The organism is Paenibacillus sp. Y568, assembly GCF_059445545.1.
Genome location: NZ_JCAIUM010000021.1, coordinates 1 through 57,671, shown reverse-complemented (window position 1 = coordinate 57,671; position 57,671 = coordinate 1). Strand labels below are relative to the sequence as shown.

Below are 57,671 nucleotides of genomic sequence, written 5' to 3'. Positions count from 1 at the left end.
GGAAATGCATGAATCTTAAGGGAAAGTTTATTACATTTGAGGGTGGAGATGGATCTGGTAAGACCTCCGTTCTTAGTCAATTAAGTACCTATTTTGAAAGTCGTTCCATACCCCATATGTTTACCCGGGAACCGGGTGGCATTGATATAGCAGAGAAGATTCGTGATGTCATACTAGATACGAAGCATACGAAGATGGATGCACGAACAGAAGCTTTACTGTATGCTGCTGCTCGTCGGCAACATTTAGTGGAAAAGGTAAGACCGTCCCTAGAAGAAGGAATCACGGTTATCTGTGATCGATTTGTCGATAGCAGTCTAGCTTATCAAGGCTACGCACGAGGGTTAGGGATGGAAGAAGTCTGGAGTATTAATCAATTCGCTATTGAGTCTCTTATGCCCGATGTGACATTCTATTTGGACATTAATCCTGAAGTGGGGTTATCACGAATCGCGGCTAGTCAGGAGCGCGAAGTGAATCGACTAGATATGGAAAATATAGATTTTCATCATAAGGTCCGCGAGGGTTACCACATCATTGCGGCACAATACCCGGAGAGAGTGATTACAATTAATGCAGAACAGAGCCTAATTCAAGTCAGAAACGATATTATTTCTAAGATGGAAAAGGGTATTTTAAAGGGTTTTAATGGGTCATTGTCAAATAAGAATAAGTAAGTGATGATATCCGTCATGTTTCGCATTCACATTAAATGGTTCAAAGATGAGAGAAGGTAACTTCACTTAGATCTCTGTTATGGAGTTAAGAAGTATACAGATTAAGAACTCTATTTAGATGAGGAGGAATGCAAGATGAAATTAATCATTGCGATTGTACAAGATAAAGATAGTAACAGACTCTCAGGGGAATTGGTTAAGGCGAACTTTCGTGCAACAAAACTTGCGAGTACAGGAGGATTTCTTCGGGCAGGTAATACAACTTTTATGATTGGGATTGATGATAGTCAGGTTGAGGCTGTTATGAGCGTCATTAATAAGAGTTGTAAGGTTCGAGAGCAATTGGTTACGCCTGTCACTCCAATGAGCGGGACAACAGATTCCTATTTGCCGCTTCCAGTAGAAGTGCAAGTGGGTGGAGCAACCGTATTTGTAATGCCAGTAGAGCGCTTTGAGCATTTCTAGAAAAAGAAGCAATGGTTAACAGCATTAATTGAATCTAATGGGAGTATCATGAAAGCAGGAGATATCCTTTGAAAATAAACCCGGGTTATAGACCTATTAAAAGTGAAGTACCGATTGTAGATAGCGGCGCGAAACCTATTCAACAGAGATCGTTCTCTGATGTTATTCAACAACAGGGACATCAGGCAACACAGGAAGAGCTAGGTCGACGTCTCAAAGAGATCCAAATGCAGGGTGATCGCCTTGCTAGGTCAATGACGATACGTGAGCTAAAGGCCTATCGTGCGATGGTTAAGCGATTCCTTGAAGATACAGTTCGTCGTGGTGTATCGATGAAGGATACCAAAGGCTGGGATCGACGTGGACGTGGAAAACGCTACAAGTTGATAGATGAGGTAGATGCTGCGTTATTAGCCATGGCTGATGAATTATTAGATAGTGAAGAAGGTAAAATAGACCTTTTGCAACAAATGGGCGAAATTCGAGGAATGCTCATTAACTTATGTTTTTAATATGATGGCAACCTTGACAGTATTCACCCAGGAAAAGAGGATTTATGTCTTTTAATGATATTTTAGGCCAGGAAACTGCGAAGCAGATGCTTCAGAATGGTCTACGCAAAGATACTGTTAGTCACGCATACTTATTTAATGGTCCAGCAGGTAGTGGTCAGATGAAGACTGCGCTCGCATTTGCACAAGCATTATTCTGTACGGAGAGTAAAGATGATGCTTGTGGAAATTGTTTGGAATGCCGTAAAGTCGAGCATGGTAATCATCCGGATCTAACTCTAATCAATCCTGACGGAGCTTCCATCAAAATTGACCAGATCCGCGGATTACAGCGGGTCTTTTCCTATCGTTCGGAATCGAAGAATCCGAAGGTATATATTATTGATCAAGCGGATACAATGACGAACCAAGCAGCAAATAGCTTGCTTAAGTTTCTGGAAGAGCCACCAATTCCTGCAGTTGCCATTCTGATTGCAGAGAATGTACAATCCCTACTACCGACGATTCAATCTCGATCTCAACGCGTACCCTTTAGCCCTTTAAGTGAAACCATGATGCTTCAGGTCCTTATTCATGAAGGTTATCCTTCACCGTTAGTTCGCTGTGCGGTGCATCTATCATCTGGATTGGAAGGATGTAGGGAACTTCTTGAGCAGAATTGGTTTGCAGAAATTAGAAACGTAGTGTTACAATTAGGAAAGGAGTCTATGGGCAGAGGCAGCACGTCACTCATTACTGCAGGGACGAAGTTGTTCAAAGCGGGACTCTCAGAGCACCTAGATATTCTCTTTAACCTGTTTCACTTGTGGTTTAAAGATATGCTGCATGTTCAATACGAAAGGCACGAAAGTATCGTTTTCATAGATCAGCTGGAGTATTTGTCATCACAGGCGTATTCACGAAGTTCTGCTCAGTGGATCTCCTATATGGATCTGGCGGCAGAAGGAAAGAAAAAGTTGCGATACAATGTGAATGGACAACTCTGTCTGGAACAGTTTCTAATGGGACTAGAAAGTTAATAGCTGCTAGACTCAGTGCTTCTTTAGGAAACACCAAGATGTGATGGTAGGGGGTTAGTTTTTGTACTGTGTAGTGGGTGTCCGGTTTAAAAAAGCCGGTAAAATCTATTATTTCGATCCATTGGACTTCCCTATTATGAAGGATCATAGCGTTATCGTTGAAACAGCGCGAGGGATCGAATATGGAAAAGTTGTTGTTGGGAAAAAAGAGGTACACGAATCAGATGTGGTCTTACCACTGAAGAAGGTTATTCGTATCGCCAGTGATTCCGACGCTAGCATTGTGGAGGAGAATCAATTGGCAGCAAAAGATGCGTTTGCTACCTGTTTAAATAAAATTCGGGACCACGAACTCAAAATGAAGCTTGTGGACGTAGAATTTACGTTTGACCGAAACAAAATTATTTTTTATTTCACAGCTGAAGGAAGAGTAGATTTCCGAGAGCTTGTTAAAGATCTTGCAAGCATTTTCAGAACAAGAATTGAGCTGAGACAAATTGGCGTAAGAGATGAAGCCAAGATGCTGGGTGGAATTGGCCCATGCGGGCGAATTCTATGTTGTTCATCATGGCTCGGAGATTTCGAGCCAGTATCAATTAAGATGGCAAAAGATCAACGCTTGTCGTTGAATCCGACCAAAATTTCTGGATTATGTGGAAGACTCATGTGTTGCCTCAAGTTTGAGCATGATAACTACGAAAGTGTAAGAGAGGAACTGCCTGCCGTTGGTAAAATGGTGGTCACTGCCTTGGGAGATGGTAAAGTCGTAGGAATTAATGCTAGCAGTCGCAGCGTTCACGTGCAATTGTTCGAATTGGGCAAAGTTAAGGAACTTCCAATGGATGACGTTGTCATCAAGTAGACCAATGAGGTTACTGTTCGGGGTGGAAACATGGAAAAGAAAAATGTATTTCTACGCATGCAGGAAATGGAAGCACAAATGGAACACATGCACAGTGATTTAGGTGAGTTAAAGCTACTTGTTAAAGAACTTCTTGAAGAGAATAATCGACTTATTCTTGAGAATGAGCGGCTTCGGATTATTTTAAAAAGAGAAGCTCAGCTTATGGAAGAAAAAGTTGCATCTGCTACACCGCATCTTCCTCATGAAGTACCAGAAGATGTCGTTGGAGAGGGATATGATAACCTTGCAAGGTTGTATCACGAAGGCTTCCATATTTGTAATGTCTATTATGGGCATTTACGAACAGAAGGCGACTGCCTTTTCTGTCTGTCATTCTTGAATAAATAGCACAAACAAGCCGTAGGAGAAATTGCCTACGGTTTTTTTGAAGCATGGAGCATAATAATTGATGTAAGGATTGGGTATATGAGTATAGATGAAGTTATTCTACAGCCATCAGAACGCCTTGATGATCTATTAACACATGATCTACGGATTATTCAGAGTGATGAAGTATTCAGTTTTTCGATGGATGCCGTTCTGTTAGCCCGTTTCGCAAGCGTTCCGCCAAAAGGACGTATATTAGATTTATGTACCGGGAATGGGGTTATTCCTCTATTGTTAAGTTCCCGAACCCAAGCTTCTATAGAAGGTATTGAAATTCAACCAAGATTGGCTAATATGGCTCGTCGCAGCGTACAACTTAATGGATTAGACGATTCCATTGTAATCAGAGAAGGAGATCTACGTGAGCTATATAAGGAAACGGGCCATGGTGTATATGATGCAATTACAGTGAACCCACCTTATATGCCGATGAATGGCAGCGATATTAAGCTAAATGAACATCAAGCGATAGCCCGTCATGAGATTCATTGTACGCTTGAGGAGGTCATACAAGCTTGCTCTCGTCTAGTGCGAACAGGTGGAAAAGTGAATATGGTGCATAAACCTCAGCGATTGGGTGAACTAATTACATTAATGAGGGAGAATAGACTGGAACCGAAGCGAATTCGTTTTGTTCATTCTCGTGCACATTCCGAGGCTAACATGGTATTAATTGAGGCATTACGAGATGGGAAGCCAGAAGTTCGAATTCTCCCTCCACTGATTGTTTATAATGAGCAAAATGACTATTGCCAGGAGCTAATAGATATTTACTATGGATCAAATGAGATCAAAAGAGGGTGACATATGAGTGTACACAAGCAAAGTAGCTTTCAAGGGGAAGATTCACGGACGTGTGGTGCATTATACCTTGTAGGCACACCGATAGGTAATTTAGAGGACATCACGTTTCGTGCGATTAGAATATTAAAAGAATGCGATATTATTGCAGCTGAAGATACACGTCAGACACGAAAATTATTAACTCATTTTGAAATAACACCACAATTATTCTTTAGTTATCATGAGCACAATAAGGCCGCGAGTGGCCCTGAATTAATTCGGTATATAATAGAAGGAAAAAATTTAGCCTTGGTCAGTGATGCAGGTCTTCCGGCCATTTCTGACCCAGGATCAGACCTGGTGAAGTTAGCCATTGCTGAAGGAATTCCGGTCATTCCTATTCCGGGGGCTAATGCTGCACTATCGGCATTAATTGTATCTGGATTATCTACGGAGCGGTTCACTTTTGCTGGATTCCTACCTCGTGACCGCAAGGATATTCAGATGGTGCTGTCTTCTCTCCAGTATGGACAAGGAACCTTGTTATTCTATGAGTCTCCACACCGTATTGTAAAGACATTGGGATACCTTCTAGATGGACTAGGTAATCGTCAGGTCGTTCTTGCTCGTGAATTGACTAAGAGGTATGAAGAGATTGTTCGGGGTAGTATTGAGGATTGCTTGGTATGGTTAGATGAACATTCACCTATTGGAGAATATGTCATCGTTGTAGAAGGTGCCAGTCAGGAAGAAGAGAAGACACAGAGAGAAGCATGGTGGCAGGAGTTATCTATAGAGGAACATGTGAATCATTACGAAAAAATGGGCGATTCAAAAAAAGATGCGATGAAAAAAACAGCTAATGATCGTGGCGTTTCTAAGCGGGATATTTATAATTCATTGCTTTAAAATCATGTTATAGAAATAAACAAAAAAAATGTCTTCCATAAGCTTTGAGTCAAAGCTAGGAAGACATTAAGGAGATATGAAAAAGGTTTGAATTACTAAATTAATTATTTCTATTATAACCTATTTTTATTAAATTGTCACAGGTACAGGAATTTCGGAAATACATTCGTTGCAAACAATTTTACCTTTGAAATATATTACGTTTTCTGCATTACCACAGAAGATACAAGCTGGTTCATACTTCTTAAGCATGATACGCTCTCCATCAACGTAGATTTCTAAAGCGTCTTTTTCTCCTATACCTAGAGTACGACGCAATTCAATCGGAATAACAACCCGTCCAAGTTCATCTACTTTTCTTACAATTCCTGTTGATTTCATCATAATTATATTTGCTCCTCTCAATTGCTCATCCTAAATGTCACGATTCGACAACATTCTTGTTTTAATGATATTACAATACCAACCTTTCCCAAATTAGTCAACCTATAAATTTTAATAAATTGACGTTGAAATATTGAAAAAGTGTTGATATATAAGATAAAAGGGTTAAGATAAGGGTATTAAATGATTACATCAGTTGTCGATTTAACCATTCATAAATGAACAAAATAGTACATAGTTCGACATTGTTCAACGTTTCCTTTAAATGATGTATCCCACAAAGGAGTGGCAAAATGTTATGATGTGTCCTCTAAATGAAGAAAAGGTATTCAAAGATCCAGTTCATAATTACATTTATGTGCAAGATGTGACAATCTGGCGGTTGATTAATACGCCTGAGTTTCAACGACTACGCCGTATACGTCAATTGGGAACATCCTTTTTCACTTTTCATGGAGCTGAACACAGTCGTTTCTCACATTCATTAGGAGTCTATGAAATTACAAGGCAAATCATTTCATCATTTGAGAGAAATGAATATACAGAATGGCCTAAAGAGGAGAAATTACTAACCCTTTGCGCTGCTTTGCTACATGATGTTGGACATGGTCCCTTTTCCCACTCTATAGAAGAAGCCTTCGATATGAATCATGAGGATTGGACATGTCGCATCGTTCTAGGTGATACAGAAATAAATAATATTCTATTTGAGGTAGATCCTGAGTTACCGACAAAGGTTGCTTCAGTCATTGCAAAAACTTATGATAAACCCATTGTAGTAAATCTCATATCTAGTCCACTTGATGCTGACCGAATGGATTATCTGCTTCGTGACGCATACTATACTGGAGTAAATTACGGTACGATTGATATCGATCGGATTATCAGAATGCTGAGACCCCATCATGAACGAATCGTGGTGAAGGAATCTGGAATGCATGCTGTTGAAGATTATCTTATGTCAAGATACCAAATGTACTGGCAAGTGTATTTTCATCCCGTGACAAGAAGTTCAGAAATTGTATTACGTTTAATCATTCGACGTGCAAAAGAATTATATAATAATGGATATAAATTTGAGTTTATGATGAAGCCATTGATATACTTATTTGAAGATAAATTGAATGTTGAGCAATATTTGAAATTAGATGAGGCTCTCATTCTGACTGTATTTATGCAGTGGGTGACGGAGCAGGATCCTATACTAAGTGAGCTCTGTGAACGATTCATGCATCGTAGACTGTATAAATATGTAGAATTAGATTCGGATAATAATGACATGATTCAAGAGATTCGACAGGCATTTATACAAGCAGGTTTAGATCCGAATTATGACTTTGTTATTGATTTCCCAAGTGATCTTCCCTACGATATATTTCATCCTAGTGATGGAGTGAGTCAGAAACATATTTTATTGTTGGATCGACAAGAAAAATTAAAAGAAATTTCTGAAGTGTCAGAAATTGTAAGATCTATTAGTGGTCTACATCGCGGTAAATGTCACCTATATTATCCTGAACAGAAGTTGAAGGCGGCTTTATCGCTATTTTCTCCTTCTATTGCCCATATTTTTGAAGATTATTGATAAAAGGCTTGAGTTTGTCCAGATTAAGAGGGGGTTATACCATGATGTTGTTCGACACACATACTCATCTTGACGCACCGCAATTCGACGAGGACCGCGAAGAGGTTATTGCACGTGCAGTTAAAAATGGCGTAGGTAAAATGATAAATGTTGGCTTTAATCGGGAGACAATCCCGACGACAATGGCACTAGCTGAGAAATATGATTTTATCTATGCTGCTGTAGGATGGCATCCACAAGATGCCATTACGATGAAAGAAGGGGATCTGGAATGGATCGCGTCCCTGTGTAAACATGAGAAAGTTGTAGCCATTGGTGAAATTGGACTTGATTATTATTGGGATACCTCACCTAAAGATATTCAACAACAAGTACTACGCCAGCAAATTGGACTTGCTCGTGAGATTAACATGCCTATTGTCATTCATAATAGAGATGCACATGAAGATGTGGTAAGAATTTTACGAGAGGAAAAAGCACACGAGGTTGGTGGGGTGATGCACTCCTACTCAGGCAGTTGGGAAACGGCAAAAATGTGTCTTGATATGGGATTTCATTTATCATTTGGTGGGCCCATCACATTTAAAAATGCGAAGCAACCAAAAGAGGTATTAGCCCAGGTTCCAATGGATCGATTATTGATCGAAACAGACTCCCCATATCTTACTCCCCATCCTTATCGTGGGAAGAGAAATGAGTCTGCTCATGTTAGGTTAGTGGCAGAAGCGGCTGCTCAGATTAAAGGGGTTGACATTGAAGAATTAGCCCAAATAACTACCCAAAATGCACTGTCACTATTTGGGATTTGTTAAAAACGAGAGGAAATGTAGCAAAAGAGGAAGAATAAGCGACTAATACTTGTTTTATGATGATATAAAGCGATAATATTACAATATTTTAACTATTTATTCGTATTTTTGTGGTTGATTAGTGCTTTACAACTTGCATGAAAACACGATATTATCTTTTCAGTGATAAGAGTAGATCGTTTTTTGATTGCTTATTATTTTCCTGAACCAGTCTCGCTAAATCTCCAATTGTGTGGAGAACGGGGGAACCAATACGAGCAGAAAAACTGATGAAATATCAGGTGGATGACGTATTTGATTTCTTTTATTGGATCTTTGGGGTGAATTCAAGGGCATCCGCCATGAGCGGTAGACCTAAGATCGGGCGGCTCTCTTTCGTCCAAACCCGACAGCTAACCTCGTAAGCGTTATGAAGAGAGGCAACCTCGTGTATGCAAATTCCGTCTATTCATGATCGGGAAGCCACGAAAGAGTTCCTCTAACTCTTTCTTATGGCTTCTTTTATTTTTGAATAAAGACAATATTGTCATCATACTCTTGTTTAACAGGGGGTGACAATCATCACGAGCAGACTGGTACAGGATGCAGGATACACTTGTGGTTAAGTATCCTGTAAAAATTTAAAATAGTCACGTCAATCGCAGATTACATATATGGTTACATAGACGGCGAGGCTATGAAGGAGGATCGGAAAGTGGGCATTTTGAATGAAGAAACCCATGATTCATCATCATCCAGCATGACTTACGCAACGCGTTGGAAGCATGAATATGTACGTAATATTTCTGTTGTAGCTATTGTTTTAATTGCAATTACCCTGATGGCTCTTTTATTAATCAGCATTCAAACGCGTAAACAAGTATATGTGTCGGTAGACGGTCAGGTTAAAGCCATTGAGACAAATCATACGTTGTTGCGAGAAATGCTTGAGGAAGAAGCCATCATACTAGGACCCAAAGATAAGGTGTCCATGGCATTGAACGGTACAATTAAAGATGGGGATAAGGTTCAAATTCAACGGGCAAGTAAAATTAATGTTACCGTTGATGGTAAATCCCATCCCATACTTACAACGCAGGGTTCGGTGAAAGAGGCTATTCGGGAAATGGGTGTTTCTCTCAACGAATCGGATAAGGTATTTCCTGCACTGACAACTAAAGTTACCAATCAATTGGATATCAAGGTTGTCCGGATTAACAAACAGATTGTAGATCGCGTAGAGGAAGTCCCCTTTCAGGTGATCAAGACTTCAGACCCTACGATTCTAAAAGGAAATGTTAAGGTGGTTCAAAATGGACAGCCAGGTGCCATTGTCCATCATGTCGAGAAGATATTTCAAGATGGTCAGTTTGTCTCGATGAAGGTAGTTGGTAAAGAAGTGCGGAGTACCAGGCAAGATAAGGTTATTGCTGTAGGTACAAAGGTAGAAGCACCTAAGCCAGTCGTAATAGCATCCCCAAAAGTAGTTAAGAAAGAAACCAGCAAGAAGAGCCCTGTTACAAAGGTGAGTCAGAATAACAAGACTAGTAAGGCTGGAGTCGATTTCACATATAAGAAAGTCCTTAAGAATGTTTCTATGACTGCCTATTCTTCTGAAGAACCAGGAATAGGTACGAAGACAGCTTCGGGTACACGCGTTACAGAAGGGCGCACCATTGCGGTTGACCCTAAAGTTATCCCTATTGGGTGGTGGGTGTATATTGAAGGTATTGGCTTCCGTCGTGCAGAAGATACAGGCGGCGCTATAAAAGGGAACAAAATTGACGTGTATTATGATTCCTTACAGAATGCACGTAATTTCGGAAGAAAGTCCGGAAAAACGGTATATGTGATTGGACCGATCAAGCCGGAATTGAACTAAACACGTTTTACAATGGTGTTATAATGCTATACTATTAGGGTCATATGGATGTCATGTTAAAGAAGAGGATAACTCCTCTTCTTTTTGTTGTTATACTGGATTTTGAAGGGAAGAATCATCATGATTAAAGAAATCATTGTCGTGGAAGGTCGCGATGATACTACGGCCATTAAGAGGGCTGTAGAAGCGGACACAATCGAAACAGGCGGTTCAGCAATTAATGCACGTACGATACGGCGTATTGCCCTAGCACAAGAACGTAGAGGTGTTATTATATTTACCGATCCTGATCACGCCGGTGAGCGGATTCGCAAAATTATTGCATCTCGTGTGCAGGGATGTAAGCATGCGTTCATTCCCGAGGTTGATGCCACGCGTAAAGGTGATATTGGTGTAGAGAATGCATCGCCAGAAGCGATCCGTCATGCATTAGCACGGGTTCATACGTCCTATGAAGGGGTGGAGAGCCTGATAGACCTGGAGGACCTTGTACAAGCAGGTCTGATGGTGCACCCTGATGCAGCTGCTCGTAGAATGGCTATGGGTAACATTCTTGGAATTGGGTATTGTAACGGCAAGCAGTTCCTGAAGCGTCTCGCTATATTTCAAATTACGCGTGATGAATTCGTGAGTGCCCTCGCCCAAATTGAAGAGGGAGGTTAAGAATATGAATGAGTTAGACAATATTGCTACACCAAGGCGAACGAAGGATATCATCAGACGTCATGGTTTTTCTTTTAAGAAGAGTCTAGGTCAGAACTTTCTGATTGATCAGAATATTTTAGACAAAATTGTGGATGCAGCTGAGTTGGATCCCACAAAAGGGGCTCTAGAGATTGGCCCAGGGATCGGTGCACTTACTGAGAGGTTGGCACAAACAGCAGGTACGGTAACAGCAGTGGAGATTGACAGACGTCTTATTCCAATATTAGAAGAAGTGTTGGAGCCTTATGAACATGTTCAGGTAGAACAAGCGGATGTACTCGAAGTAGACTTGCCTGATTTGTTTGAGCGGAACTTTAAAGATGTATCTAAGGTCAGCGTAGTAGCTAATCTACCCTATTACGTTACGACACCTATCTTGATGAAACTTCTGGAAGGTAAACTCCCACTTGAGCATATTGTTGTCATGATTCAAAAAGAAGTTGCTATACGTATGGCAGCCTCACCAGGAAGCAAGGATTACGGTAGCCTTAGCATTGCTGTTCAATATTATAGTGAACCAAAGTTGATCTGTACTGTGCCGAACACTGTGTTTATACCCCAACCGAATGTGGATTCTGCCGTCATTCGTCTTACGGTTCGGGAACACCCACCGGTGGATGCAAAGGATGAACTGCATTTCTTTGATGTGGTACATTCATCATTTGCCCAGCGTCGGAAAACTATTTCTAATAACCTGAAGAGCCGATTCTCTCCAACAGGAGGGCGCGAACGTATTGATTCCTTGTTGATCCAAGCAGGTATCGAGCCTTCCCGTCGTGGTGAAACACTCAGTCTTCAGGAATTTGCAACGCTTAGTAATATATTGCTTGAGGCTGGTATTGTATAAGGAATTTAACAAGTTTCAGTGATAAATATGCCGAAAACATGAACCAATAGGGGTGACTGCCCATACCATGGGGTAGGGGTGATGTCTGATGAATTTGGGAGATTTGGTGGTCCGTCAATCGTATGGCGGTGATATTGCATTTCGTATTGAAGATATACAGCAGGATTATGCCATCCTGAAGGGGACGGATTTCCGACTGTTGGCGGATTCCCCCATTAGAGACTTGTTGAAGGTTCCCTATGCACCCGTGAGCGAGAAAACGCAACGTGCCCAAGTGAAGGCGAATGAGTCTTTATCGTCTCTTCAACGCCACCGTGAAGAACAATCTGCTCGAAATCTTTCTCAGACGGGTGGAGATTGGGGCCAAACGAAGGAACCTACCTTCTTCGAAGTACCTGGTAAAGTTCTACATTTGGATGGTGATCCAAATTATCTAAAAAAAAGCCTTCAGGCCTATGAACAACTTCGTGTCCCGGCGGAAGGACACTATGTCAGAGAATCAGGTATGGCGGATGCCCTATATAGACTCCTACCAAAGGTCCAACCAGATATTTTGGTCATTACGGGCCATGATGGCGTATTGAAATATAGGAGAAATCAGGATCTCTATAGTCTGAACAGTTACAAAAATTCACAAAATTTCGTAAATGCTATTCAAGTAGCGCGTCAGTACGATCGCCATTTAGATTCGCTTACGATTATTGCAGGCGCTTGTCAGTCCCACTTTGAAGCATTACTCCAGTCAGGAGCGAACTTTGCTAGTTCACCAGCACGTATTCTAATTCATGCTCTGGACCCAGTGTACGTAGCTGCAAAAGCCTCATTCACGTCGATTAAAGAGATTATCAATATGAATGATGTCCTAGGAAATACGATTAGTGGTACTGAAGGTGTAGGCGGGATTGAATCCCGGGGAAGCTATCGTATAGGTCTACCACGCTTGTATGATCTATCTACGCTTAAAGTAACGCCAGCAGCAATTTAGTCTTTTCAGAACTCTGTTGAAATTAAATAACGACGTACTACACGGTTTAAGACATACAGTAGTTGTCAAAAAAAGAAATAAACCCCGAACAGTCTCCTTAAATTTGGGGTTTATTTGCTGAATTTAGGCGGTTTTTGCAAGTGTTTGTAGGTTCAAAAAAAATTCGTTGACAAGATAATTTTAGTGCTGATATAATTAATGTTTTAAGTTGACAACCTACGAATTATCCGTTATAATGGACAAGGAAAGAGGTGGTCGTTAGACATGGCTAAAAACGCACTGTTAGATATCAAGCACAGTCTCGATGCTCATGTAGGTCAAAAAATTATGTTACGAGCTAATGGTGGTCGAAGAAAGACTGTTGAGCGAACTGGTGTTTTGGAAGAAACGTACCCTTCTGTTTTTATTGTGAAACTAGATCAAGAACAACAAACTTTTAAACGTGTTTCATACAGTTACGCAGATATTCTTACTGCTTCGGTAGAAGTTACAATTTGCGAGGATAACAGTGAAATGCAGCTTGAGTATATTAAAGCGTAAATTTATTTATAAAGATGAGGCAGTCCTCTTGGAGGATTGCCTTTTTGTTATATTTTGAATTAGAAGAGGTATGTGATCTGCAAAAGGGCTGATGAATGAGAAGTGATCACCCGCGTTATACTAACAGCGACATTTATTTCAATTCATTGAGGGGGATTATACGTGAGCCGTAAAAGACGTAGTGTAATGTCAGATGAACTCAAAAATGAACTTGCAAAGGATTTAGGATTCTATGATACTGTCCAGAAAGATGGATGGGGAGGCATTAGAGCGAAGGATGCAGGAAATATGGTCAAAAGAGCAATTGAATTAGCGGAAAAAGCAGCAGCTAGAAATCCAGATTAGTCAATTTTAAAGCGGAGGTCATCCCCTAGAGGGTTGACCTTCGCTTTTTATATTTCTGAATGATGATACAAAAATCCTGAAAAAGGGATAAACTATTTGAATCTTGGTTAAAGAAAGGTATGATCATCATAATTCAGCATAATCGTAAATGACTTGAATGAGACAGTTTGGTATAATGTGTGAAGTTATTATGAGCGAAAAGGTAAGGGTGGGTGAACGCCTTGAAGATTTATGAGAAAGCACCAGCTAAAATCAATCTAATGCTGGATGTATTACATAAGCGTCCTGATGGTTATCATGAAGTAGAGATGGTAATGACGATGGTTGATTTAGCAGACCGTTTAGAAATGGTGGAATTACCTAGGGATACAATTATTATATCGAGCCAAGCGGGATATATTCCGCTGGATGAGAAGAATCTCGCCTTCCAAGCTGCGAGATTAATTAAGGATCGTTATGATGTAAGAAAAGGCGTTCATATTCATTTAGACAAGAAGATTCCTGTGGCTGCAGGTCTGGCTGGCGGAAGTAGCGATGCAGCAGCTACACTCAGAGGTCTGAATCGACTATGGGGGCTTGATATACCGGTACAAGACTTACAGCGACTAGGTGCGGAACTAGGATCTGATGTACCTTTCTGTGTGACTGGGGGGACAGCCCTTGCTACAGGTAGAGGAGAACTGTTAACACCTATCCCTAATCCGCCGCAATGTTGGGTTATTTTGGCTAAGCCTCCTATCAATGTATCTACACAGGAAGTATATACGCGACTAAAAAGCACTCAGATTAAACAACATCCATCTGCTTCCAACATGATTGCTGCAATTGAGTCGGGGGGATTCCATGAAGTCTGTGGCCAACTTGGGAACGTTCTAGAAGATGTTACATTGAAGTTGCACCCTGAAGTTCAACAATTAAAAGAAGCCATGATGAGGTTGGGTGTAGATGGAACGTTAATGTCTGGTAGTGGTCCTACGGTATTTGGCTTAGTATCTAAGGAATCAAAAGTGCCAAGAATATATAACGGTCTGCGGGGTTTCTGCCGCGAAGTTTACGCTGTGCGACTGTTGACCTAAAAGGATAGACTCTTGTGTAAATACGTATAAAAATGATATATTCAATATATAATATTCGGATTTAGCGAGGAGTATTACGTGAAAAAATTAAAACGAAGCGCACGTTTAGTGGAAATGACTCAATACCTACTGAATAGACCACATACATTAATTCCCCTTACGACATTTGCTGATCGTTATGGAGCAGCTAAATCGTCCATAAGTGAGGACTTGGCCATCATCAAAGAAGTATTTGAAGATGAAGGCATGGGAGAACTTCAGACGTTCGCTGGTGCGACGGGTGGAGTAAGATTTATTCCTAAGGTGACTAAGAAACAGGCTTTACTCTTTGCACAGGACTTATGTGCGCGATTAGAACAGGTGGATCGAATCTTACCTGGTGGATATTTATATATGTCTGATTTACTAGGTGAACCTTCACTTATGAACGAGGCTGGTAAAATTTTTGCAACGGCCTTTTCAGGCAAAGAGATCGATTGTGTGATGACCGTTGAAACCAAAGGGATTCCATTAGCCTATGCTACAGGAGCTCAACTTAATCTTCCGGTTGTCCTTGTTCGTCGTGATCATCAGGTGACGGAGGGTTCTGCGGTAAGTATTAATTATGTCTCGGGTTCGCACAAAAGTATCCATACGATGTCCTTATCACGTCGTGCTTTGAAGGAAAAGTCCAAAGTGCTTATTGTGGATGATTTCATGAAAGCTGGAGGTACGATTCAGGGCATGGTTGATTTATTAGCTGAATTCAATGCCGAGGTAGCTGGTGTTGGTGTCTTGGTTGAATCGGGTTCCGTAGATAGTGAAGAACGATTGCTTCACGACTATGTGTCCCTTGCCACATTAACCGGAGTGGATTTTAAAAGCAAACAAATATTTGTAAGTCCTGGTAATTATTTCGAAAATTAGAGTCGTCTCGAGCTGACGTGCTTTTTGTCGATTTTAGTACGAAAGAAAGCTCATTTAGTAACGAATAACCAAGAAGCTTGTCGAAATATATTTTTATTTCATAAATTCCTGTTTTTAGGATATTTTATTGAGTTAAAAAAAAGGATTTTCGTGTGTTGTGTGGAATTATACACCAAGTCTCTGATGGAAAAAGGTGGTGAACACACACATGCAAATTACGGATGTCAGACTTCGTCGGGTTAATTCTGAAGGAAGAATGAAAGCAATCGCATCCATTACCATTGATAACGAATTTGTTGTTCATGACATTCGGGTTATTGATGGAAATAACGGAATGTTTGTTGCAATGCCAAGCAAACGTACTCCTGATGGAGAATTCCGTGACATTGCCCACCCAATCTCTTCCGGTACTCGGGAGAAGATTCAGTCTGCTGTACTGGCAGAATACGAACGTGCGGCTAATGAAGAAGAAGTGATTGAAGAAGGCGCTTAAGTTACAATATCGGGGTATAAAGAAAAGAGAGCCATTACATGGCTCTCTTTTCTTTTTTCCTAGAATAAGATATATTCAGTAGTGAGTTTATGAGCAGGAGGTTAGACCCTTGAAAAGAATGGCTATAGTTCTTGCTGCAGGTCAGGGCAAGCGGATGAAATCCAAATTATACAAAGTACTTCATCCTGTGTGTGGGAAACCAATGGTAGGACATGTACTTGATACCGTTAAACAGGTCAACAGTGAGCGAGTGATTGTGATTGTTGGACATGGTGCGGAAGCCGTACAATCTTATCTTGGGAACGACGCAGAATATGTGCTTCAACAACAACAGTTAGGAACAGGTCATGCTGTGAAGCAGGCTGCGCCTTTACTTAGAGATGAAACAGGCTCTACGATTGTTATTTGTGGAGACACGCCTCTAGTAACGCCTGAGACGTTGGAAGGGCTGATGCAACTGCATGAGAGTAATAATGCAGCGGCAACCGTATTGGCTGCCCAAATGGATAACCCTAAAGGTTATGGACGTGTTATACGTGGAGAAGACGGTAACGTACTACGGATTGTGGAACAAAAGGATTGCACACCACAAGAAGATGCTGTACGCGAAATTAATACAGGTACGTACTGTTTTGACAATGCTAAACTATTCGCAGCGCTTGAGAAAGTGACGAACCAAAATGCTCAAGCAGAATATTATTTGACAGATGTTATTGGTATTCTGGTGAAGGCTAATGAAACGGTTCTCGGATATATCACGAATGATACTGCTGAATCTATTGGTGTAAATGATCGTCTTGCTCTTTCAGAAGCTGAACAATTTATGAGAGAAAGAATTGCAAAGCGTCATATGTTGAATGGAGTTACGATTATTGATCCTTCTGCAACTGTCATTGGTGCTGATGTCAAGATTGGTTCAGATACAGTTCTACTACCAGGGACTATCATTAAAGGGTATACTGTTATAGGCGAGGACTGCACCATTGGACCTAATAGCGATATAGATTCATCCATTATTGCAAATCATGCCGTCGTCAAGCATTCTGTTCTTGATCACGCTGAGGTAGGTTTGCGTACAATGGTTGGCCCTTTTGCTTATCTGCGTCCAGGATCTAAGCTTGGTGAAGATGTCAAGATTGGCGACTTCGTAGAAGTAAAGAACGCAGTCATTGATAATGGCTCAAAAGTATCTCATCTAAGCTATATTGGTGATGCTACTGTCGGTAAAAATGTCAATGTGGGTTGCGGTGCAATAACTGTTAACTACGATGGGTATAATAAATCTATGACAGAGATTGAAGATGACGCCTTTATTGGAAGTAATGTCAATTTGGTTGCTCCTGTCAAAGTAGGTAAAGGTGCATTTATTGTAGCGGGTTCAACGATAACTCATTCGGTTGGCGAGAATGAAATGGCAATTGCGAGAGAGCGACAGGTGAATAAACCTGGATATGCAGAGAAGATTCGTAATCAAGCCAAAGCAAAGAAGAATAAGGGGAATTAAACCCTTACAGATGTTGAACTTCAATTGGCTAGGTGAACTAATCAGTGTTTAATAACAGACATGAATTCAATGAATCCGCACGGAGGGTTTTTATTTTATGACTTATTGTGATTCCAAACTCAAAATATTTACTTGTAATTCTAATCCAAAGCTGGCTAATCAAATTGCTGATTATATCGGCATTCCTATGGGAGACTCCCATACAACAAGCTTTAGTGATGGCGAAATTCAAGTCAAGTTGTCCGAAAGTGTTCGTGGCTGTCATGTATATATCGTACAGTCCACTTGTGGTCCGGTAAATGATAATCTGATGGAGTTATTGGTGATGGTTGACGCATTGAAACGCGCTTCGGCGAAAAGTATTAATGTCGTTATTCCGTATTATGGATATGCTCGTCAAGACCGTAAGGCTCGTTCCCGTGATCCTATTACTGCAAAGCTTGTTGCTAATCTGATTGAAAAGGCTGGTGCCCATCGCTTAATTACGATGGATTTACATGCCATGCAGATTCAAGGATTCTTTGATATTCCTGTAGATCATATGCTGGGTGTTCCGATTATAGCCCAATACTTCCGTTCGATGCAGATTGAGAATCCTGTTGTGGTATCTCCAGACCATGGCGGCGTAGTCCGTGCAAGAAAATTGGCTGATTTCCTTAATGCGCCGCTTGCGATTATTGATAAGCGTCGTCCTGAGCCTAATGTCAGTGAAGTTATGAATATCATAGGTCATATTGAAGGTAAAACGGCGATATTGATTGATGATATTATCGATACAGCAGGAACCATTGTATTGGGTGCGAATGCACTTATTGAGGGCGGAGCGAAGGAAGTCTATGCATGCTGTACACACCCTGTATTATCGGGACCAGCTATGGAACGACTTGAGAACTCTCCACTGAAAGAAGTTATTGTAACGGATACGATTCCGATTACACATCCTAATCCAAGTAACAAGATTAAGGTGCTTTCAGTAGCTCCTCTGATGGGTGAAGCAATCATTCGTGTTCACGAAGAATTGTCGATTAGTAAACTCTTCGAGATTGAGTAGAATGTAGAACGTAAACAAAGGGTTATACCTCCTCGGTAGAGGAGATATAACCCTTATCGTGCATCCTTTTTTAATATCCTGGTCTCGAAATGAATGTATAATATTGTTGATTATAAAGAGTCCCTTCAATTTCAACAAAGTACTTATCAAAGGATTGAATATTTCCAATGTCCACATGGATACCTCGTTTGAGAACTTGAACGGGAATTCGATATGCGTAGTGTTGCTTGAAATGGCTGAATAGCGTTAGAATCTGACCGAATTCAATCAAGAAAATGTCACCTGCAGTTCTGATATTTGGGTTGTTTGAGTGAGATCATTGTAACAAATAATGTCTTATGGAGGATATAACGATCAATGAAATGGATTGTAGGACTGGGGAACCCAGGTTCCAACTATGATAAGACGCGCCACAATATAGGATTCATGACCCTCGATGCGTTAGCTGCACGTCATGGCATTACATTTGGCCCGAGTAAATGTAAGGCATTGGTGGGTGAAGGGAATATTGCAGGAACGAAGGTGGTCCTCATTAAACCGTTAACCTATATGAATCTTTCCGGTGAGTCTGTGCATGCATTTATGAGCTATTATAAAGCCAATCTGGAAGATCTAATTGTTGTTTATGATGATTTGGATACAGAAGTAGGTAGAATACGGCTTCGATACCAAGGAAGCGCAGGCGGGCATAATGGAATAAAATCCATTATACAACATACGGGGACACAGACATTTAATCGAATCCGCCTAGGAATATCTCGTCCGAATCCAGGCGTTGCTGTTGTAGATTATGTATTATCTCCCTTCGCTAAAAAAGAGAAAGAATATGTCCAACAGATGATAGACCATAGTTGTGATGCGATTGAATATAGTCTCGATCATTCGTATGAGCATACGATGGCCAAGTATAATGGCTAAATGTCTGCGTTGATTCTATCCCAAAAAAAGGATTACAGGGCTAACTTGGAACGAGTCAGGGCATAATGAGGGTATAAACGATCCTCAGGAGGCATAATATGGCTATAAAATACATCTGCCGACATTGTAATTCATTGTTAGGAACGATCGATTCAACGGTGATAACTGAAATGCAACTAGGTTTGCATTCCTTGACCCCTGCAGAACGTCGGGATATAATAGCGTATGATTTAAGTGGTGATGTGACAGTTAAAGTCACTTGTGAATATTGTAATGAAGCGTTAGTAAATCATCCTGAATTGAGCTTGATTTCTAATCCCCTTCAGTAATAAGAGTGAAGCCAAAGACTGATTTCAATGTCTTGACGGCAGATTCACTGCCGTTACATGGCCTTAGCAGTTTGCTGAGGCTTCTTTTGACGATAAGAAAGAAGAGGTTGTAACATACAAGATTAGTAAATTCACTCTTTTGTATGTTTGGCTAAGGTAAAAATAAGAATAACTTGGAAGTAAATCTATCGTTACTAGTAAGTATAAGAGAGGTGCCACTTTTGCTACAAGCACTTATAGAAGCTTTTTCTAAGGACCCTGATTTAAAATCAATTGCTTCCGGAATCACGGTGGGCATGAAAGAACAGCTCATTTCGGGATTATCTGGATCAGCAAGGCAGATCATGATGGCTTCACTGTTTGAAGAGGTAAAACGTCCGTTATTAATTGTGACCCATAATATGTTTTCTGCTCAAAAAATGGCCGAAGATTTGCAGGAAGCACTTTCTCCTGACCAAGTGTTGTTGTATTCTGCCAATGAACTTGTTGCAGCTGAATCTGCCGTTTCTAGTCCAGAAACGCTGGCTCAGCGTATTGATGTTTTAATCAAATGTGCACAAGGATTTACAGGAGTTGTTGTAGCCCCTGTATCTGGTGTGCGTAGACTGTTGCCTGCTCCAGAAGTTATGGCGAATGCACAGATCACAATCCAGTATGGAGGAATATTGCAACTGGATTCTTTTCTGATGCGCATGATTGAAATGGGTTACGAACGTGTTGAACGGGTAGAGAGCAAAGGTGAGATGAGTATTCGCGGTGGTATCATCGACTTCTACCCCATGACGTCATTACTCGCTTATCGGGTTGAACTATTTGATGATGAAATTGACTCTATTCGTACCTTCGATCCAGCAGACCAAAGATCTATTGATAAGGTTAACAAGGTCGTAATTACACCTTGCAAAGAGATCATTGCGGACCATGTAAGGTTAGACAGAGCAGCAAATGCAGTAGCGGTTCTGCTAGAAGCCCAGCTCGATAAAATGGTAGATCGTCAAGCTAAACTTCGACTACAAGAGGAAATAAACCGAGAGATTGAAATGTTACGTGAACATGTTTATTTCCCAGAAATTTATAAATATATTTCCTTGCTTTACCCGGAAAAATGCCATTTGTATGATTATCTGCCGAAGGATACGATCTTGATTCTAGATGAGCCTACAAGATTATTCGAGACGGCTAAGCAACTGGAACGGGACGAATCGGAATGGAATTTACATTTGTTGCAGAATGGCAAGATGTTACCACAAATGCCACTATCGATTGATAATGATGAAGTGTTATATGAACGTCGCTTCCAGACGTTATTTCTCTCCATCTTTTTACGTCAAGTTCCGCACACACAACCTCAAAACATACTGAATATTACTAGTCGCGGAATGCAAGATTTCCATGGACAGATGAATGTTCTGAAGTCTGAAATGGAACGTTGGCATAAGTCTGGCGTCAATGTCATGATGCTGGCCAGTAATGAAGAACGTATGGAACGTATGAGACGTGTTTTATTGGATTACGGAATTGATGAGCCTATTATGCTTCAAGGGAACTTGCAGACCGGATTCGAGCTACCATCGATTCATTTAGCTGTCATTACAGAGGGAGAAATGTTCTCTCAGAAGCAACGCAAGGTCAGAAAGCTAAGTAAAAATATTGATAATGCAGAACGCATCAAAAGTTATACCGAGCTCAAAATTGGCGACTATGTCGTACATCAGAATCACGGGATAGGTAAATACGTAGGTATTGGTACGTTAGATATCAATGGTATTCATAAGGATTATTTGCATATTCTTTATGCCGGAGGCGACAAGTTATCTGTTCCTATTGAGCAAATTGATCTCATTCAAAAGTACGTTGGTTCTGAGGATAAAGAACCGAAGATTTATAAGCTAGGCGGCAATGACTGGGTACGTGTTAAGAACAAAGTCCGATCTACCGTACAGGATATTGCTGATGATCTGATCAAACTATATGCTGAACGTCAATCGACGACAGGGTATGGATTTGAGAAGGATTCCACAGAGCAGCAGGAATTTGAAGAAATGTTTCCCTATGATGAAACTCGAGATCAGATTAGAGCGATTGAGGAGATCAAGAAGGATATGGAACAGGGCCGTCCAATGGACCGCCTACTCTGTGGTGATGTCGGATATGGTAAGACAGAAGTAGCGATTCGAGCTGCATTTAAAGCTGCAATCGAAGGTAAACAAGTCGCTGTGTTAGTTCCAACAACGATATTAGCTCAACAACACTATGAGACATTCAGGGAACGCTTCTCTGGATACCCAATAAATATCCAAGTGCTGAGTCGTTTTCGTTCTCGCAAGGAGCAAAACGAAGCTATCAAGGGGATTCGAGCGGGAACGGTCGATATTATTATTGGTACACATCGATTGTTGTCACAAGATCTTATATTTAAGGACCTTGGCCTTCTTATTGTAGATGAAGAACAAAGATTCGGTGTTACTCACAAAGAGAAACTGAAGAAGTTAAAGACTAATGTGGATGTGCTTACACTAACAGCAACACCAATTCCACGGACACTCCATATGTCGATGCTAGGAGTACGGGACTTGTCCGTTATTGAAACACCACCAGAGAACCGTTTTCCTGTTCAGACCTATGTTGTGGAGCACAGCCAGACGCTTGTAAGAGAAGCTGTGGAACGGGAGCTAGCTCGGGGCGGGCAAGTGTATTATTTATACAATCGAGTACAAGGAATTCAAGAGATGGCCAGCCAGATTTCGGCTCTTGTACCTGATGCTAAAGTCGGTGTAGGACACGGGCAAATGAATGAGTCAGAGCTTGAAAAGACCATTCTTGATTTCTTAGATGGTGAATATGATGTGCTGGTGAGTACAAGTATTATTGAGACGGGTGTAGATATCCCTAACGTAAATACGCTAATTGTACATGATGCTGATAAAATGGGTCTGTCCCAGCTCTATCAGTTAAGAGGACGTGTCGGTCGCTCCAATCGAATTGCTTATGCTTATTTCACATACCAGAAAGACAAGGTGCTAACCGAAGTTGCGGAGAAACGCCTTCAGTCCATTAAGGAGTTTACCGAACTGGGATCAGGATTCAAAATTGCTATGAGAGATCTTTCCATTCGGGGTGCAGGTAACTTGCTTGGAGCGGAGCAACACGGATTTATCGCTTCAGTTGGGTTTGATCTGTATTCGCAGATGCTTGCTGAGGAAATTCAGAAACGAAAGGTAACCGTACTGGGAGAGGAAGCTCCTCCAGAGAAGGTATGGAATACCCTGATCGATATCGCAATAGATGCGTATTTGCCATCTGATTATATTTACGATAGTATTCAAAAGATTGAAATTTATAAAAAGGTAGCTGCAACAGCTTCCTTTGAAGAGGTTTCTGAGATTGAAGACGAGCTCATTGACCGTTTCGGAGAGTTACCTGAAGCTGTAGTGAATTTACTTGCTGTGGCACGATTGAAATTGTACGGTAAAATGTACGGGGTTGAGTCCATTGTTAAGCGTGGAGATGACGTGACACTTAAATTTTACACAGGGCAAGAGAAGGCAGTAAATCATACCCAGCTTGCATCCATTGGAAATTCCTTTCAAAGACGTGTACAATTTGAACAAGAGTCTGTCATGACCATTCGCATCAAAGGCAAGGGATTAGAAGAAAAGCAGCTGTTGGACCTTCTGGAACAATTTCTTGAAGCCATCCGAGAGCCGTTCAAATCGAAAGGGGAACTTCAAGATGTTGTCAAATAGGAAATCGTCGAAAATTGTGTCCGTAACGCTAGTAGGGGTATTGGCGCTATCTTTGTTATCTGCTTGTGGTAAAAGTAGTGACGATGTTGTTGCTACATATAAGGGTGGAGAGATCACACTTGCTGAATATAATATTGAGAAAAATGTACTTACCTTTTTATCACCTCAGTATGAGCAACTAGCAGAAATGGATGAATTCAAAACGTATCTTGTTAATCAACAAGTGGCCTTTGAATATTTGAGTAGCAACGCTACCGATGCATCTAAGACTTCAGGCGAGAAGATATCTGCTGATCAGTTGGCTCAAATGAAGCAACAGGCAGGTGGAGATGAGGCTTTTAAAGGTCTATTGGATGAACAAGATCTGAAGGAAACCGATTTGAAAGGCTATTTGGATCAAGTCATGATCTCGATGGAAGATATGAATAGTAAGGTTACAGATGAAGACGTGAAGAAAGAATACGAAGCTACGAAACAAGATTACACGGTAGCTTCCGTAAGACATGTTCTAATCGGATTAACCGATGCTAACCAGAAAGAGCGTACCAAGGAAGAAGCGTTAAAGATTGCAAAAGATGTGAAGTCCCAGTTAGATAAGGGAGCAGATTTTGCAACGATTGCGAAGAAGTATTCCGAGGATCCAGGCTCTGTTGACAATGGTGGCTTGTATGAGAATACACCAGTGGGTCAGTGGGTAGAAGCATTTAAACAAAGTGCGCTAACTCTTCCGATGAATACCATTAGTGATCCTGTAGAGACCGATTATGGATATCACGTGTTAAAAGTGGAGTCACGTACGGAGACAACCTTTGATAAATTAACGCAAGCTCAAAAGGACACGATCAAAAATTCATTGGGTTCTAAAATGATTGATGACTTTATGAAAAATGACTTGCCAGATATTATTAAAGAGGTGAATTTGCCTAAATCACCTGCAGCAACAACTGATGAGAAAACGACTCCTGAACCTGGACAAGACTCTACGGGTACAGGGACTGATGCAACAAAGACAGACACAACAACACCTGCTACGGATACTAATTCCGGTACTGATACGGGTACAAGCACCGATACAGGTAAGTAATAGGTTAATTCAAGAATGAAGCTGTGTAATTATTATCTGAGCCATATGTATAAGGAACTGGATAGAGTTGAATACTATGGTCAGATATCACACTAATAACGGGGGATTATTTTTCCCTTTTGAAACAGTAGTTGAAAATCTTCTTTTAGAAAGTGGGGCAACATGTGAAATGAAAGCTACTGGAATTGTACGCCGTATTGACGACTTAGGCAGAGTTGTAATCCCGAAAGAAATTAGACGCACCTTACGAATTCGTGAAGGTGATCCGCTTGAAATTTTTGTCGACCGTGATGGTGAAGTAATATTGAAGAAATATTCGCCGATCGGAGAGCTTGGCGATTTCGCTAAGGAATACGCTGAATCATTGTATGAAGGAACAGGACATATCACAATTATCTCGGATAGGGACACTTTCATTACTGTAGCTGGAGGCTCCAAGAAGGAGTATCTAGACAAACAAGTAGGAATACTTATTGAGAATTGTATGGATAGTCGCAAAACGTTGTTGGAAACCAACAATGGAAGCTATGAAATCAGCAAAGACCATCAAGAAGCACTTTCTTCTTATGTCGTAGCACCTATTATTTCAGGTGGTGATCCTATTGGGTCCGTCATTCTTATGAATAAAGATGAATCTGTGAAGATGGGTCAGATGGAAATTAAGATGGCTGAAACAGCTGCTGCCTTTCTAGGCAAGCAAATGGAACAATAATATAGTGTGATCTTCAACCCATTCCCGTTATTCTTTAGTTCCTGATACTCGGAGCAAAGAAGCGGGTTTTTTTTGTTGAAATGAATACATCTTTGAAAGAGGACGGTGCAGCTGTTTCGACTTGTGGAGTTCTTCGCGGTTATAATAGAGTGAACGAACTTAATTATCCGCGCAAGGAAGTGAATGATGAAGGAAGCTAATGTCACGATAGCCTCAAGAATGCTACATGGGGCATTCATTTTAACCTTTGCTAGTGTTCTCTCGAAGTTGATTGGCACATTGCAGAAGATTCCTCTGCAAAATATGGGCGGCGATATCGTATTTGGTATCTATAATACCGTTTATCCATTTTACTTACTGGTTATAACGTTAGCCATAGCTGGTTTTCCCCTTGCGATCTCTAAGTTTGTGGCCGAGAATGATGCTGCAGGTAACTTCAGAGAGAGCAGACGGATATTAAGGTTGTCCTCCATAGTGATAGGCGTATTGGGTATCGTACTTGGCATCTGCACTTATGTAGGTGCTCCACTCATTGCGAGGTGGATTGATAATTCCCACGTCGTATCCGCTATTCGCTACGTTTCGATCGCCTTTTTATTCGTACCCTTGATGTCGTTATTACGAGGATTCTTCCAAGGGCACCAGAATATGATGCCTACGGCGATCTCACAGATTGTGGAGCAAAGCGTACGTGTTACGGTAATGATCCTTCTTCTACTTTATCTAACTTCAAAGCAAGCCGGACCGGAGGATATTGCTGCTGGAGCTCTTTTTGGGTCTACTGCGGGTGGGGCTGCAGGGTTACTAGTGATGTTGGTATATTGGTTTAGATACCGTACAAGAGTAGGCAAGACAACAGGACAAGCAGAATCAGTCACAGGTGTTGAGACGGCTATTATGAGCAGTACAGAGGGTTCTACATTCATGTTGAAAGCGGATGTGTCTCGCTCGGAAAGTTCATGGAGACTTTTTAAAAAAGTTGCGGTTTACGCCATTCCTATTTGCCTTGCATCCTTGGCTGTTCCACTAATGAATTTAGTGGATACCTTTACTGTCCCGCGTCTACTTAAATCAAATGGCATAAATGACGCAGGTGCCATGATTGAATTTGGGGTCTATAATCGTGGTATTCCGCTGGTTCAACTAGTAACCATGGTGGCTACGTCGTTATCTGTTCTTTTCATCCCTGCGTTAGCAGAGGCAAGATTCAAGGGGGATCACCTCTTAGTGCAGAAGCAATGCCGTTTGTCTCTTCGTTGGTTCTGGATTATTGGTCTTGCGGCATCTGTTGGTCTAAGCACGTTGGCTGAACCGATCAATGTGATGTTATATCAAGATGCAACAGGTACAGACACGATACGTTGGATCGCATTTACGGCGGTATTTAGTGCGATTAGTCTGATCTCAGCCTCGTTACTCCAGGGAATTGGTATCGTCAAGGCGCCGGCAGTGAACTTGCTTGTTGGTGCTGCTGTAAAGGTGCTACTCAACTTGCTGCTGGTACCACAGCTTGGTATTACTGGTGCGGCCATCGCTGGCGTAGCCGCAAATTTCTTGGCAGCAGCGCTTAACGTAGCGCTGTTAGTTCGTGGCACCGGTCTGCGCTTAAGCGCCGGTGCACTTCTGGTTAAGCCGGCGGTTATCCTCGCCGGCATGTTCAGTGCCGCCGCTGGTGCCCAGTGGGCGGCGGCAAACGTCCTGTCCGCCATAGGCATCCATTCGGGTCGCTTGAGCGCCGTAGTGGAGAGCCTAGGCGGTGTGACGGCAGGTGCTGTTGTGTTTATTATCTTAGTGGTGCTTACTAAGCTAATAGAAGAGGAAGAGTTACGAATGTTACCTAAGATTGGAAACGGATTAACACGTTTATTACAGAAGTTACACGTGTTACGTTAAGTAATGTACGCTACAATAGTCGATATAGCTTTTGGTGGGTTATTGTAGAGCCCATCTGTCAATGATGGTGAAATAGAGTGGAGGTAGACGTATGAGTTCAACATTAACGGTCGTAGGTCTTGGATCGGGTAATCCTGACCGGTTAACGTTAGGTATTGTGAAGACATTACAAAATGCTTCGAGTGTATACGTTAGAACGAAAGAACATCCTGTTATGTCCGTATTAGAGGAATGGAACTTAGCGTTTCAGTCATTTGACGATATATACGAAACACATGATTCTTTCCCTGAGGTATATAACACGATTGCTAACCAATTAATCGAGAAGGCTATATCAGGCGAGGCAGGTACAGAGATTGTGTATGCTGTGCCAGGTCACCCCATGGTAGCAGAGTCTACGGTGCAGTTGCTTCGAGAACGTTGCACAGAACACAGCATTACATTACAAGTACTAGGCGGAGAGAGTTTTCTGGACGAAGCTTTTACAAGGCTTGGATTTGATCCGATTGAAGGATTTCAGCTATTAGATGCAGCGGGATTGAATAGTACGCTTATACAGCCGCAGTTACATACCTTAATTGGACAAGTCTATGACGTTTACACAGCTTCAGAAGTGAAGCTAAGTCTGATGGACATATATCCCGACGACTATACAATTATTGTGGGTCACGCTTTGGGTGTAGAAGGACAAGAGAATATTCAACATGTACCTCTATATGAGTTAGATCGTGTTGAAGGTTATGGTAATCTTTCGCTAGTATATGTGCCTGGAAGTGATGAAGATCATCTTCGACAACGGACGTTTGCTCGTCTACATGAAATTGTAGGTACTCTACGGAGTCCTGAGGGATGTCCTTGGGATCGAGAACAGACCCATACTTCATTACGCAAAAATCTAATTGAAGAGACCTACGAGGTTCTTGAGACAATCGACGAGGATGACCCTGAGCATATGCAGGAGGAGCTAGGAGACTTATTACTACAAATCTTGCTTCACTCACAAATGGAAGAGGAGAACGGTTCCTTTAACGTCTACGATGTCATTCAAGGACTTAATGATAAGCTGATCTTTCGTCACCCCCATGTATTTGGAGATATCGTAGTGAAAGATGCAGAAGCTGCTCTTCAAAGTTGGGATCAAATGAAAGTGGAAGAGAAAAGTCGAAAAGGTCTAAGCCCGGAAAGTATTTCTGTATTAGATGGCGTTCCCCGAGATCTGCCTGCTCTGATGAAGGCATACAAATTGCAAAAGAAAGCAGCTAAAGTAGGATTTGATTGGGATGATATTGAGGGCGTATTTGCTAAGATAGAAGAAGAGCTAGCAGAATTACGTGAAGCTATTGAACAGGGACAGAGCCATGAAGAGCAAGTGCTAGAGCTTGGGGATCTACTCTTTGCTGCATCTAATGTAGCCCGGTTTATTCATGCGGATCCAGAAGAGGCATTATCGAAGACAAATCACAAATTTGTACAGCGTTTTCAATTTATTGAGGATTATTTGCAATCACAGGGAAGATCTCTTTTAGATAGTAATTTGGAGGAAATGGAAGAGATATGGGGACTTGCTAAAACGCAAATCGCCAAAAAATAGCAAAATTCGAATGAAAATAATAAAAACTATAACAGAAAAGCAGGGATTTGTAACTAAATCAAGAATATCCATATAGTGCAATTTCGGTGTAGTGACGGTATAATAACTCCAAGTCCCATACCGATGTATGACAACTTTTCTATATATATTTAGGAGGAACTAATGATGAACAAGACAGACCTTATTAACAACATTTCAGAAAAAAGCGGATTGACTAAGAAAGATGTTGAATCTGTATTGAATGGTTTTCTAGGTGAAGTAACAGATGCGTTAGCTGGCGGAGATAAAGTACAATTGATCGGTTTCGGTACATTCGAAACTCGCAAACGTGCTGGCCGTACGGGTCGCAATCCTCAAACAGGAAATACAATTGAAATCCCTGAATCAACAGTTCCAGCTTTCAAAGCAGGTAACAAGCTTAAGGAAGCCGTAAAATAGTTATGAGAATTGATAAATTCCTGAAAGTATCAAGGTTAATCAAGCGGCGTACCGTAGCGAAGGATATTTCAGATCAAGGTCGGGTCCTTATCAACGGTCGGGAGTCCAAACCTAGTAGTGCGGTAAAAGTGGGCGATGAGATTACAGTTCAATTCGGCCAGAAATTAGTTACCGTGCGTGTCGAGGGACTTGCTGAGAGCACCCGTAAAGAAGAGGCGACAAGCCTCTACACCTTGGTCAAGGAAGAGCCTATCGCTAGGGATACAGGTTTCGAATAGTAGTAGGACTTAGATTTATCATGGAGCGTTCCTTTCTTAACTGAAGGGGACGTTCTTTCTTTTTGTAAAAAATATACAAAAGGATAAGTTAGATAGATTATATTTGTCAGACTCATGGAGTTCTATTGGACGAATGCTTGCCATAAGCTATCTGTAGAAGGAGGGGTACATGCTATGATTGAGCAAGGAAAGCCGAAAGTGCACGATCTTCATATGCAGAACCGCAGGCAGATTCATATGACAGGCGTTTTGAATGTAGAAAGTTTTGACAGCGAGGAGTTTCTGTTACAGACGGAACTCGGACATTTGACCATCAAGGGTCAGAATTTACATATTAAAAACCTTAGCTTGGAGGAAGGTCTCCTTTCCATCGAAGGGCTAATGCATTCCCTAGTATATCTGGATCCCGGATCCCACCATAGTAAAAATAAAGGAATGCTGGGCAAACTATTTAAATGAATCCCTACGTACAGTGGATTACGCTGTTCTGGATGTTATTCTCAGGGACAGCGATGGGACTGGCTTATGACAGCTACCGGGTGCTGTCCAACCAGTTCCATTTTCCCAAGTGGACCGTCCATTTACTCGATTTAATATACTGGTGTGGAATGGCAGTATTTATATTTAGAATGCTTTATATTAGTAATCATGGAGAATTACGATTTTATGCATTTGTTGGGTTATTTATAGGTGTGTGGGGCTATTTTTTAATCTTAAGTGTTACAACCCAACGATTTGTGGTAATGTTAATAAAGGTAGTGCAATATGTATTATATTTGCTGAAGAGGTTATTCATAGTCGCCATTTGGTGGCCTATTAGAACTCTATATCGATTGGTACTGAGTATATTAGGTATCCTGTGGACCTTGATCATGTTCATTCTCGGGATTGTATTACGGTGTTTACATCCTTTTTGGAGACTACTGAAATGGATGCTTTATCCGGTAATAACGAAATTGAGAATTCCTGAGCTGATCCAGAAAGTGAAGCAGATTTGTGCAAATTTGTGGGATCGTTGGTCCTAAGGAGGGTTCATTCATGGGGAAGTATGCCTCGCAGACAACTAATCAACAATCAACAAAATATGTAGGCGGGCGCAGAAGATTGTCTTTATGGATGCTCTTTATGGTTCTTTTTATGAGTTGGGCAGGATATACTCTATTTAATCAGAACTCACAAATTGCAGAGACCAATGCTGAATTGGTTAAGAAGCAAGCAACCAAGGCGGAATCAGACAAATCTGTACAACAATTAGAATATGAAGTTAACCGATTGCAGGATCCTGAATATATCGGGCAACTGGCACGTAAGGAGTATGGTCTATATAGACCGGAAGAAATTCCAATTCGTCCGGAGGTCTCAAGCCCGTAATATAGGCGCGGATGCAGGTCATTACTCAGTTGACCTTACTTTGCGCATTATGTATAATCAAATCACCACAGCCAAGATTTATAAATTTTGCTGTATATTTTTAAGGGAGGATCATTTTATTCTATGGCAATCGAAGTAGGCACCAAGTTAGAAGGCAAAGTGACAGGCATAACCCATTTTGGAGCATTTGTGGATCTGTCAGGAGGTGTCACAGGTCTCGTTCACATCTCAGAAATCGCTGATAATTATGTTAAGGATGTCAATGATCATTTAAAGATCAATGATGTCGTTACGGTTAAAGTGATCAATGTCGACAAGGACGGCAAGATCGGACTATCCATCAAACAAACTGTTGACAAGCCACCAGAAGCAGCTAGACCACCAAGAAGTCCAAGACCTGAACGTAGCGGTAGTACTGGAGGCAGTACTGGCGGAAGAGAAGGCGGCGGAGAAAGATTTAGTGGCGGAAGAGAAGGTGGCGGCGGTGGCGGTGGTAGTTACAATCGTGAACGGGGCGGGCGTTCGTTTAAGCCTGCTGTCAAAGCTACATTCGAGGATAAAGTGTCACGTTTCCTAAAAGATAGTGAAGAACGGATATCGTCCATCAAGAAAAACACAGAGTCCAAACGTGGCGGACGTGGCGCTAAGCGCATGTAATAGTGAATATCATAAGATAACCGTAGCAGGCGAAAGCCTCTACGGTTTTTTTGTCGTCTGAAATTAATTGCCGACAACTTCCAACTGATTTCCAACTATCTCATGTTTAATCGCTAGACAAAAAGGAAGAGGTCACTACTATTTTCTGAAGAGAAAAATTCATGAAGGTAGTTTTAAAGTGTTGTGTGTTAAGCGATTGAACCACATTCCCGACATTCCGCAACGGAGGCTTTTTTGTCGGAAATTTCTTCTGTGCTTGTCCGCTGTTATGACAAACTTTCTTGATTCACTCACTCTATAATGGGTACCAACAAACAATATTAAGGGTGGTGCCAAAATCATGGAAAAAAGAAATGTAGTAAACTTTCCCGGCGTGCACATGGCAGAAAGAGCTAAATCAGCTTATCAACCGAGTTCATGGATCGCGCGAATGACACAGGGGAGTGTCGTTCGTCGGATAGTACACATTTTTGCGGCAAAGAAATGGATGTTGTTGCTAACATTCATGGGGTTCTTACTAGGAAAGGCCATGATATTGGACGAACTATCGCCTTTTGCATTAGCATTTTTTGCTGTTATTGTATTTATGCGTCGTGACTATCTTCCGATCGTCACGGTGGCTATTATCGCGGGTAGTTTATTTGCACCTTATCCAATACCGATTATCATTGCTGCAGAGTTGTTGATATTCTTTCTTATTCACAAGGGATTAGAGGCCTTTGAACATGCCGAATTATCCTATGCTCCTGTAATGGTATTTGTATCTACCTTTTGCGTAAATCTATTCCATGTTCTACTTGGCCCATCGTTAACCTGGTATGCTCTACTCATGATAGCTTTAGATGCGGTGTTGAGTTTTGTACTTACGATGGTATTTATCCAAGCGATTCCTGTATTCACCTATCGAAAGAAGAACTATCAGCTTAAAAATGAAGAGGTCCTGTGTCTAATTATTTTGTTAGCTTCCGTAATGACCGGCGCAGTAGGTTGGAGCATCTATGCGTTATCCATTGAACATATTTTATCTCGATACTTGATTCTGTTATTCGCACTCGTAGGAGGTGCATCGCTCGGGGCATCCGTTGGTGTCGTGACAGGCCTTATTCTAAGCTTGGCAGATATTACTGCGATCTATCAGATGAGTCTTCTCGCATTTTCTGGGATGTTGGCTGGCATGCTTCGCGAAGGTCACCGAGCTATGGTAGCGCTTGGAATGCTCGTCGGATCATCTATACTTTCTATTTATTTCATAGGGCCGGGTGATGTCTTGAACTCTACTTGGGAGACTTGTACAGCGATTGTACTTTTTATGTTTACACCAAAGACCGTTATTGGCATGATCTCAAAATATGTACCAGGTACGCAGGATCATACGAAGTCTCAACATGAATATGCGAAGCGAGTCCGCGATTTGACTGCAGATCGGGTTACCCAATTCTCACAAGTATTTAGGCAATTATCGCAAAGTTTTGGTCAAGTGTCAGGTGCGGAGGAAGTTAGTAAGCGTACAGAGGAAAAGGATCACTTCATGAATGCTGTCACCGAAGGTACGTGTGCAGGATGCTTCAAGAACCAGCACTGTTGGGACACGAAATTCTATCAAACCTATAAATATATGACGGATATGATGACATCTATAGAAGAGAATCCAGATCTTTCACCAGATAAGCTTCCATCTGATTGGAATAGAGTATGTCATAAGACGGGAGATGTGCTTGCAGTGATGAAGAAGCAGTACCATCTCTATCAACATGATATGCAGTGGAAACGTCAAATATACGATAGTCGTCATTTAGTGTCTGAACAATTATCTGGGGTATCGCAGGTCATGGATGATCTGGCACGAGAAATTAAACGGGAAGGACAAGCCATGTATCAACAGGAAGAGGAGATTAGAGAGGCTCTTGAGAAGATGGGATTATCTATTCATGGAATCGATGTCATTAATCTAGATTCAGGGCAAGTGGAGATTGAGATTGTACATGCTTATACGAGAGGATATGATGAATGTCGCAAAATTATTGCACCACTTCTCTCTAATATTCTAGATGAACATATCGCTGTTATGCAGGAGAAGGCCTCTGACACACGTGATGGACTGGCAACAGTAGTATTCGGATCGGCCAAGACATTTGAGATCATTACAGGAGTTGCTGGAGCTGCTAAGGGAGGAGATGTTTTTTCGGGGGATAGCTTTAGCACAGTGGAGCTGGGTAATGGAACCTTTGCAGTTGCGCTAAGTGATGGTATGGGGAATGGTGAACGTGCGCGACAAGAGAGTAGTACGGCGCTTAATATATTGGAGCAACTTCTGCAATCGGGAATGGATGAGAAGTTAGCTATTAAATCTGTTAATTCGATACTCTTATTGCGATCTCCAGATGAAATATATGCAACTGTGGATATGGCTTTAATTGATCAATATACGGCAGAGACGACATTTATGAAGATAGGATCAACCCCAAGTTTTATAAAAAGAGGACATGAGGTCATTCTTGTCTCTGCTAGTAACCTTCCGATCGGTATCATTCAGGAGATTGAAGTTGATTTAGTTACCGTGCAGCTTCAACCGGACGATATTGTTATTATGATGACGGATGGATTATATGATGCTCCGGGGTACGCCGTGAATAAGGAGCTATGGATGAAGCGTATTATTCAAGAAATTCAAAGTGACGACCCTCAATATATTGCAGATTGTTTATTGGAAAAGGTCATATGTTATCAACAGAACCAAATCCATGATGATATGACAGTCATCGTAGGGAAGGTAGAACGATACCAGCCACAGTGGGCTACATTGCATGTACCTGGGTTGGAGAGAATGGAACGGCCACGCACTGTAAGTTAGTAAGAACACTCCTTGTTTGAATTCTCTCATTTTTGGAAATGATAGAGAGAAGGATAAATAGCCATTGGGAGGGTGATTAATCATGAAGCAAATTTTGTTGATAACAGATGGGTGTTCAAATATGGGAGTTAGTCCAGTTATAGCAGCAGCACATGCGCTAGAAGACGGAATAACTGTCAACGTGGTAGGTGTAATAGACTACGGTACGATTGGAGAGATGGGTAGTTTAGAAATTTCTGAGATTGCCAAGGCCGGCGGAGGAATTAGTCGTATTGTTGGAACTCAGAAGTTGGCTCAAACCATGCAAATGATGACACGTAAGACAGTTGTGCAGACGATACAACAAGCTGTTAATAAAGAATTGAAACATATATTGGCGGGTTCAACGCTAGAAGACCTACCACCTAATCGTCGTTCTCAGGTCGTTGAGGTTGTTGACGAATTGACAGAGACTACACCAATTCAAGTAGCGCTGATCATTGATGCAAGTGCAAGCATGAAGCCAAAGCTAGCTGCTGTAGAGGAAGCTATACGTGATTTAATGTTGAGCTTACAAGCAAGGGAGGGATTTAGTGAGTTAGCTGTTTTTCACTATCCAGGTCGACATAGTGGAGAGGATGCCATTATGAATGTGAGCTGGACTTCGGATCTTGGTAGCTTAAAGTCTCTGTTTAATCGAATTCAAATGAGGGGGACAACTCCAACGGGACCAGCCATCATGAAGGTGATTGATTTCTTTCGTTATGGTACACTAGAAGGACATCAAGCATTGCGGAGGAATTCCGATGAGGGAGAGAGGACACTCGGTGATAACGTCGTCTAATCCCGAATATTCAACGGGTACAGTGATCACTGGGAAATGGCAACACAGCCGGTTTGTGATCCAACGTGTACTTGGAAGCGGGGCTAATGGAACTGTTTATCTCGTTCAGAAAGACGGTTACCAGGAGCGGTTTGCTTTGAAGATGGGGAATGATACACTGGAACTTCAGTCGGAGATCAATGTTCTGACTTCACTACAGACACAACGGAAACGGAAAGATAAGCAGCAAGGCGTAACACATCGTCCCTATTTGTTAGAAGTGGACGATTACTCTGTACGCCATAGAGAGATCCCTTTTTATGTTATGCGTTACGTAGAAGGAAGGCCGTTAAACTGGTTCATCCAAAAACGTGGTAAAGAGTGGATTGGCATTGTGGGGTTAAGGCTCCTAGAGAAGTTACGTGAATTACATCAGTTAGGGTTCGTATTCGGTGACCTAAAACCGGAGAATGTGATGGTATCCGAATACGGAGAAGTCGAGTTAATTGATTACGGTGGTGTTAGTTCTAAAGGCCGAAGTGTGAAGCAATTTACAGAATGGTATGATAGAGGGTATTGGAACGCAGGTACTCGCGGAAGTGATGAAGGGTACGACTTATTTGCCTTTGCCGTACTGTGTATTCATTTGATTCATGGAGATGCCTTGAGAGCTGCTGCTTCTCAGCATCTACCTCAGACGCGTAGCATGTCAGATTTGTTGGGTCTAGTTCAACGAAGCCATAGACTCAAACCATATTCGAGCTGGTTGAATAAAGCGATCCGAGGAGAGTTTGAAGGGTCTGATCAAGCTTCTATTCTTTGGAAGCAACTTATTTATAAACCTGCGCATTCTACTAGCAAACCCCTAAGAAGGACACCTCGATGGTTGAGATATGCATTTACCTTTTCGGTATTATTGTTGTGTTGTGTCGTTTATTTGGCAGTTCGATTTTAAGGGAATACAAACGTTTAAGGCAGAAAAGGAGCATACGGACATGAGAATGCACCTCTTGGTAGAGCATGTGCTTCGCACTGCAGAAGAACAGGGCCTATGGATCCCTAACGATACCATTATAGTCGCAGTCTCCGGCGGTCCGGACTCTGTGGCTCTTTTGCATATTATGCATGAAATTTCACAACACCATATTCCTTTAAAGCTAATATGCGCTCATGTTCATCACGGATTCCGTGTAGAATCTGATGAAGAGGCTCTGATGGTGAAGAACATCGCAGCCGCATTGGATATTCCTTTCGTTATGGAGGCTGTTGATGTTCCTGCATATATAAAGCAGACTGGAAAGGGTCCAGAAGAAGCAGCACGAGATAAGAGATATGAATTTCTTATTAGAACAGCCCTGAAATTTGGAGCGCGTTCTATCGCGCTTGGTCATCATGCTGACGACCAAGCCGAAACTGTCCTTCTTCATTTATTACGTGGCAGCGGTCCGACGGGACTTGTTGGGATGAAATTTAATAGAACCGTAAAAAATGTGGAACTTATTCGTCCGCTTCTACGTATATACAAAACAGACTTGGTCGACGTATGCGAGAATGAGAAGTTTATGTTCGCTATTGATCCAAGTAATCTAGAAGCAAAGTATAGACGTAACGAGATTCGCTTGGATATACTCCCTTTTTTAGGGCAATATAATGGACAGATTACACAGGCTTTAAACCAATTATCAAGTTTGATGACCGCCGAAGACGATTATATGGAGCAGGCTGCTGAGAAATTGTACCAAGAATCGGTACATACAAGCGATGGAAGGTTCACCTTTGAGGTCCCTTTTTTTACACGGCTACATGTCGCTTTACAACGGAGGTTGATTAAACTAATATTAAATTACATGTCGGTGGACTCTGAGCTCGCCGATTATGTCAAGATCGAAACCCTTCGTGGTGGCATGTCAGAGAAATCTCCTTCGACGTGGAGCCGAGACCTAGGTGGAGGATTCGTCTGTATACGGGAATATGATGTCATTACATTTCAGCCTAAGCCACTTATGCAGAGATTAAGGTATACATATCAACTAAATACAGTTGTTTCTGAACTTATGGTAGGCGAGATTGGGAAGGTCTTGAGAATGACAGTAGTTCCAAGAAATCAGAAGTCATGGTCAAGAGCAGAATTGCATGAAGATGAGGCAGTATTTGACGCCGATCAACTTGTGTTTCCTTTGACCGTGCGATGTAGGCAGGATGGAGATACCATGAAGGTAATGGGATTAAACGGCAGCAAGAAAGTGAAGGATATTCTTATCGACGGTAAGATACCGCCTTCTATACGCTCGCAAATTCCTATGATTCTGGATGGTAATAACTACATGATTTGGATACCGGGTTTACGGCGATCTATTCATGCACCTGTCAATCAGCATACAACTTCTGTTCTTCATATGTCTCTTGAAGATGCATAAGTTCAAGAAATGGTTAATAGTAATGGTCGGTTGAAAACTTTCATAGTTTAACGTAGGGGGTTCAGTAAGTTGCAGAATGATATACTAGAAGTACTCATCAGCGAAGAAGAAATTCGGGAGAAAGTTGCAGAACTCGGAGCTAAGTTAAGTGCCGAATATGCAGATCGTAATCCTTTGGTCATTTGCGTTCTAAAAGGCGCGTTTATTTTCATGGCAGATTTGGTTAAGTCAATAACCGTACACTGCGAACTTGACTTCATGGCAGTATCTAGTTATGGAGCAGCAACTAAATCATCTGGCATTGTTAAGATCATCAAGGATCTAGATGTTCCTGTTGAAGGACGGGATGTATTAATTGTAGAAGATATTATCGACAGCGGACTTACTTTAAGTCATTTAATTGAGATGTTGAATAATCGGAATGCGAAATCTACCCGTGTGGTTACGTTATTTGACAAACCATCTGGTCGTAAGGTAGATTTACAGGCAGATTATGCAGGATTTATAATACCTGACGCATTTGTCGTCGGATATGGTTTGGATTACGCAGAGAAGTACCGGAATCTACCCTATGTCGGGGTATTGAAACCGGAAATATACACATCTTAGTACAGAATTTTCATGGCGTAAGATCATGCATAACTCCTTGTCAGTTGCCTCTATTGAGATAGCCTGACAGGCTATGGTAAAATAACTTAAGTGTCTTGAGAGGAGGTAGGGGATGAATCGGTTCATCCGTAATTCTGGTTTTTATTTGATTCTATTTTTAGTCGTGGTGGGTATTGTACAATTCCTCAGCAATAGTAATGAAGCCGCTGACGCCCCTAAATATAACGAGTTACGCCAGCAGATTAAAGCTAATAATATTGCTGAGATGGAGGCGCAATTTGATAATTACGCCTATCTAGTGACTGGTAAATATAAGAAGGCGCCAGGTGCAGAGAAGTCAGATAGCTTCACGACTTATATTCCTGCTACTGATTTTTCATTGGATGAAGTGACTGAAGCCAGTGCGACAAACGGCTTTGATTTTGATGTGAAGCCTATGAAAGGTCAAAGCATTTGGTTGACCCTGCTTTCATCATTTATTCCGTTGATTCTGATGTTTGTCCTCTTCTTCTTCATATTCAATCAATCGCAAGGCGGCGGTGGCGGCAAAGTGATGAACTTTGGCAAGAGCAAAGCCCGATTATATAATGAAGAGAAGAAGAAAGTTACTTTTGAAGACGTTGCAGGTGCTGATGAAGAGAAACAGGAACTTGTTGAGATCGTTGATTTCTTGAAAGATCCTCGTAAATTCGCAGCAGTTGGTGCACGTATTCCTAAAGGGGTACTGTTAGTAGGTCCTCCAGGAACAGGTAAAACATTGTTAGCCAAGGCAGTTGCAGGCGAAGCGGGAGTACCCTTCTTCAGTATCTCAGGTTCTGACTTTGTCGAAATGTTTGTCGGTGTGGGTGCTTCACGTGTTCGCGATTTGTTTGAGAATGCGAAGAAGAATGCTCCATGTATCATTTTCATTGATGAGATTGATGCTGTAGGTCGTCAACGTGGCGCTGGTCTTGGTGGCGGACATGATGAACGTGAACAGACACTCAACCAATTGCTTGTAGAAATGGACGGTTTTGGTGGTAATGAAGGTATTATTATGATTGCTGCAACAAACCGTGCTGATATATTAGACCCTGCATTGTTACGTCCAGGACGTTTTGACCGTCAAATTACGGTTGATCGACCAGATGTGAAGGGGCGCGAGGCTGTATTGAAAGTACATGCACGTAATAAGCCATTGACTGACGACGTTAGATTAGATGTTATAGCTAAGCGTACAACTGGATTTACAGGAGCTGACTTAGAAAATCTCCTTAATGAATCGGCGTTGATTGCAGCCCGTCGTAATCGTAAGGACATCTCGATGAGCGAAGTAGATGAAGCGATTGATCGTGTTATTGTAGGTACAGAGAAACGTAGTCGTGTCATTAGTGAGCGCGAGAAACGAATCGTTGCTTACCATGAGGCCGGTCATACAATTGCAGGATATTTCTTAGAACATGCGGATATGGTGCATAAGGTTACCATCATTCCTCGTGGTCGTGCGGGTGGATATGTCATCATGCTTCCGAAGGAAGATCGCATGCTTGTTACGAAGAATGAATTGTTAGATAGAGTTACAGGTCTCCTTGCTGGACGTGTGGCAGAAGAAATTTTCATTGGTGAAATTGGTACGGGTGCATATAGTGACTTTCAACAAGCCACAGGTATTGTCCGTAGCATGATTATGGAATACGGAATGAGTGACAAGCTAGGACCTATGCAATTCGGCACATCTCAAGGTCAGGTCTTCCTTGGCCGTGATATTGGACATGAGCAGAATTACAGTGATTCCATTGCGTATGAAATTGATCAAGAAATGCAAAGTTTCACTAACTATTGTTACGAACGTTGTAAGGATTTGTTGATTAAACACTCCAAGGAAATGCACCTAATTGCAAGTACCCTCCTGGAAAGAGAAACTCTGGAAATTGATCAGATTAAACAGCTGATTGACAAAGGATCTATTACAGAAGGCCCAGTTACTGCAGATACTAAATCAACTGCTACTTCTGTAGAAGAAGGAACAGCTAAAGTAGAAACAGTAGGTGATGTTACGGTTCGCATTCTTCCACAGAGCGATGATAACAATTCAACTCCAATGGGGGATATTCCAAACACAACTTCTACCCCTAATACACCGGATTCTGATTCTAGCGATCCAAGTGATTCAGGCAATGAAGGCGGAACACCTCCAGAAAACAAATAAGATAAGGGCATTTCTTATCATACAAGAAACCCATATAACACATTCGGTGTTATATGGGTTTCTTTTTCTTATATCCTGTCTCAGGTTGATTGACAGAGTGAAGATCGTTGTGTAAATTAGTTGTTGAACAGCAAAGGATATCCTTTATTGGACTCGATCACTAAGGATACGAATATATTAGTATGACATGACAACTGTGATTGATAAATTACGGTACATATAGAGGGGGAAATAAGAGTGGAAGCTCTAGCACTTGAGCGTAAAGCAGAACAAAATAGAGAACTACGCGAACAGCTTATGCGTTTAAAGAAGGAACGGAATGCTATTATTTTGGCTCATTACTATCAGCGTGATGAAATACAAGAAGTTGCAGATTTCCGTGGAGACTCATTTCTACTAGCACAAAAGGCAGCTCAAACGGATGCTGAAGTTATTGTGTTTTGTGGTGTTCACTTTATGGGCGAAAGTGCCAAAATCCTCGCACCTAACAAGACTGTATTGATTCCTGATGAGCGGGCGGGTTGCCCCATGGCCGATATGGTCAATGTGGATGGTCTTCGGAAGCTGAAAGCACAGCACCCTAATGCTAAGGTAGTGACTTATATTAATTCTTCTGCAGAGATTAAAGCGGAGACAGATATTTGTTGTACCTCAGCTAATGCGGTCAGAGTGATCCAATCCGTTGACTCGGATGAGATTATATGGGTACCTGATAAAAACTTAGGTCATTATGTGCAACAGCACACAGACAAGAAGTTGATCATCTGGGAAGGTTATTGTAATACACATGATATGTTAACCGTTAAAGATGTATATGAAATGAAAGCCAAATACCCTGACGCTCCCTTCGTTGTTCATCCAGAATGCCGACCAGAAGTGGTTGAATTAGGTGATTTTGTTGGAAGCACAACAGCAATATTGGAGTATTGTAAGAAATCAGATGTGAAACAATTTATTGTGGGTACCGAGGATGGAACAGGATTCCAACTTCGACAGGATAGTCCAGACAAGACATTCCATTTCGCAACTAAATTTCTAGTATGTCCTAATATGAAGGTTAATAATCTTAAAAAATTGGTGAAATGTCTGGAGACGATGAAACCACAGATCTATGTTCCTCCTGCTATTGCCGATAAAGCACGTATTTCCCTAGAGCGCATGTTACAGGTCCAGTAGCATGCGCTACTCTTTCTCTTAAGATAGGTGAACAAGGTTATGATTCCACGGTATTTAGTAGATTTCGATCTTGATGCTCTTCCAAAAGTAAAGACAGATGTTATCGTCATTGGTTCGGGTATTGCCGGATTATTTACAGCCATTAACGTTGGTAAGGATCGTCAAGTATTAATGATTACCAAGAGTGCTTTACTTGAAAGTAACACCCGTTATGCCCAAGGGGGAATTGCTGCTGTTATATCAGAGGATGATTCACCAGCCTTCCACCGGCAGGATACTCTGCTAGCGGGGGCTGGTCTTTGTTCTTCTGCTGCAGTGGATATACTTGTGAATGAAGGACCCTTGGGAGTTAAGGAACTTATTCGTTTAGGAACGGCATTTGATGAGGATAATGGAGAATTAGCCCTTACACAGGAAGGTGCACATAGTCACCGACGTATACTACATGCTAATGGGGATGCGACTGGGTTCGAGATTGTTAGGGCACTATCCGAGCAAGTTATCGAAAATGATAATATTGAAGTATGGGACAATCATTTCGTACTGGATATTCTTACAGAAGAGAATGTATGTATTGGTGTGCTAGTACAAGGTCCAAGAGGACAACGTATTTTTGTACAAGGTGAAGCCACGATTCTTTGTTCTGGAGGAACAGGTCAACTGTATCGGTATACGACTAATCCGGATGTGGCGACAGCTGATGGAGTTGCTATGGCCTATCGTGCAGGAGCTAAGATTAGGGACATGGAGTTTCTTCAGTTTCATCCAACGTCTCTTTGTTACCCGGGAGCTCCTCGATTTTTAATATCGGAAGCTGTACGTGGAGAAGGGGCTATACTGCGTAATATTAAAGGCGAACGTTTCATGAGCAAATACCATGAAATGCTTGAGCTTGCACCCAGAGATATCGTTGCCCGGGCCATTGTTAGTGAAATGGAAGAGACGAAGTCTACCTTCGTCTATTTAGATATTACACATGAAACGTCAGAATTGATTAAGCATCGTTTTCCAACTATTTTTGAGACTTGTATGGTCTATGGTCTAGATATGACAAGTGATTGGATTCCTGTTGCACCAGCTGCACATTATATGATGGGTGGTGTTCAGACCGATCAGAGTGGAGAAAGTAGCATTTCTCGATTGTTTGCATGTGGGGAAGCTTCCTCGACTGGAGTTCATGGTGCTAATCGTTTGGCAAGTAACTCGTTATCAGAAGCGATCGTATTTGGTCGCCGGATTGTGAATCGGATTCGGGAACTTCCTCCATTACATTGGTCAGAAGGCTCACTCGTGGTAGACTATAATCGGGTAGACGTTCCTATGCAAGCGATGATAGAGAGACGATTGAAGTTGCAGAAGGTTATGGTTCGCTATGTCGGTCTACGTCGTGATCAAGATTTGTTAACGAAGGGACTTGAGGATCTACGTCGTCAATTACCTGTTTTTCAGTCAGCGTTATTTAAGAAAGAAGAATTCGAATTTGCAAATATGCTAACGTGTTCGTTACTTATTACGCAGGCAGCCTTGGCGCGTAAAGAAAGCCGGGGTGCGCACTATCGGTCCGATTACCCCGAAAGAGATGATCTGAACTGGCGTAAGCATTTGTTACAGCGACGCGAGCATGGGATAGTGGAGGAAGTTAGTGATGATGTTTAATGGATATAATGAAGACTTGGTGGAATCAATTCGCCATTGGCTAAGAGAAGATATAGGTTCAGGTGATATAACTTCTCTTTCAACAATACCAGTAGGTCATGAATCTAAAGGGATTATTCATGCGAAAGAGAACGGAATAATAGCGGGAATTCCTGTATCAGAGTCAGTGTTTAAAATAGTAGACCCTTCACTTTCCTTTATTTCACACGTACAAGAGGGGGATTCTGTCACGAAGGGAACTGTGCTTGCCGTCGTTGAGGGAAGTACACATAGCATCCTAACAGGAGAGCGCCTTGCTCTTAATTTGTTGCAACGTTTATCGGGTATTGCAACGAAGACACATCAATTTATGGATACGCTAGAGGGGTTACCAACACGACTCGTAGACACACGTAAAACAACACCTGGACATCGTATGCTTGAGAAGTACGCTGTACGAGTAGGTGGTGGTGCGAATCATCGTTTCGGTTTATATGACGCAGTTATGATTAAAGATAACCATATCAAGGGTGCTGGTGGTATTACACAAGCAGTGAGTCGCGCTCGGGCTCATATTCCACATACGATGACTATTGAAGTAGAGGCAGAGAATCTGGAGCAAGTAAATGAAGCGATTCAGGCTGGAGCTGATATTATCATGCTTGATAATATGAGCCATAGTCTCATGCAGCAGGCTGTTGAATTGATCCGAGACCAAGTCCCTCATGTCAAAATAGAGGCATCGGGAAACGTATCTTTAAGTACAATTAGGGGAATTGCTGAATGTGGAGTCGATATCATATCGGTCGGACAGCTTACCTATTCTTTTGAAAGCCTAGATATTAGTTTAGATCTGAATGCTAAGAAGGAGGGCCAGATTTCATGATTCTTGTTGTAGACATAGGAAATACCAATATCGTATTAGGGATTTATCAGAATCGTGAACTGGCTTATCACTTCCGACTTAGTACTACTCGCCAATCTACAATAGATGAGTACGGAGTCATGATCTTTAATTTATTTCGGATGTCTGATATTTCTGTCAAGGATATTGAGGGTGTTATCATATCGTCTGTCGTTCCACCTCTAGTTAATGTTTTTGAAGAAATGTGTCAGAAATTCCTTCATAAAACGCCATTAGTGGTTGGGCCTGGCATTAAGACTGGGTTGAATTTACGTTACGAGAATCCGCGTGAAATCGGCGCCGATCGGATCGTTAACGCTGTGGCTGCTGTAAATCAATATAAAGGTCCGTTAGTGGTTGTTGATTTCGGTACAGCTACAACATTTGACTGTATTGATGATAAGGGTAACTATCTTGGGGGAGCCATTGTCCCTGGTATAGGGATAGCAACGGAAGCCTTATATCAACGAGCATCTAAACTGCCACGAATTGAATTAGAGAAGCCTAAGAAGGTCATCGGTCGTAACACCATTCATGCTATGCAGGCAGGGATTATTTTTGGATATGCCGGCCAAGTGGATGGTATTGTTGAACGTATCAAATTGGAGATGGAAGCTCCGGATCTGAAGGTCGTTGCAACAGGCGGATTAGCTGAGTTAATCGCAAGCGAGACGAGATGTATCCAGGAGATCAATTCTATGCTTACGCTCGAGGGCCTTCGTTTAATTTACGAACGTAATCAATAACAGGCTTATAAGTGGGTAAGAAATAATATATATTTATGATTTAGCAACAAAACACAGACAGGAGGCCATAAGAACATGGATCACAAAAAAGACAGATTAATCCGAGGCACAGCCATGAATGGCCATGTGCGTGCCTTAGTGGTGCGCACAACAAGTCTAGTAGAAGAGCTTCGTCAAAGACACGATACATGGCCAACGGCTACAGCAGCAATGGGTCGGACACTGACAGCGGCAGCTATGATGGGTGCCATGCTTAAAGGTAAAGAAAAAATAAATGTTCAAATCAAGGGTGATGGCCCGATCGGTCAAGTTGTTGCAGAAGCTAATGCACGAGGAGAGGTCAGTGGGTACGTAACGAATCCACATGTTCATTTACCAAGTAATAGTCTAGGTAAACTGGACGTTGCAGGAGCTGTGGGACGTACAGGTTTTGTGAATGTGGCTAAGGATCAGGGGTTAAAAGATATCTATACAGGTAGTACTCCGATTATTTCGGGTGAGATTGCTGAAGATATAACCTATTATTTCGCAGTTTCAGAACAGACACCTTCGGCAGTAGGTTTAGGCGTACTAGTAGGAACAGATAATGCGGTTATGGAAGCAGGTGGATTCATCATTCAGCTCATGCCGGGATTAACTGATGATGAGATTACAGCTATTGACAAAGCGGTTAGTGGTCTTCCCCCAATCACATCATTAATGGATCAAGGGATGGACTTGGAGGAAATGCTTCACCGGCTGCTACCAGATGCGGAAGTATTAGATGAAATGGATCTTCACTTTCACTGTCAATGTTCAAAGGAACGGGTTGAAAAGACACTTATTAGTCTAGGTCAATCTGAAATCGAACAAATCATTGAGGAAGATGGTCAGGCAGAGGTCGTATGTCATTTCTGTAATGAAGCGTACTCTTTCGACAAAGTGGAACTTCAACAAATTCTGAAACAGACCTTGAATTAACGGTATGGATGATGAAGATTAGGAGAAGGGAAAGGACGCTTTGGATTGCCAATGCCATATTAGTCATTATGCTCCTTTCCACGATTTGTCTCATTCTACTTCGTGGTCTTGGACCCATAGATCAGAATCACTCAATGGAAGTAGGAGACATAGCGGTAGCCTATTTTAATAATGAGCCGATTCTCAATGGCGAATGGGAACAAGAATTGAAGCAAAAGTACGGGCAGGAAGTACTTATTCATTTATTAAACCGTAAAGCGGTATTTGAGGAAGCAGAAAAATTAGGTATTTATATCTCATCCGAAGAGGTCACTACTCAAGTAAAGAAAGATATGAGGGGATACGACTCCGAAGAAGCTTATTATCATGAGATGGAGACACAATTAGGCCTTTCACCTGAAGATGTGGAGTCCGAGATGAAATATAAATTAACCTTAGAGCAAATTGCCATCTCTGGTATTGATATCTCAGAGGAGCAGATTGATAGCTATTTCGAAGAGAACAAGGATCAATTTGAGCCTCGTAAACAGTTCCAACTTTCGGCTATTAAGGTTTCCAGCCAAGGAAAAGCTGAGGATGTATTGAATCAGCTCGAACAAGGCTCCGATTTCACAGAAGTGGCAAGTGAATATTCAACAGATGAAAGTAGTCGTAATAAGGGCGGAAGGATTGGAACAGTAGAATCGGATGATCCCTTCTTACCTCAGGAAATGCTGGATGCAGTGGATGCACTTCAAATTAATGATATCGCTGGGCCCTTCCGTTGGGACGAAGATTACGTTGTGATCCAACTAACAGACATTATTGAGGGAGAACAAGAGGATACAGCTACCATTCGTAAATCTATCCATAAATTGCTTGCATTAAATGAAGCCGCGCCACTTACCGAGTTAGAGAAGATACTTAGAGATAAATACGATGTTAGAATAGTGGCTACTAGTGGTCTATAATGTGTCAATAAAATTGCGGGTAACATGGGGATACTTTGATAAATGGCTTGTGGATGTTGCCAGCGAAGTATCCTTTTTTTGGTTGCTCGATATTGACAAGGGATGTAGAGTTTTGATAAGATGGGAATACAAAAACCAACTGAAACACTCGGATATATCGGGAAACATAGACAATGATGGTTAGGCTATCCGTCACGGTTTCCTTATCATACAACTAGATGAATTATATTTAGCATATTATTAGTATAGTTAACCATTATTCTAGGAGGTCTTTATTCATGGCAAAGGTCGTTAATAGTGTAACTGATTTAATTGGAGAAACACCGCTTGTCCGTTTGAACCGTCTAGTTTCTGATGATAGCGCAGAAATCTATCTTAAACTTGAGTACCAGAACCCAGGATCAAGTGTTAAAGATCGTATTGCGATCAGTATCGTTGAAGAAGCTGAGAAAGATGGAACTCTTAAACCGGGTGGAACGATTGTAGAAGCAACTAGTGGGAATACTGGAATTGGGTTAGCAATGGTTGCTGCTGCTAAGGGGTACAAGGCAGTTATCGTTATGCCAGAGACTATGAGTTTGGAGCGTCGCAATTTATTGCGCGCATATGGCGCTGAGCTTGTTCTGACTCCAGGTTCGGAAGGTATGAATGGAGCTGTAACAAAAGCTGAAACCATTGTAAGAGAAAACCCTGGGTATTTCATGGCAGAGCAATTCAAGAATCAAGCGAATGTGAAAATTCACCGTGAAACGACAGGGCCTGAAATCGTTGAAGCGATTGAGTCGATCGGTGGTACGTTAGATGCATTTATTGCTGGAATTGGTACGGGTGGAACAATCTCTGGTGCTGGTGAAGTGTTGAAAAAACAATATCCAGACATTAAAATCTATGCTGTAGAACCTGCTGCTTCGCCAATCTTAGCGGGCGGTAAACCAGGTCCTCATAAGATTCAGGGATTAGGAGCTAACTTCATTCCTGAAATTCTGAACCGAGATATCTATGATGAAATCATTCACGTTGAGAACGACGAAGCGTTTGAAGTAGCACGTCGGGTTGCGACAGAAGAAGGGATTCTATCTGGAATTTCCTCGGGTGCCGCTGTATCTGCTGCTCTTAAAGTAGCTAAACAACTAGGTAAGGGTAAGCGCATTGTTGTTATTATTCCTAGTAACGGTGAACGATACCTTAGCACACCATTGTATAATTTCGAGGGATAATCGTATAATCTAATTGAATAAACTCAATGTGAGACCCTATTGTGCTGTTAAGGACAATGGGGTCTTTTGAAATACAAAGATTTATAGTTTCCATTCATAATCACCGATTCTGCTTGTAACATGTGACCAAAATTTCTTTTCAAACTAGCTATAACTAAAGTATACTGACAAGCAGTTAACATTCCATTAGTAGAGTACCGCGGTAATGATGGTATTATAAAATAAGATGATGCTTCCGAAGCAAGTCTTTTTACGAAGAATAAGTAGTAGGTAACGCTATAAAAAGACTAAGATGATGATTCCGATGCAAGTCTTTTTACGAAGAATAGACAAGAAGTAACGCTATAAAAAGACCTTTAGGAGGGATAAGGTGACAAAACACGTGTTAACTTCACTTGCACAGTGGGAACAATGGTTAACAGAAGGGTGGAGTGTACTTCCTTATCTTGTACGGATGAAGAGTGGGGTATTGCCTCCTTCATGGACACAGGCGTGGGAGGCTGCTTCACCGTATGCTGTAGTTCTTGAGAGTGGTAAGAGTGGGCGTTATACGTACTTAGGCCTTCATCCTGTATCTGTTATTACGGGAAAAGGGAACGAAGCGAGCGTAGTTCATTCCCCTTCTGGTGTGATAGATACGATGGAGGGCGCTCCTTTACAAGTATTAGAGCAATGGATGGCACCTTATCGTTCACCTCAAATGGCTAATGGGGATTATCCGCCTTTCTTGGGGGGATGCTGTGGGTTTCTGGGATACGATGTTGTACGTTCTTTAGAGAAGCTTCCATTATCGGCAGAGGATGAGCCTACATTTCCTGATTACATGTGGATGAGAATGGAAGAAGTATGGATATATGATAATAAGGATCAGGTTGTATACTGTGCAGTTCATATGCCGATAGATGAGAAGAGCGCTAATACATTAGACTCGTTATACAAGGATGCTGTAGCAAGAGCCGCTGGAATGATGGAGTTATGGATCTCCATGAGTACAGACGGGGAGGCGGAGCGCAATAACCGTTTACGTGAATTGGATAAGTTTGAAGAGCAAGAGCGGGTGCAGATAGCGAAAGCTTCCTCTCCAGGGCAGAGGCCAGGAATGACAGCACATTTTTCGCAAGAGTCTTTTGAGCAAGCCGTGCTGAAAATTCAAGAATATATTAGACAAGGAGACGTATTCCAAGTCAATCTATCCCTTCGACAAGAGAAAGAGTTACATTCTTCACCTGAACAAATATATGAGTGGCTACGCATATTAAATCCTTCTCCTTATATGGGATTACTAAGATCACCGGGATTCTCTTTGGTTAGTGGGTCCCCTGAACTGTTGGTAAAGGTGCATGGTGATCAAGTGAGTGCTCGTCCAATCGCAGGTACAAGACGTAGAGGCAATACCATAGAAGAAGATGCAGCGATGGCAGCTGAACTCTACATGAACGAGAAAGAACGTGCAGAGCATATCATGCTAGTCGATCTGGAACGAAATGATATTGGCCGCATAGCAGCCTATGGTTCAGTACACGTTCCTGAACTTATGACAATCGAATACTATTCACATGTGATGCACCTTGTGTCCCAAGTAGAAGGCAGCTTGAGGCCTGGAAAAAGTACATATGAGGTCATTACAGCTCTTTTCCCGGGAGGAACAATTACGGGCGCTCCAAAGATTAGAACGATGGAAATTATTGATGAACTTGAGCCTGTTCGTAGGGGTCCCTATACGGGGTCTATGGGCTGGATTGACTATAATGGTAATATGGAATTAAATATTATTATACGAACATTGGCTGTGCTGGACGGCAAAGGATATATTCAAGCAGGAGCAGGTATTGTCGTTGACTCTGATCCTTATCGTGAATATCGCGAGTGCCATAATAAAGCTAAGGCAATGATAAAGGCAGTGTTATGCAGCGAAGAAGAAGCAGCCGTAAGTAGATAGAATGAACTAGAGAGAGCATTGTTGTCACGTTGGTTCGGAGAGCGGTTGTCAGCACTTCTGTAGTTCAGTTTATATAGCAGCGTACGAGGGGGATGTTCTTATGATATTAGTACTCGATAACTATGATTCTTTTACGTATAACTTGGTTCAGTATTTAGGTGAATTAGGTGAGGAAGTAAAGGTATATCGCAATGATGAGATCGATATTTCAGGGATTAAGGAACTTACACCAGATCATATCTTGATCTCTCCAGGGCCTTGTACACCAAATGAAGCAGGAATTAGTCTTGAAGTTATAACCACATTCAAGGGGATCATTCCAATCTTTGGCGTATGTTTGGGACATCAAGCGATTGGTCAAGCTTTTGGAGGGAAGGTTATACGTGCAGAACGTCTAATGCATGGTAAAACATCTCCGATTCATCATCACGGAACTTCCGTCTTTGAAGGGCTACCCTCACCGTTCACGGCAACTAGATACCATTCATTGCTAGTAGAGCGGGAGAGCTTACCGGAGTGTTTGGAGATTACGGCTGAGACGGAAGAAGGAGAAATCATGGGACTTCGTCACAAGGATTATCCAATCGAAGGTGTGCAATTCCATCCCGAATCTATCATTACCGATCATGGACATCAGATGTTACGGAACTTTTTGAAGCAATCTCAACTAAAAAAAATATGAACTATATAGGATTAAATTTTGGTGTTGTAGATGAGCCGAACGCGCGGGTATCAGTCATGGACCATGGATTTCTGTATGGGATGGGACTGTTCGAGACCTTTCGCACCTACAAGGGTGTACCCTTTTTGTTGGACAAACATCTTAAAAGGCTTGCTGAAGGTTGTTTGGCGCTAGGAATACAATATGAGATCGATCTAGAGGCTACCTCTACATGGATAACCAATGTTATGGTGGCTAATGGATTAGCCGAGGCTTATATTCGATATACGGTTAGTGCGGGTGAAAATGTACTGGGGTTACCTACCACAGATTATCTCAGTCCAAATCACTTTCTTATCGTAAAAGAACTACCCCAAGTGAATTCTGACCTTTATCAGAACGGCAAAGGATTACAAAGATTATACACACGTCGTAATACCCCTGAGGGAACCGTCCGATTTAAGTCGCTACACTACATGAATAATATTTTAGCGAAGCGGGAGCTAATGTCCTACCCTAAAGCATCAAGAAATCAGGCTGAGGGGCTCATGCTGGATGGACAGGATTATGTTGCTGAGGGGATTGTGAGTAACCTATTCTTCGTTCAAAAGGGATCCATCTACACACCTCATGTGAATACGGGCATTTTACCTGGAATTACTAGAGGACTTGTAATGGAACTCTCCATTGAACAAGGTCTGCCCTGTGAAGAAGGCTGGTATACTTGGGCAGATTTGGTGAAGGCCGAGGAAGTATGGATGACTAGCTCTATTCAGGAGCTAATACCTATAACTACACTTCTATTGGAGGATGGCTCTTGCATTACAGTAGGAAAGGGTACCGCTGGACCCATAACAACTAGACTGTTGCAATTATATCGAGAGAAAGCAGGCATTACCAAATGATTATAACAATTCATGAACGTACTTATACTCAAGGGGAAATGGAGTTAAGTCTGGGCCATTCCACCCTTATTATGGGTATATTAAATGTCACACCGGATTCCTTCTCTGATGGTGGCCAATTTACAGATACGGAGCTAGCTGCGCAACATGCCCTTCAAATGATAGAGGACGGCGCGGATATCATTGATATTGGTGGGGAATCGACGCGACCTGGTTTTGAACAAGTTGGTATGGAAGAAGAATTGGCTCGGGTTATCCCTGTCATTGAAGCTATTCATCGCGTAGCTCCCCACATCCCTCTCTCCATAGATACGTACAAAGCAGAAGTAGCACGCCAAGCTATTAAGGCTGGAGCCCATTTTATTAACGATATTTGGAGGGGGATTGGCGATCCTCAAATGTTATCTACAGCGGCAGAACTTTCGGTTCCTATTATTCTGATGCATAACCGCCATGATCGAAACTATAACAGTCTTATTGACAACATGATTGAGGATTTGCAAGAAAGTGTTCAATTAGCGCTTCAAGCAGGTGTGAAAAGGGAAAATATCATTCTGGATCCTGGTATTGGTTTTGCAAAAGATTACGTTGAGAACATGCGCGTAATGGTAGAGCTTGATGCGCTAGTTCAACTAGGATATCCAGTGTTACTCGCTACCTCTCGCAAGAAATTTATTCGGACGGCATTGAATCTACCTGTAGATGATGTCATTGAAGGAACAGCAGCAACGGTAGCCTTCGGTATTGCACAAGGCTGTCAAATTGTAAGAGTTCATGATGTATCTTCTATAAAGAGAACAGTTCAGATGTGCGATGCGATGGTATATGGATCCATTCGTAGAGAATAATGTGGTTTTAAAAATAGCGTGTATGTAGATAGGTGGTAATGAAAAATGGATAAAATGGTATTACACCGCATGGAGTATTACGGATATCATGGTGTTTTTGAAGAAGAAAGAAAACTCGGGCAACGTTACTATATTGATCTAGAACTGCAAATGGACCTCCGGGATGCGGGAGAACAAGACGATTTAACAAAAACCGTAAATTACGCAGAGATTCATTATCTTGTAAAAGATATCGTAGAGACCAAATCGTTCCAATTAATCGAAGCTTTAGGAGAAAATATTGCATACTCGTTATTAGACACTTATACTAGTATCAATGCCTTAACGGTCAAAGTGACCAAACCGCATCCCCCATTTGACATCCATTTTCAAGGGGTTACGGTGGAGCTGTTCAGAACAAGAAAGTGAGAGTTAATGATGAAGTTACATTCCACCTCTGAGTCATCAGAGGCTTATATTGCATTAGGGGCTAATTTAGGTGACCGTGAAGGAACCTTGCTGGAGGCTATAACTCGTCTTCATGCACATCCACAGATTCATGTACTCCGATGTTCAGATCTATATGAGACAGAGCCTGTTGGCTATATAGACCAACCTTACTTTCTTAATATGGTGGTAGCTGTAAGCACAGATCTAGCTCCTCACGTTCTTCTGAAAGTCATGCAGGGGATTGAACAAGAACTTGGCCGCGTGCGTCATATTCATTGGGGACCACGTACGGTAGATTTGGATCTTCTATGGATGGAAGGGAAGATTGAGAATACGCTAGAGCTCATTCTGCCTCACCCTCGGATGGAGGATCGAGCATTTGTCCTTGTTCCTATGCATGATATTGTACCCTGTGATGAAAATTCTGGTTTATATATTGTAATTAAGACAGCACTTGAGAGACTGACCGGAAAGGAAGGGATACAACAATGGAGAACTTGCAACTGGCAGCCCGAATCCGAGCTTTCAGAAAACTAAAGGGATATACCCAACAAGAACTAGCTTCTAAGATGGGGATATCACTTGCCGTTTTAGGAGAAATTGAACGAGGTAATCGTCACGTAGAAGATCAAATTTTAAATAAAATTGCAGAGGTATTGGAAATTTCAATTCCTGAGCTAATGAATATATCTTATTAGATAAGAAATAATTATATGAAATTAAGAATGGGTGCTATAAAAACTTAAGAATATGCTTTCGATGCTGGTTTTTATCGAAGTGCATCAAGGAAGTAGCGCTAATAAAAACTTAAGATTATGCTTTCGCTGCTAGTTTTTATCGAAGTACATCAAGGAAGTAGCGCTAATAAAAACTTGGAGGTGATTATCACATGCTTAAGATAGGCGATATTGAAATGAAGAACCAAGTCGTGCTTGCTCCTATGGCGGGTGTATGTAACCCCGCATTTCGTTTGATTGCGAAGGAGTTTGGAGCGGGCTTGGTGTGTGCAGAAATGGTCAGTGGTAAAGCTATCGTCCATGGTAATAAACGTACGCAAGAAATGCTTTTTGTTGATGAACGTGAGAAGCCACTAAGTTTACAGATATTTGGGGGAGACCGGAACTCTCTTATTGAAGCAGCCAAAGTTGTAGATCGTGAGACAAACGCTGATATCATTGATATTAATATGGGGTGTCCTGCTCCGAAAGTGACCAAAGTTGATGCAGGCGCTCGTTGGCTTCTTGATCCGAATAAAATTTATGAAATGGTGTCTGCTGTTGTAGATGCTGTAGACAAGCCTGTCACTGTAAAGATGCGTACAGGTTGGGATAGTGATCATATCTACGCTATAGAGAATGCCAAGGCGGTCGAACGTGCTGGTGGCAAAGCAGTTAGTGTGCATGGTAGAACAAGAGAACAACTTTATACGGGTCAAGCAGACTGGAATATTATTAAAGAAGTCAAACAATCTGTTGGCATACCTGTTATTGGTAACGGGGATGTTGTTACACCCGAGGATGCGCGTCGGATGTTGGAGTTGACTGGATGCGATGGCGTTATGATTGGTCGAGGGGCGCTAGGTAATCCTTGGATGTTATACCGTACGATTCAGTATTTGCAGACAGGAGAACTTGTTGCGGATCCAAGTGCTGAAGAGAAAATTAAAATTGCTATCCTTCACATGGATCGCTTGGTTGCAATGAGAGGTGAGCACATAGCTGTTCGTGAAATGCGTAAACACCTAGCATGGTATTTGAAGGGCTTAAGAGGTTCTGCTCGAATTAAAGACGAAATCATGGAAGAGACCAGACGAGATGAAATGGTGAAAATTCTTGAAGATTTCGTCGCAGGATTGGATAAAGAAGAAGAGACAAATGACGATTTATCTGCTGTGATAGCTTCTGTTCAGTAATTGGAAATAGCATGCGAGGGAACTGCATTGACTTTTTGAAATGGTTACCATATACTTTTTCAGTATAAATTCGACTCAATGGTTAATCTCGACAGCAGAGGATTGTTCTGATTCCTCAAGATTTGCATATAGTGGTTTTCATAAGTATAGGTAATCTTTCTAAATTATTCACATGACAGGAGAATCGGTTAATGGGCGATAAAGAAGTCATTCTTACACAAGAAGGTCTCAAGAAGTTAGAGGATGAGCTGGAGCATCTCAAATCCGTGAAACGCCGTGAGGTTGCGGAACGGATAAAAGTTGCCATTGGTTATGGCGATATTAGCGAGAACTCCGAATATGAAGATGCCAAGAATGAACAAGCTTTTATTGAAGGGCGCGTTATTACTCTTGAGAAGTTGTTACGTAATGCTCGCATTATTAACAATGACGACATTAATACGGACTCTGTAGGTGTAGGTGCTACGGTGACTGTAGAAGATGTAGAGTTTGGAGATACAGTGGAGTACCTAATTGTAGGTACAGCTGAGTCTGATCCGCTAAACAACAAAATATCGAATGAAAGCCCGGTAGGTAAAGCCATTCTTGGTAAACAACGGGGTGCCATTGTTGATGTTACTGTTCCAGCAGGTGTTATTCAATATAAGATTATTGATATTAAAAAGTAAGGTATAATGAGTGAAGATTGTTTAAAAGGCTTCCTAATGGGAAGCCTTTTTTAAAGATATAAGTAAGATGTAAGTTTCACCCTTTTTAACTATATTTCTCACAGAGCAGATACCACCGCCTTATAAGGCTGGTGATGGTGTTTCTCTTGAATATATATAAATGACAGATGACATACCTTTGATAAGTTAAGTAGTTAAGAAGCACAATGGTTAAATCGCAAGGGATACTAAGGAGATGAAGTTGCATGTCGGAAGAGATAATCAATCAGGAGAACGAACTCAGTGAATTGCTACAGATTCGTCGCAACAAATTGGACGAGCTACGCGGAATGGGTATAGATCCATTTGGTAAAAAATACGACAGAACACATAATGCAGGCGAACTTGTATCAAAGTATGATCCGTTTACTCATGATGAATTAGAAGAAATGGCAGTTCCGGTTAGTGTTGCAGGCCGTATTATGGCTAAACGTGGCATGGGTAAGGCTATTTTTGCTCAAATTCAGGACCTAAGTGGAAAAATACAAATATATGTGCGTCAGGATTCTGTTCCTGAAGTGAAATTTAGCGCATTCCGCTTACTTGATCTAGGAGACATTATTGGTGTAACAGGTCTTATGTTTAAAACAAAGACTGGAGAAACAACAATCAAAGTTGATGATGTAGAGATTCTTTCTAAGTCACTTTACCCACTACCTGATAAATACCATGGTCTTAAGGATGTTGAGCTTCGTTACCGTCAACGTTATGTTGATCTGATGATTAATCCAGAAGTACAACAGACATTCATAATGCGTTCAAAAATTATTCAATCCATGCGTCGTTACTTAGATTCACTCGGATATTTGGAAGTGGAGACACCTACATTGCACTCCATCGCTGGTGGTGCTGCTGCGAAACCTTTTACAACACATCACAATGCACTTGATATGGATCTATATATGCGTATTGCAATAGAGCTTCACTTGAAACGTCTAATCGTTGGTGGACTTGAAAAGGTGTACGAAATTGGACGTGTGTATCGAAATGAAGGTATTTCGACTCGTCACAATCCGGAATTTACGATGATAGAACTGTATGAGGCTTATGCGGACTATAAAGATATCATGAATTTGACTGAAACAATGGTCGCTCATATAGCTAAAGAAGTTCTGGGTACAACAGTTATTGACTATCAAGGTGTAGAAGTCGATTTAACACCATCATGGCGTCGAGTATCTATGGTTGATGCTGTCAAGGAAGTAACGGGTGTAGACTTTAGTGTTCATATGACAGATGAAGAAGCACGTAATTTGGCAAAAGAACACAAGGTTCCTGTGGAAGCACATAATAAGTTTGGTCATATCTTAAATGCTTTCTTTGAACAGTTCGTAGAAGAGACTTTAATTCAACCAACATTTATTACTGGACATCCTGTAGAGATCTCGCCGCTTGCGAAGCGTAACGAAGAAGATCCACGCTTTACAGATCGGTTTGAGTTATTTGTTGTTGCAAGAGAACATGCGAATGCATTTACGGAGTTGAATGATCCGATTGATCAACGTCAACGTTTTGAATCGCAACTGGTGGAACGTGAACAAGGTAATGATGAAGCACATGAAATGGATGATGACTTTATCCGTGCACTGGAATATGGTATGCCACCAACAGGTGGACTTGGTATTGGTATAGATCGATTAGTAATGTTACTTACCAATTCAGCATCTATTCGTGACGTTCTTCTTTTCCCTCATATGCGTACACAAAAGGAAAAATAAGAACGACTCAGTCATTGGTTTATCAAAGTAAATAGATACAAGTTCCGGCTTAGTTTCCTTATTGGAGATTAAGCCGGATTCTTGTTTAAAGTGAAGATTGAAATATATAAAATTTAATCATTAAAAAAGTGTTGCAATCATTATTCGTACATGATATATTATTAGTCCGGCCAATAAATAATACATTTATTGAATCGGCAAGCCAAACTTAAATGAAACGTAAACGAAAATAAAGCTTGCATAAACGAACCGGACATGATATGATATAGAAGTTGTCGCCGAGAACAACTGGTAACAACAAAATGAACAAATTGGTCTTTGAAAACTGAACAA

60 protein-coding genes and 1 riboswitch (1 of these 61 running past the window's edge) are annotated in these 57,671 nt (G+C 41.5%); of the genes, 58 read left to right on the top strand and 2 right to left on the bottom strand.

All coding sequences use genetic code 11. The features are described 5' to 3' along the window. The 9 genes from AC1D7X_RS22355 to rsmI all read left to right on the top strand — a co-directional run. A protein-coding gene (locus tag AC1D7X_RS22355) for an aminotransferase class I/II-fold pyridoxal phosphate-dependent enzyme (RefSeq protein ID WP_495476161.1) crosses the window boundary here: on the top strand, positions 1-19 show its 3' end. The gene continues 1,631 nt to the left of window position 1, outside the view; 19 of the gene's 1,650 nt are visible here — the last part of the coding sequence; its start codon lies off the left edge, out of view; it ends in the stop codon at positions 17-19. Continuing rightward, entirely contained in the window at positions 9-677 is a 669-nt protein-coding gene (gene tmk / locus AC1D7X_RS22350; protein ID WP_495458449.1) for a dTMP kinase, read from the top strand. The genes AC1D7X_RS22355 and tmk overlap by 11 nt, the downstream gene beginning before the upstream one ends. Before the next feature lie 135 nt (positions 678-812). Continuing rightward, the gene (gene darA, locus AC1D7X_RS22345) at positions 813-1,142 is read left to right on the top strand and encodes a cyclic di-AMP receptor DarA (RefSeq protein ID WP_495458448.1); all 330 of its coding nucleotides are present in this window, start codon (positions 813-815) and stop codon (positions 1,140-1,142) included. A gap of 68 nt (positions 1,143-1,210) precedes the next feature. Next, positions 1,211-1,654 (top strand): YaaR family protein, encoded by a 444-nt coding sequence (locus AC1D7X_RS22340; RefSeq protein WP_495458447.1) that lies wholly within the window; start codon positions 1,211-1,213, stop codon positions 1,652-1,654. Between the two features lie 44 nt (positions 1,655-1,698). Beyond that, positions 1,699-2,673, top strand: a complete 975-nt coding sequence (gene holB / locus AC1D7X_RS22335) for a DNA polymerase III subunit delta' (RefSeq protein ID WP_495458446.1) — start codon at positions 1,699-1,701, stop codon at positions 2,671-2,673. A 61-nt stretch (positions 2,674-2,734) separates the two neighbouring features. Then, a complete protein-coding gene (locus tag AC1D7X_RS22330) occupies positions 2,735-3,535 on the top strand; it encodes a PSP1 domain-containing protein (RefSeq protein ID WP_495458445.1) in 801 nt (266 codons plus the stop codon). 30 nt (positions 3,536-3,565) lie between these two features. Continuing rightward, a complete protein-coding gene (gene yabA / locus AC1D7X_RS22325; protein ID WP_495458444.1) occupies positions 3,566-3,925 on the top strand; it encodes a DNA replication initiation control protein YabA in 360 nt (119 codons plus the stop codon). Between the two features lie 78 nt (positions 3,926-4,003). Next, a complete protein-coding gene (locus AC1D7X_RS22320) occupies positions 4,004-4,768 on the top strand; it encodes a tRNA1(Val) (adenine(37)-N6)-methyltransferase (RefSeq protein ID WP_495458443.1) in 765 nt (254 codons plus the stop codon). Positions 4,769-4,771: 3 nt separating this feature from the next. Beyond that, a complete protein-coding gene (gene rsmI / locus AC1D7X_RS22315) occupies positions 4,772-5,656 on the top strand; it encodes a 16S rRNA (cytidine(1402)-2'-O)-methyltransferase (RefSeq protein ID WP_495458442.1) in 885 nt (294 codons plus the stop codon). Between the two features lie 129 nt (positions 5,657-5,785). Here rsmI and AC1D7X_RS22310 read toward each other — a convergent pair whose 3' ends face one another. Next, positions 5,786-6,040: an AbrB/MazE/SpoVT family DNA-binding domain-containing protein gene (locus AC1D7X_RS22310; RefSeq protein ID WP_429374232.1), complete on the bottom strand. Its 255-nt coding sequence runs from the start codon at positions 6,038-6,040 to the stop codon at positions 5,786-5,788. Between the two features lie 298 nt (positions 6,041-6,338). On the opposite strand from AC1D7X_RS22310, the gene AC1D7X_RS22305 reads away from it, so the two are divergent. The 13 genes from AC1D7X_RS22305 (at position 6,339) to AC1D7X_RS22245 (ending at position 18,747) form a co-directional block, all read left to right on the top strand. Beyond that, on the top strand, positions 6,339-7,625 hold the full coding sequence (locus AC1D7X_RS22305) for an HD domain-containing protein (RefSeq protein WP_495458441.1): 1,287 nt from the start codon (positions 6,339-6,341) through the stop codon (positions 7,623-7,625). Positions 7,626-7,666: 41 nt separating this feature from the next. Then, positions 7,667-8,437: a TatD family hydrolase gene (locus tag AC1D7X_RS22300; RefSeq protein ID WP_495458440.1), complete on the top strand. Its 771-nt coding sequence runs from the start codon at positions 7,667-7,669 to the stop codon at positions 8,435-8,437. A gap of 201 nt (positions 8,438-8,638) precedes the next feature. Next, positions 8,639-8,856, top strand: a riboswitch (cyclic di-AMP (ydaO/yuaA leader). Between the two features lie 272 nt (positions 8,857-9,128). Beyond that, a complete protein-coding gene (locus AC1D7X_RS22295; RefSeq protein WP_495458439.1) occupies positions 9,129-10,295 on the top strand; it encodes a resuscitation-promoting factor in 1,167 nt (388 codons plus the stop codon). A 120-nt stretch (positions 10,296-10,415) separates the two neighbouring features. Next, positions 10,416-10,958 carry a ribonuclease M5 gene (rnmV, locus tag AC1D7X_RS22290; RefSeq protein WP_495458462.1) on the top strand — a complete coding sequence of 181 codons (543 nt, stop codon included), beginning with the start codon at positions 10,416-10,418 and terminating at the stop codon, positions 10,956-10,958. Positions 10,959-10,962: 4 nt separating this feature from the next. Next, entirely contained in the window at positions 10,963-11,847 is an 885-nt protein-coding gene (gene rsmA / locus AC1D7X_RS22285) for a 16S rRNA (adenine(1518)-N(6)/adenine(1519)-N(6))-dimethyltransferase RsmA (RefSeq protein ID WP_495458438.1), read from the top strand. Between the two features lie 88 nt (positions 11,848-11,935). Then, complete coding sequence (gene yabG / locus AC1D7X_RS22280; protein WP_495458437.1) at positions 11,936-12,832, top strand: sporulation peptidase YabG; 897 nt, start codon at positions 11,936-11,938, stop codon at positions 12,830-12,832. Positions 12,833-13,096: 264 nt separating this feature from the next. Beyond that, entirely contained in the window at positions 13,097-13,372 is a 276-nt protein-coding gene (veg, locus tag AC1D7X_RS22275; protein WP_495458436.1) for a biofilm formation stimulator Veg, read from the top strand. 162 nt (positions 13,373-13,534) lie between these two features. Next, a complete protein-coding gene (locus AC1D7X_RS22270; protein WP_495458435.1) occupies positions 13,535-13,717 on the top strand; it encodes a small, acid-soluble spore protein, alpha/beta type in 183 nt (60 codons plus the stop codon). Positions 13,718-13,938: 221 nt separating this feature from the next. Then, complete coding sequence (ispE, locus tag AC1D7X_RS22265) at positions 13,939-14,793, top strand: 4-(cytidine 5'-diphospho)-2-C-methyl-D-erythritol kinase (protein ID WP_495458434.1); 855 nt, start codon at positions 13,939-13,941, stop codon at positions 14,791-14,793. 78 nt (positions 14,794-14,871) lie between these two features. Continuing rightward, complete coding sequence (purR, locus tag AC1D7X_RS22260; RefSeq protein ID WP_495458433.1) at positions 14,872-15,699, top strand: pur operon repressor; 828 nt, start codon at positions 14,872-14,874, stop codon at positions 15,697-15,699. 208 nt (positions 15,700-15,907) lie between these two features. Next, positions 15,908-16,192, top strand: coding sequence for a septation regulator SpoVG (spoVG, locus tag AC1D7X_RS22255; RefSeq protein ID WP_495458432.1), 285 nt, complete (start codon positions 15,908-15,910; stop codon positions 16,190-16,192). 109 nt (positions 16,193-16,301) lie between these two features. Further along, positions 16,302-17,696 (top strand): bifunctional UDP-N-acetylglucosamine diphosphorylase/glucosamine-1-phosphate N-acetyltransferase GlmU, encoded by a 1,395-nt coding sequence (gene glmU, locus AC1D7X_RS22250; RefSeq protein WP_495458431.1) that lies wholly within the window; start codon positions 16,302-16,304, stop codon positions 17,694-17,696. 97 nt (positions 17,697-17,793) lie between these two features. Next, entirely contained in the window at positions 17,794-18,747 is a 954-nt protein-coding gene (locus AC1D7X_RS22245) for a ribose-phosphate diphosphokinase (protein WP_495458430.1), read from the top strand. A 70-nt stretch (positions 18,748-18,817) separates the two neighbouring features. On the opposite strand, the gene AC1D7X_RS22240 is transcribed toward AC1D7X_RS22245, so the two are convergent. Next, positions 18,818-19,018 (bottom strand): hypothetical protein, encoded by a 201-nt coding sequence (locus AC1D7X_RS22240; protein ID WP_495458429.1) that lies wholly within the window; start codon positions 19,016-19,018, stop codon positions 18,818-18,820. Positions 19,019-19,104: 86 nt separating this feature from the next. Here AC1D7X_RS22240 and pth point away from each other — a divergent pair, with 86 nt between their 5' ends. The 36 genes from pth to lysS all read left to right on the top strand — a co-directional run bounded on the left by pth (position 19,105) and on the right by lysS (position 57,338). Then, a complete protein-coding gene (pth, locus tag AC1D7X_RS22235) occupies positions 19,105-19,665 on the top strand; it encodes an aminoacyl-tRNA hydrolase (protein WP_495458428.1) in 561 nt (186 codons plus the stop codon). Positions 19,666-19,763: 98 nt separating this feature from the next. Continuing rightward, the gene (locus AC1D7X_RS22230) at positions 19,764-19,994 is read left to right on the top strand and encodes an anti-sigma-F factor Fin (RefSeq protein ID WP_495458427.1); all 231 of its coding nucleotides are present in this window, start codon (positions 19,764-19,766) and stop codon (positions 19,992-19,994) included. A gap of 221 nt (positions 19,995-20,215) precedes the next feature. Next, the gene (gene mfd / locus AC1D7X_RS22225) at positions 20,216-23,740 is read left to right on the top strand and encodes a transcription-repair coupling factor (RefSeq protein ID WP_495458426.1); all 3,525 of its coding nucleotides are present in this window, start codon (positions 20,216-20,218) and stop codon (positions 23,738-23,740) included. Further along, positions 23,727-24,824, top strand: coding sequence for a peptidylprolyl isomerase (locus tag AC1D7X_RS22220; protein WP_495458425.1), 1,098 nt, complete (start codon positions 23,727-23,729; stop codon positions 24,822-24,824). The genes mfd and AC1D7X_RS22220 overlap by 14 nt, the downstream gene beginning before the upstream one ends. A 169-nt stretch (positions 24,825-24,993) precedes the next feature. After that, positions 24,994-25,536, top strand: coding sequence for a stage V sporulation protein T (gene spoVT, locus AC1D7X_RS22215; RefSeq protein ID WP_495458424.1), 543 nt, complete (start codon positions 24,994-24,996; stop codon positions 25,534-25,536). A gap of 186 nt (positions 25,537-25,722) precedes the next feature. Beyond that, entirely contained in the window at positions 25,723-27,429 is a 1,707-nt protein-coding gene (locus AC1D7X_RS22210) for a putative polysaccharide biosynthesis protein (protein ID WP_495458423.1), read from the top strand. A 91-nt stretch (positions 27,430-27,520) separates the two neighbouring features. Continuing rightward, entirely contained in the window at positions 27,521-29,020 is a 1,500-nt protein-coding gene (gene yabN, locus AC1D7X_RS22205; protein ID WP_495476160.1) for a bifunctional methyltransferase/pyrophosphohydrolase YabN, read from the top strand. A gap of 165 nt (positions 29,021-29,185) precedes the next feature. After that, a complete protein-coding gene (locus AC1D7X_RS22200) occupies positions 29,186-29,458 on the top strand; it encodes an HU family DNA-binding protein (protein WP_068532663.1) in 273 nt (90 codons plus the stop codon). Between the two features lie 2 nt (positions 29,459-29,460). After that, the gene (locus tag AC1D7X_RS22195; RefSeq protein WP_495476159.1) at positions 29,461-29,736 is read left to right on the top strand and encodes an RNA-binding S4 domain-containing protein; all 276 of its coding nucleotides are present in this window, start codon (positions 29,461-29,463) and stop codon (positions 29,734-29,736) included. A gap of 174 nt (positions 29,737-29,910) precedes the next feature. Further along, positions 29,911-30,195, top strand: coding sequence for a sporulation protein YabP (gene yabP, locus AC1D7X_RS22190; protein WP_495458420.1), 285 nt, complete (start codon positions 29,911-29,913; stop codon positions 30,193-30,195). Continuing rightward, complete coding sequence (gene yabQ / locus AC1D7X_RS22185; protein WP_495458419.1) at positions 30,192-30,761, top strand: spore cortex biosynthesis protein YabQ; 570 nt, start codon at positions 30,192-30,194, stop codon at positions 30,759-30,761. Before yabP ends, yabQ begins: the two co-directional genes overlap by 4 nt. 13 nt (positions 30,762-30,774) lie before the next feature. After that, complete coding sequence (locus tag AC1D7X_RS22180) at positions 30,775-31,107, top strand: FtsB family cell division protein (protein ID WP_495458418.1); 333 nt, start codon at positions 30,775-30,777, stop codon at positions 31,105-31,107. A gap of 123 nt (positions 31,108-31,230) precedes the next feature. After that, positions 31,231-31,764, top strand: coding sequence for a S1 domain-containing RNA-binding protein (locus tag AC1D7X_RS22175; protein WP_495458417.1), 534 nt, complete (start codon positions 31,231-31,233; stop codon positions 31,762-31,764). A gap of 430 nt (positions 31,765-32,194) precedes the next feature. Next, positions 32,195-34,615, top strand: coding sequence for a stage II sporulation protein E (gene spoIIE / locus AC1D7X_RS22170; protein ID WP_495458461.1), 2,421 nt, complete (start codon positions 32,195-32,197; stop codon positions 34,613-34,615). A gap of 82 nt (positions 34,616-34,697) precedes the next feature. Then, positions 34,698-35,438, top strand: a complete 741-nt coding sequence (locus AC1D7X_RS22165) for a vWA domain-containing protein (protein ID WP_495458416.1) — start codon at positions 34,698-34,700, stop codon at positions 35,436-35,438. Then, complete coding sequence (locus AC1D7X_RS22160; RefSeq protein WP_495458460.1) at positions 35,422-36,372, top strand: protein kinase domain-containing protein; 951 nt, start codon at positions 35,422-35,424, stop codon at positions 36,370-36,372. Before AC1D7X_RS22165 ends, AC1D7X_RS22160 begins: the two co-directional genes overlap by 17 nt. Before the next feature lie 40 nt (positions 36,373-36,412). Further along, positions 36,413-37,834, top strand: coding sequence for a tRNA lysidine(34) synthetase TilS (gene tilS, locus AC1D7X_RS22155; protein ID WP_495458415.1), 1,422 nt, complete (start codon positions 36,413-36,415; stop codon positions 37,832-37,834). 69 nt (positions 37,835-37,903) lie between these two features. Beyond that, positions 37,904-38,443, top strand: a complete 540-nt coding sequence (hpt, locus tag AC1D7X_RS22150; protein ID WP_495458414.1) for a hypoxanthine phosphoribosyltransferase — start codon at positions 37,904-37,906, stop codon at positions 38,441-38,443. 112 nt (positions 38,444-38,555) lie between these two features. After that, on the top strand, positions 38,556-40,631 hold the full coding sequence (gene ftsH, locus AC1D7X_RS22145) for an ATP-dependent zinc metalloprotease FtsH (RefSeq protein ID WP_495458413.1): 2,076 nt from the start codon (positions 38,556-38,558) through the stop codon (positions 40,629-40,631). Between the two features lie 237 nt (positions 40,632-40,868). Continuing rightward, positions 40,869-41,807, top strand: coding sequence for a quinolinate synthase NadA (nadA, locus tag AC1D7X_RS22140; RefSeq protein WP_495476158.1), 939 nt, complete (start codon positions 40,869-40,871; stop codon positions 41,805-41,807). A gap of 39 nt (positions 41,808-41,846) precedes the next feature. After that, positions 41,847-43,463, top strand: a complete 1,617-nt coding sequence (locus AC1D7X_RS22135; protein WP_495476157.1) for an L-aspartate oxidase — start codon at positions 41,847-41,849, stop codon at positions 43,461-43,463. Then, the gene (gene nadC / locus AC1D7X_RS22130) at positions 43,453-44,328 is read left to right on the top strand and encodes a carboxylating nicotinate-nucleotide diphosphorylase (RefSeq protein ID WP_495458410.1); all 876 of its coding nucleotides are present in this window, start codon (positions 43,453-43,455) and stop codon (positions 44,326-44,328) included. The genes AC1D7X_RS22135 and nadC overlap by 11 nt, the downstream gene beginning before the upstream one ends. Further along, positions 44,325-45,092, top strand: a complete 768-nt coding sequence (locus AC1D7X_RS22125) for a type III pantothenate kinase (protein WP_495458409.1) — start codon at positions 44,325-44,327, stop codon at positions 45,090-45,092. Before nadC ends, AC1D7X_RS22125 begins: the two co-directional genes overlap by 4 nt. 75 nt (positions 45,093-45,167) lie before the next feature. Next, on the top strand, positions 45,168-46,052 hold the full coding sequence (hslO, locus tag AC1D7X_RS22120) for an Hsp33 family molecular chaperone HslO (protein WP_495458408.1): 885 nt from the start codon (positions 45,168-45,170) through the stop codon (positions 46,050-46,052). An 8-nt stretch (positions 46,053-46,060) separates the two neighbouring features. Beyond that, a complete protein-coding gene (locus AC1D7X_RS22115; RefSeq protein ID WP_495458407.1) occupies positions 46,061-47,002 on the top strand; it encodes a peptidyl-prolyl cis-trans isomerase in 942 nt (313 codons plus the stop codon). Between the two features lie 278 nt (positions 47,003-47,280). Continuing rightward, a complete protein-coding gene (gene cysK / locus AC1D7X_RS22110; protein WP_495458406.1) occupies positions 47,281-48,219 on the top strand; it encodes a cysteine synthase A in 939 nt (312 codons plus the stop codon). Between the two features lie 370 nt (positions 48,220-48,589). Further along, a complete protein-coding gene (locus tag AC1D7X_RS22105) occupies positions 48,590-50,158 on the top strand; it encodes an anthranilate synthase component I family protein (RefSeq protein ID WP_495458405.1) in 1,569 nt (522 codons plus the stop codon). A 100-nt stretch (positions 50,159-50,258) separates the two neighbouring features. Beyond that, the gene (gene pabA / locus AC1D7X_RS22100) at positions 50,259-50,840 is read left to right on the top strand and encodes an aminodeoxychorismate/anthranilate synthase component II (RefSeq protein WP_495458404.1); all 582 of its coding nucleotides are present in this window, start codon (positions 50,259-50,261) and stop codon (positions 50,838-50,840) included. Then, the gene (locus tag AC1D7X_RS22095) at positions 50,837-51,724 is read left to right on the top strand and encodes an aminotransferase class IV (RefSeq protein WP_495458403.1); all 888 of its coding nucleotides are present in this window, start codon (positions 50,837-50,839) and stop codon (positions 51,722-51,724) included. The genes pabA and AC1D7X_RS22095 overlap by 4 nt, the downstream gene beginning before the upstream one ends. Beyond that, positions 51,721-52,572 (top strand): dihydropteroate synthase, encoded by an 852-nt coding sequence (folP, locus tag AC1D7X_RS22090; RefSeq protein WP_495458402.1) that lies wholly within the window; start codon positions 51,721-51,723, stop codon positions 52,570-52,572. Before AC1D7X_RS22095 ends, folP begins: the two co-directional genes overlap by 4 nt. A 45-nt stretch (positions 52,573-52,617) precedes the next feature. Continuing rightward, positions 52,618-52,980: a dihydroneopterin aldolase gene (gene folB, locus AC1D7X_RS22085; RefSeq protein ID WP_495458401.1), complete on the top strand. Its 363-nt coding sequence runs from the start codon at positions 52,618-52,620 to the stop codon at positions 52,978-52,980. 9 nt (positions 52,981-52,989) lie between these two features. Continuing rightward, positions 52,990-53,538, top strand: a complete 549-nt coding sequence (gene folK / locus AC1D7X_RS22080; protein WP_495458459.1) for a 2-amino-4-hydroxy-6-hydroxymethyldihydropteridine diphosphokinase — start codon at positions 52,990-52,992, stop codon at positions 53,536-53,538. Further along, on the top strand, positions 53,490-53,699 hold the full coding sequence (locus AC1D7X_RS22075; protein ID WP_495458400.1) for a helix-turn-helix domain-containing protein: 210 nt from the start codon (positions 53,490-53,492) through the stop codon (positions 53,697-53,699). Before folK ends, AC1D7X_RS22075 begins: the two co-directional genes overlap by 49 nt. Before the next feature lie 191 nt (positions 53,700-53,890). Further along, positions 53,891-54,913 (top strand): tRNA dihydrouridine synthase DusB, encoded by a 1,023-nt coding sequence (dusB, locus tag AC1D7X_RS22070; RefSeq protein WP_495458399.1) that lies wholly within the window; start codon positions 53,891-53,893, stop codon positions 54,911-54,913. Positions 54,914-55,104: 191 nt separating this feature from the next. Then, the gene (gene greA / locus AC1D7X_RS22065; RefSeq protein ID WP_495458398.1) at positions 55,105-55,581 is read left to right on the top strand and encodes a transcription elongation factor GreA; all 477 of its coding nucleotides are present in this window, start codon (positions 55,105-55,107) and stop codon (positions 55,579-55,581) included. A gap of 245 nt (positions 55,582-55,826) precedes the next feature. Further along, on the top strand, positions 55,827-57,338 hold the full coding sequence (gene lysS / locus AC1D7X_RS22060) for a lysine--tRNA ligase (protein WP_495458397.1): 1,512 nt from the start codon (positions 55,827-55,829) through the stop codon (positions 57,336-57,338). Positions 57,339-57,671: the final 333 nt, after the last annotated feature.

What these genes read in the sequence shown, in the direction of transcription:
- tmk (WP_495458449.1), top strand. Translation starts at nt 9, where the DNA reads ATGAATCTTAAGGGAAAGTTTATTACATTTGAGGGTGGAGATGGATCT.
- darA (WP_495458448.1), top strand. Translation starts at nt 813, where the DNA reads ATGAAATTAATCATTGCGATTGTACAAGATAAAGATAGTAACAGACTC.
- holB (WP_495458446.1), top strand. Translation starts at nt 1,699, where the DNA reads ATGTCTTTTAATGATATTTTAGGCCAGGAAACTGCGAAGCAGATGCTT.
- yabA (WP_495458444.1), top strand. Translation starts at nt 3,566, where the DNA reads ATGGAAAAGAAAAATGTATTTCTACGCATGCAGGAAATGGAAGCACAA.
- AC1D7X_RS22320 (WP_495458443.1), top strand. Translation starts at nt 4,004, where the DNA reads ATGAGTATAGATGAAGTTATTCTACAGCCATCAGAACGCCTTGATGAT.
- rsmI (WP_495458442.1), top strand. Translation starts at nt 4,772, where the DNA reads ATGAGTGTACACAAGCAAAGTAGCTTTCAAGGGGAAGATTCACGGACG.
- AC1D7X_RS22310 (WP_429374232.1), bottom strand. Translation starts at nt 6,040, where the DNA reads ATGATGAAATCAACAGGAATTGTAAGAAAAGTAGATGAACTTGGACGG.
- AC1D7X_RS22305 (WP_495458441.1), top strand. Translation starts at nt 6,339, where the DNA reads ATGATGTGTCCTCTAAATGAAGAAAAGGTATTCAAAGATCCAGTTCAT.
- AC1D7X_RS22300 (WP_495458440.1), top strand. Translation starts at nt 7,667, where the DNA reads ATGATGTTGTTCGACACACATACTCATCTTGACGCACCGCAATTCGAC.
- rnmV (WP_495458462.1), top strand. Translation starts at nt 10,416, where the DNA reads ATGATTAAAGAAATCATTGTCGTGGAAGGTCGCGATGATACTACGGCC.
- rsmA (WP_495458438.1), top strand. Translation starts at nt 10,963, where the DNA reads ATGAATGAGTTAGACAATATTGCTACACCAAGGCGAACGAAGGATATC.
- yabG (WP_495458437.1), top strand. Translation starts at nt 11,936, where the DNA reads ATGAATTTGGGAGATTTGGTGGTCCGTCAATCGTATGGCGGTGATATT.
- veg (WP_495458436.1), top strand. Translation starts at nt 13,097, where the DNA reads ATGGCTAAAAACGCACTGTTAGATATCAAGCACAGTCTCGATGCTCAT.
- spoVG (WP_495458432.1), top strand. Translation starts at nt 15,908, where the DNA reads ATGCAAATTACGGATGTCAGACTTCGTCGGGTTAATTCTGAAGGAAGA.
- AC1D7X_RS22245 (WP_495458430.1), top strand. Translation starts at nt 17,794, where the DNA reads ATGACTTATTGTGATTCCAAACTCAAAATATTTACTTGTAATTCTAAT.
- pth (WP_495458428.1), top strand. Translation starts at nt 19,105, where the DNA reads ATGAAATGGATTGTAGGACTGGGGAACCCAGGTTCCAACTATGATAAG.
- AC1D7X_RS22230 (WP_495458427.1), top strand. Translation starts at nt 19,764, where the DNA reads ATGGCTATAAAATACATCTGCCGACATTGTAATTCATTGTTAGGAACG.
- AC1D7X_RS22220 (WP_495458425.1), top strand. Translation starts at nt 23,727, where the DNA reads ATGTTGTCAAATAGGAAATCGTCGAAAATTGTGTCCGTAACGCTAGTA.
- spoVT (WP_495458424.1), top strand. Translation starts at nt 24,994, where the DNA reads ATGAAAGCTACTGGAATTGTACGCCGTATTGACGACTTAGGCAGAGTT.
- AC1D7X_RS22210 (WP_495458423.1), top strand. Translation starts at nt 25,723, where the DNA reads ATGAAGGAAGCTAATGTCACGATAGCCTCAAGAATGCTACATGGGGCA.
- yabN (WP_495476160.1), top strand. Translation starts at nt 27,521, where the DNA reads ATGAGTTCAACATTAACGGTCGTAGGTCTTGGATCGGGTAATCCTGAC.
- AC1D7X_RS22200 (WP_068532663.1), top strand. Translation starts at nt 29,186, where the DNA reads ATGAACAAGACAGACCTTATTAACAACATTTCAGAAAAAAGCGGATTG.
- AC1D7X_RS22195 (WP_495476159.1), top strand. Translation starts at nt 29,461, where the DNA reads ATGAGAATTGATAAATTCCTGAAAGTATCAAGGTTAATCAAGCGGCGT.
- yabP (WP_495458420.1), top strand. Translation starts at nt 29,911, where the DNA reads ATGATTGAGCAAGGAAAGCCGAAAGTGCACGATCTTCATATGCAGAAC.
- yabQ (WP_495458419.1), top strand. Translation starts at nt 30,192, where the DNA reads ATGAATCCCTACGTACAGTGGATTACGCTGTTCTGGATGTTATTCTCA.
- AC1D7X_RS22180 (WP_495458418.1), top strand. Translation starts at nt 30,775, where the DNA reads ATGGGGAAGTATGCCTCGCAGACAACTAATCAACAATCAACAAAATAT.
- AC1D7X_RS22175 (WP_495458417.1), top strand. Translation starts at nt 31,231, where the DNA reads ATGGCAATCGAAGTAGGCACCAAGTTAGAAGGCAAAGTGACAGGCATA.
- spoIIE (WP_495458461.1), top strand. Translation starts at nt 32,195, where the DNA reads ATGACACAGGGGAGTGTCGTTCGTCGGATAGTACACATTTTTGCGGCA.
- AC1D7X_RS22165 (WP_495458416.1), top strand. Translation starts at nt 34,698, where the DNA reads ATGAAGCAAATTTTGTTGATAACAGATGGGTGTTCAAATATGGGAGTT.
- tilS (WP_495458415.1), top strand. Translation starts at nt 36,413, where the DNA reads ATGAGAATGCACCTCTTGGTAGAGCATGTGCTTCGCACTGCAGAAGAA.
- ftsH (WP_495458413.1), top strand. Translation starts at nt 38,556, where the DNA reads ATGAATCGGTTCATCCGTAATTCTGGTTTTTATTTGATTCTATTTTTA.
- AC1D7X_RS22135 (WP_495476157.1), top strand. Translation starts at nt 41,847, where the DNA reads ATGATTCCACGGTATTTAGTAGATTTCGATCTTGATGCTCTTCCAAAA.
- nadC (WP_495458410.1), top strand. Translation starts at nt 43,453, where the DNA reads ATGATGTTTAATGGATATAATGAAGACTTGGTGGAATCAATTCGCCAT.
- AC1D7X_RS22125 (WP_495458409.1), top strand. Translation starts at nt 44,325, where the DNA reads ATGATTCTTGTTGTAGACATAGGAAATACCAATATCGTATTAGGGATT.
- hslO (WP_495458408.1), top strand. Translation starts at nt 45,168, where the DNA reads ATGGATCACAAAAAAGACAGATTAATCCGAGGCACAGCCATGAATGGC.
- AC1D7X_RS22115 (WP_495458407.1), top strand. Translation starts at nt 46,061, where the DNA reads ATGATGAAGATTAGGAGAAGGGAAAGGACGCTTTGGATTGCCAATGCC.
- cysK (WP_495458406.1), top strand. Translation starts at nt 47,281, where the DNA reads ATGGCAAAGGTCGTTAATAGTGTAACTGATTTAATTGGAGAAACACCG.
- pabA (WP_495458404.1), top strand. Translation starts at nt 50,259, where the DNA reads ATGATATTAGTACTCGATAACTATGATTCTTTTACGTATAACTTGGTT.
- AC1D7X_RS22095 (WP_495458403.1), top strand. Translation starts at nt 50,837, where the DNA reads ATGAACTATATAGGATTAAATTTTGGTGTTGTAGATGAGCCGAACGCG.
- folP (WP_495458402.1), top strand. Translation starts at nt 51,721, where the DNA reads ATGATTATAACAATTCATGAACGTACTTATACTCAAGGGGAAATGGAG.
- folB (WP_495458401.1), top strand. Translation starts at nt 52,618, where the DNA reads ATGGATAAAATGGTATTACACCGCATGGAGTATTACGGATATCATGGT.
- folK (WP_495458459.1), top strand. Translation starts at nt 52,990, where the DNA reads ATGAAGTTACATTCCACCTCTGAGTCATCAGAGGCTTATATTGCATTA.
- AC1D7X_RS22075 (WP_495458400.1), top strand. Translation starts at nt 53,490, where the DNA reads ATGGAGAACTTGCAACTGGCAGCCCGAATCCGAGCTTTCAGAAAACTA.
- dusB (WP_495458399.1), top strand. Translation starts at nt 53,891, where the DNA reads ATGCTTAAGATAGGCGATATTGAAATGAAGAACCAAGTCGTGCTTGCT.
- greA (WP_495458398.1), top strand. Translation starts at nt 55,105, where the DNA reads ATGGGCGATAAAGAAGTCATTCTTACACAAGAAGGTCTCAAGAAGTTA.
- lysS (WP_495458397.1), top strand. Translation starts at nt 55,827, where the DNA reads ATGTCGGAAGAGATAATCAATCAGGAGAACGAACTCAGTGAATTGCTA.